54 protein-coding genes and 3 tRNA genes (2 of these 57 cut by a window edge) are annotated in these 57,671 nt (G+C 52.0%); 38 read left to right on the forward strand and 19 right to left on the reverse strand.

What is annotated here, in order from left to right:
* Positions 1 to 526 carry the 3' portion of a transcriptional regulator SdiA gene (sdiA, locus tag ACQE3Y_RS06470; protein ID WP_426974284.1) on the forward strand. The gene continues 197 nt to the left of window position 1, outside the view, so the window shows 526 of its 723 coding nt (coding positions 198-723); its start codon lies off the left edge, out of view; its stop codon occupies positions 524 to 526.
* 129 nt (positions 527 to 655) lie between these two features.
* A complete protein-coding gene (locus ACQE3Y_RS06475) occupies positions 656 to 1,270 on the forward strand; it encodes an acyl-homoserine-lactone synthase (protein ID WP_426974376.1) in 615 nt (204 codons plus the stop codon).
* On the opposite strand, the gene ACQE3Y_RS06480 is transcribed toward ACQE3Y_RS06475, so the two are convergent.
* Both ACQE3Y_RS06480 and ACQE3Y_RS06485 read right to left on the reverse strand, forming a co-directional pair.
* On the reverse strand, positions 1,267 to 1,602 hold the full coding sequence (locus ACQE3Y_RS06480) for a GlpM family protein (RefSeq protein ID WP_250652315.1): 336 nt from the start codon (positions 1,600 to 1,602) through the stop codon (positions 1,267 to 1,269). The two genes, ACQE3Y_RS06475 and ACQE3Y_RS06480, sit on opposite strands and share 4 nt — an antisense overlap.
* A gap of 67 nt (positions 1,603 to 1,669) precedes the next feature.
* Complete coding sequence (locus ACQE3Y_RS06485) at positions 1,670 to 1,894, reverse strand: DUF2594 family protein (protein WP_085072161.1); 225 nt, start codon at positions 1,892 to 1,894, stop codon at positions 1,670 to 1,672.
* A 478-nt stretch (positions 1,895 to 2,372) separates the two neighbouring features.
* On the opposite strand from ACQE3Y_RS06485, the gene uvrY reads away from it, so the two are divergent.
* The 24 genes from uvrY to ACQE3Y_RS06605 all read left to right on the forward strand — a co-directional run bounded on the left by uvrY (position 2,373) and on the right by ACQE3Y_RS06605 (position 27,001).
* Entirely contained in the window at positions 2,373 to 3,032 is a 660-nt protein-coding gene (gene uvrY / locus ACQE3Y_RS06490) for a UvrY/SirA/GacA family response regulator transcription factor (RefSeq protein WP_426981122.1), read from the forward strand.
* Complete coding sequence (gene uvrC / locus ACQE3Y_RS06495) at positions 3,025 to 4,857, forward strand: excinuclease ABC subunit UvrC (protein ID WP_426981123.1); 1,833 nt, start codon at positions 3,025 to 3,027, stop codon at positions 4,855 to 4,857. The genes uvrY and uvrC overlap by 8 nt, the downstream gene beginning before the upstream one ends.
* 71 nt (positions 4,858 to 4,928) lie before the next feature.
* Positions 4,929 to 5,477 carry a CDP-diacylglycerol--glycerol-3-phosphate 3-phosphatidyltransferase gene (gene pgsA / locus ACQE3Y_RS06500; protein ID WP_426981125.1) on the forward strand — a complete coding sequence of 183 codons (549 nt, stop codon included), beginning with the start codon at positions 4,929 to 4,931 and terminating at the stop codon, positions 5,475 to 5,477.
* A 144-nt stretch (positions 5,478 to 5,621) separates the two neighbouring features.
* Positions 5,622 to 5,697 (forward strand) — tRNA-Gly (locus ACQE3Y_RS06505).
* Positions 5,698 to 6,200: 503 nt separating this feature from the next.
* Complete coding sequence (locus tag ACQE3Y_RS06510; RefSeq protein ID WP_426974287.1) at positions 6,201 to 8,867, forward strand: filamentous hemagglutinin N-terminal domain-containing protein; 2,667 nt, start codon at positions 6,201 to 6,203, stop codon at positions 8,865 to 8,867.
* Positions 8,868 to 8,923: 56 nt separating this feature from the next.
* Positions 8,924 to 10,567: a ShlB/FhaC/HecB family hemolysin secretion/activation protein gene (locus ACQE3Y_RS06515; protein ID WP_426981126.1), complete on the forward strand. Its 1,644-nt coding sequence runs from the start codon at positions 8,924 to 8,926 to the stop codon at positions 10,565 to 10,567.
* Positions 10,567 to 10,962: a holo-ACP synthase gene (gene acpS, locus ACQE3Y_RS06520; protein ID WP_426981190.1), complete on the forward strand. Its 396-nt coding sequence runs from the start codon at positions 10,567 to 10,569 to the stop codon at positions 10,960 to 10,962. Before ACQE3Y_RS06515 ends, acpS begins: the two co-directional genes overlap by 1 nt.
* 17 nt (positions 10,963 to 10,979) lie before the next feature.
* Complete coding sequence (locus ACQE3Y_RS06525; protein WP_426974289.1) at positions 10,980 to 11,735, forward strand: SDR family oxidoreductase; 756 nt, start codon at positions 10,980 to 10,982, stop codon at positions 11,733 to 11,735.
* A 3-nt stretch (positions 11,736 to 11,738) separates the two neighbouring features.
* Positions 11,739 to 12,287: a 3-hydroxyacyl-ACP dehydratase FabZ family protein gene (locus tag ACQE3Y_RS06530; RefSeq protein WP_426981128.1), complete on the forward strand. Its 549-nt coding sequence runs from the start codon at positions 11,739 to 11,741 to the stop codon at positions 12,285 to 12,287.
* 20 nt (positions 12,288 to 12,307) lie between these two features.
* Positions 12,308 to 12,601 carry an acyl carrier protein gene (locus ACQE3Y_RS06535; protein ID WP_250652321.1) on the forward strand — a complete coding sequence of 98 codons (294 nt, stop codon included), beginning with the start codon at positions 12,308 to 12,310 and terminating at the stop codon, positions 12,599 to 12,601.
* Between the two features lie 24 nt (positions 12,602 to 12,625).
* On the forward strand, positions 12,626 to 13,777 hold the full coding sequence (locus tag ACQE3Y_RS06540; RefSeq protein ID WP_426981129.1) for an aminomethyltransferase family protein: 1,152 nt from the start codon (positions 12,626 to 12,628) through the stop codon (positions 13,775 to 13,777).
* A gap of 96 nt (positions 13,778 to 13,873) precedes the next feature.
* The gene (locus ACQE3Y_RS06545; RefSeq protein WP_426981130.1) at positions 13,874 to 16,444 is read left to right on the forward strand and encodes a beta-ketoacyl synthase N-terminal-like domain-containing protein; all 2,571 of its coding nucleotides are present in this window, start codon (positions 13,874 to 13,876) and stop codon (positions 16,442 to 16,444) included.
* On the forward strand, positions 16,437 to 17,663 hold the full coding sequence (locus ACQE3Y_RS06550) for a beta-ketoacyl synthase N-terminal-like domain-containing protein (RefSeq protein ID WP_426981191.1): 1,227 nt from the start codon (positions 16,437 to 16,439) through the stop codon (positions 17,661 to 17,663). Before ACQE3Y_RS06545 ends, ACQE3Y_RS06550 begins: the two co-directional genes overlap by 8 nt.
* On the forward strand, positions 17,656 to 18,636 hold the full coding sequence (locus ACQE3Y_RS06555; RefSeq protein ID WP_426981131.1) for an ATP-binding protein: 981 nt from the start codon (positions 17,656 to 17,658) through the stop codon (positions 18,634 to 18,636). Before ACQE3Y_RS06550 ends, ACQE3Y_RS06555 begins: the two co-directional genes overlap by 8 nt.
* Before the next feature lie 10 nt (positions 18,637 to 18,646).
* Positions 18,647 to 19,345: an ABC transporter ATP-binding protein gene (locus tag ACQE3Y_RS06560; RefSeq protein ID WP_426981132.1), complete on the forward strand. Its 699-nt coding sequence runs from the start codon at positions 18,647 to 18,649 to the stop codon at positions 19,343 to 19,345.
* A complete protein-coding gene (locus ACQE3Y_RS06565; RefSeq protein ID WP_426981134.1) occupies positions 19,332 to 19,979 on the forward strand; it encodes a hypothetical protein in 648 nt (215 codons plus the stop codon). Before ACQE3Y_RS06560 ends, ACQE3Y_RS06565 begins: the two co-directional genes overlap by 14 nt.
* Positions 19,980 to 21,287 carry an ABC transporter permease gene (locus ACQE3Y_RS06570; RefSeq protein WP_426981135.1) on the forward strand — a complete coding sequence of 436 codons (1,308 nt, stop codon included), beginning with the start codon at positions 19,980 to 19,982 and terminating at the stop codon, positions 21,285 to 21,287.
* A gap of 10 nt (positions 21,288 to 21,297) precedes the next feature.
* Positions 21,298 to 22,068 (forward strand): outer membrane lipoprotein-sorting protein, encoded by a 771-nt coding sequence (locus ACQE3Y_RS06575; protein WP_426981136.1) that lies wholly within the window; start codon positions 21,298 to 21,300, stop codon positions 22,066 to 22,068.
* A gap of 215 nt (positions 22,069 to 22,283) precedes the next feature.
* Complete coding sequence (locus tag ACQE3Y_RS06580) at positions 22,284 to 23,423, forward strand: hypothetical protein (protein ID WP_426981137.1); 1,140 nt, start codon at positions 22,284 to 22,286, stop codon at positions 23,421 to 23,423.
* Between the two features lie 9 nt (positions 23,424 to 23,432).
* A complete protein-coding gene (locus ACQE3Y_RS06585; protein ID WP_426981139.1) occupies positions 23,433 to 24,353 on the forward strand; it encodes an ACP S-malonyltransferase in 921 nt (306 codons plus the stop codon).
* 7 nt (positions 24,354 to 24,360) lie between these two features.
* A complete protein-coding gene (locus tag ACQE3Y_RS06590; protein ID WP_426981141.1) occupies positions 24,361 to 25,362 on the forward strand; it encodes a hypothetical protein in 1,002 nt (333 codons plus the stop codon).
* Between the two features lie 354 nt (positions 25,363 to 25,716).
* Positions 25,717 to 25,790 (forward strand) — tRNA-Cys (locus tag ACQE3Y_RS06595).
* A gap of 11 nt (positions 25,791 to 25,801) precedes the next feature.
* Positions 25,802 to 25,888: transfer RNA gene (locus ACQE3Y_RS06600), tRNA-Leu, on the forward strand.
* Between the two features lie 387 nt (positions 25,889 to 26,275).
* Entirely contained in the window at positions 26,276 to 27,001 is a 726-nt protein-coding gene (locus ACQE3Y_RS06605) for a YoaK family protein (RefSeq protein WP_426974303.1), read from the forward strand.
* Between the two features lie 21 nt (positions 27,002 to 27,022).
* On the opposite strand, the gene ACQE3Y_RS06610 is transcribed toward ACQE3Y_RS06605, so the two are convergent.
* Positions 27,023 to 28,525, reverse strand: coding sequence for a SulP family inorganic anion transporter (locus tag ACQE3Y_RS06610; protein ID WP_426974304.1), 1,503 nt, complete (start codon positions 28,523 to 28,525; stop codon positions 27,023 to 27,025).
* A 222-nt stretch (positions 28,526 to 28,747) separates the two neighbouring features.
* Positions 28,748 to 29,011 carry a biofilm/acid-resistance regulator YmgB/AriR gene (locus ACQE3Y_RS06615; protein ID WP_426974305.1) on the reverse strand — a complete coding sequence of 88 codons (264 nt, stop codon included), beginning with the start codon at positions 29,009 to 29,011 and terminating at the stop codon, positions 28,748 to 28,750.
* 543 nt (positions 29,012 to 29,554) lie between these two features.
* Here ACQE3Y_RS06615 and ACQE3Y_RS06620 point away from each other — a divergent pair.
* From ACQE3Y_RS06620 to ACQE3Y_RS06640, 5 genes are all read left to right on the forward strand, one after another.
* Positions 29,555 to 29,986, forward strand: a complete 432-nt coding sequence (locus ACQE3Y_RS06620; protein WP_426974379.1) for a MarR family winged helix-turn-helix transcriptional regulator — start codon at positions 29,555 to 29,557, stop codon at positions 29,984 to 29,986.
* A gap of 1 nt (position 29,987) precedes the next feature.
* The gene (locus ACQE3Y_RS06625; RefSeq protein WP_426974306.1) at positions 29,988 to 31,673 is read left to right on the forward strand and encodes an MFS transporter; all 1,686 of its coding nucleotides are present in this window, start codon (positions 29,988 to 29,990) and stop codon (positions 31,671 to 31,673) included.
* Positions 31,670 to 32,758: an HlyD family secretion protein gene (locus ACQE3Y_RS06630; protein ID WP_426974307.1), complete on the forward strand. Its 1,089-nt coding sequence runs from the start codon at positions 31,670 to 31,672 to the stop codon at positions 32,756 to 32,758. Before ACQE3Y_RS06625 ends, ACQE3Y_RS06630 begins: the two co-directional genes overlap by 4 nt.
* Positions 32,758 to 34,131, forward strand: a complete 1,374-nt coding sequence (locus tag ACQE3Y_RS06635) for an efflux transporter outer membrane subunit (protein WP_426974380.1) — start codon at positions 32,758 to 32,760, stop codon at positions 34,129 to 34,131. The genes ACQE3Y_RS06630 and ACQE3Y_RS06635 overlap by 1 nt, the downstream gene beginning before the upstream one ends.
* Positions 34,132 to 34,468: 337 nt before the next feature.
* A complete protein-coding gene (locus ACQE3Y_RS06640; protein WP_426974308.1) occupies positions 34,469 to 34,666 on the forward strand; it encodes a hypothetical protein in 198 nt (65 codons plus the stop codon).
* Here ACQE3Y_RS06640 and ACQE3Y_RS06645 read toward each other — a convergent pair.
* Positions 34,663 to 35,823, reverse strand: a complete 1,161-nt coding sequence (locus tag ACQE3Y_RS06645; RefSeq protein ID WP_426974309.1) for a beta-glucosidase — start codon at positions 35,821 to 35,823, stop codon at positions 34,663 to 34,665. The two genes, ACQE3Y_RS06640 and ACQE3Y_RS06645, sit on opposite strands and share 4 nt — an antisense overlap.
* A 105-nt stretch (positions 35,824 to 35,928) precedes the next feature.
* Here ACQE3Y_RS06645 and ACQE3Y_RS06650 point away from each other — a divergent pair, with 105 nt between their 5' ends.
* Positions 35,929 to 36,480 carry an O-acetyl-ADP-ribose deacetylase gene (locus ACQE3Y_RS06650; protein ID WP_426974310.1) on the forward strand — a complete coding sequence of 184 codons (552 nt, stop codon included), beginning with the start codon at positions 35,929 to 35,931 and terminating at the stop codon, positions 36,478 to 36,480.
* Positions 36,481 to 36,511: 31 nt separating this feature from the next.
* Positions 36,512 to 37,984, forward strand: a complete 1,473-nt coding sequence (locus tag ACQE3Y_RS06655; protein WP_426974311.1) for a phospholipase D-like domain-containing protein — start codon at positions 36,512 to 36,514, stop codon at positions 37,982 to 37,984.
* 24 nt (positions 37,985 to 38,008) lie between these two features.
* Here ACQE3Y_RS06655 and mdoC read toward each other — a convergent pair whose 3' ends face one another.
* Positions 38,009 to 39,130 (reverse strand): glucans biosynthesis protein MdoC, encoded by a 1,122-nt coding sequence (mdoC, locus tag ACQE3Y_RS06660; RefSeq protein ID WP_426981142.1) that lies wholly within the window; start codon positions 39,128 to 39,130, stop codon positions 38,009 to 38,011.
* A 269-nt stretch (positions 39,131 to 39,399) separates the two neighbouring features.
* Here mdoC and mdoG point away from each other — a divergent pair, with 269 nt between their 5' ends.
* The 3 genes from mdoG (at position 39,400) to ACQE3Y_RS06675 (ending at position 43,905) form a co-directional block, all read left to right on the forward strand.
* The gene (mdoG, locus tag ACQE3Y_RS06665) at positions 39,400 to 40,935 is read left to right on the forward strand and encodes a glucans biosynthesis protein MdoG (RefSeq protein WP_426981192.1); all 1,536 of its coding nucleotides are present in this window, start codon (positions 39,400 to 39,402) and stop codon (positions 40,933 to 40,935) included.
* On the forward strand, positions 40,928 to 43,492 hold the full coding sequence (gene mdoH, locus ACQE3Y_RS06670; protein WP_426974313.1) for a glucans biosynthesis glucosyltransferase MdoH: 2,565 nt from the start codon (positions 40,928 to 40,930) through the stop codon (positions 43,490 to 43,492). The genes mdoG and mdoH overlap by 8 nt, the downstream gene beginning before the upstream one ends.
* Before the next feature lie 173 nt (positions 43,493 to 43,665).
* On the forward strand, positions 43,666 to 43,905 hold the full coding sequence (locus ACQE3Y_RS06675) for a YceK/YidQ family lipoprotein (protein WP_085072143.1): 240 nt from the start codon (positions 43,666 to 43,668) through the stop codon (positions 43,903 to 43,905).
* Between the two features lie 8 nt (positions 43,906 to 43,913).
* Here the strand turns inward: ACQE3Y_RS06675 and ACQE3Y_RS06680 are convergent, their stop codons facing one another.
* From ACQE3Y_RS06680 to ACQE3Y_RS06690, 3 genes are all read right to left on the reverse strand, one after another.
* Positions 43,914 to 44,315 carry a MysB family protein gene (locus ACQE3Y_RS06680; protein ID WP_085072142.1) on the reverse strand — a complete coding sequence of 134 codons (402 nt, stop codon included), beginning with the start codon at positions 44,313 to 44,315 and terminating at the stop codon, positions 43,914 to 43,916.
* A 146-nt stretch (positions 44,316 to 44,461) separates the two neighbouring features.
* Positions 44,462 to 45,382 carry a Kdo(2)-lipid IV(A) acyltransferase gene (locus ACQE3Y_RS06685; protein WP_426974314.1) on the reverse strand — a complete coding sequence of 307 codons (921 nt, stop codon included), beginning with the start codon at positions 45,380 to 45,382 and terminating at the stop codon, positions 44,462 to 44,464.
* 134 nt (positions 45,383 to 45,516) lie between these two features.
* Entirely contained in the window at positions 45,517 to 46,614 is a 1,098-nt protein-coding gene (locus ACQE3Y_RS06690) for an NADH:flavin oxidoreductase/NADH oxidase (protein WP_426981144.1), read from the reverse strand.
* 208 nt (positions 46,615 to 46,822) lie between these two features.
* Between ACQE3Y_RS06690 and ACQE3Y_RS06695 the strand changes: the two genes are divergently transcribed.
* Positions 46,823 to 47,881, forward strand: coding sequence for a rhodanese-related sulfurtransferase (locus tag ACQE3Y_RS06695; protein WP_426974316.1), 1,059 nt, complete (start codon positions 46,823 to 46,825; stop codon positions 47,879 to 47,881).
* A 177-nt stretch (positions 47,882 to 48,058) separates the two neighbouring features.
* Here ACQE3Y_RS06695 and ACQE3Y_RS06700 read toward each other — a convergent pair whose 3' ends face one another.
* Both ACQE3Y_RS06700 and ACQE3Y_RS06705 read right to left on the reverse strand, forming a co-directional pair.
* On the reverse strand, positions 48,059 to 48,634 hold the full coding sequence (locus ACQE3Y_RS06700) for a YceI family protein (protein ID WP_157130254.1): 576 nt from the start codon (positions 48,632 to 48,634) through the stop codon (positions 48,059 to 48,061).
* 4 nt (positions 48,635 to 48,638) lie between these two features.
* The gene (locus ACQE3Y_RS06705) at positions 48,639 to 49,214 is read right to left on the reverse strand and encodes a cytochrome b (RefSeq protein WP_426974317.1); all 576 of its coding nucleotides are present in this window, start codon (positions 49,212 to 49,214) and stop codon (positions 48,639 to 48,641) included.
* Positions 49,215 to 49,984: 770 nt separating this feature from the next.
* Here ACQE3Y_RS06705 and proP point away from each other — a divergent pair.
* On the forward strand, positions 49,985 to 51,445 hold the full coding sequence (proP, locus tag ACQE3Y_RS06710) for a glycine betaine/L-proline transporter ProP (RefSeq protein ID WP_426974318.1): 1,461 nt from the start codon (positions 49,985 to 49,987) through the stop codon (positions 51,443 to 51,445).
* A 95-nt stretch (positions 51,446 to 51,540) separates the two neighbouring features.
* Here proP and solA read toward each other — a convergent pair whose 3' ends face one another.
* The 8 genes from solA to mdtH all read right to left on the reverse strand — a co-directional run.
* The gene (gene solA / locus ACQE3Y_RS06715; protein ID WP_426981145.1) at positions 51,541 to 52,656 is read right to left on the reverse strand and encodes an N-methyl-L-tryptophan oxidase; all 1,116 of its coding nucleotides are present in this window, start codon (positions 52,654 to 52,656) and stop codon (positions 51,541 to 51,543) included.
* Positions 52,657 to 52,758: 102 nt separating this feature from the next.
* Complete coding sequence (gene bssS, locus ACQE3Y_RS06720) at positions 52,759 to 53,013, reverse strand: biofilm formation regulator BssS (RefSeq protein ID WP_084970930.1); 255 nt, start codon at positions 53,011 to 53,013, stop codon at positions 52,759 to 52,761.
* 216 nt (positions 53,014 to 53,229) lie between these two features.
* The gene (locus ACQE3Y_RS06725; RefSeq protein ID WP_085072136.1) at positions 53,230 to 53,505 is read right to left on the reverse strand and encodes a hypothetical protein; all 276 of its coding nucleotides are present in this window, start codon (positions 53,503 to 53,505) and stop codon (positions 53,230 to 53,232) included.
* Positions 53,506 to 53,652: 147 nt separating this feature from the next.
* On the reverse strand, positions 53,653 to 53,898 hold the full coding sequence (gene dinI, locus ACQE3Y_RS06730; protein ID WP_426974321.1) for a DNA damage-inducible protein I: 246 nt from the start codon (positions 53,896 to 53,898) through the stop codon (positions 53,653 to 53,655).
* A 138-nt stretch (positions 53,899 to 54,036) separates the two neighbouring features.
* Entirely contained in the window at positions 54,037 to 55,080 is a 1,044-nt protein-coding gene (gene pyrC, locus ACQE3Y_RS06735) for a dihydroorotase (protein WP_426981146.1), read from the reverse strand.
* A gap of 258 nt (positions 55,081 to 55,338) precedes the next feature.
* The gene (locus ACQE3Y_RS06740) at positions 55,339 to 55,902 is read right to left on the reverse strand and encodes a lipoprotein (RefSeq protein ID WP_426974323.1); all 564 of its coding nucleotides are present in this window, start codon (positions 55,900 to 55,902) and stop codon (positions 55,339 to 55,341) included.
* 149 nt (positions 55,903 to 56,051) lie between these two features.
* The gene (gene grxB / locus ACQE3Y_RS06745) at positions 56,052 to 56,699 is read right to left on the reverse strand and encodes a glutaredoxin 2 (protein ID WP_426974324.1); all 648 of its coding nucleotides are present in this window, start codon (positions 56,697 to 56,699) and stop codon (positions 56,052 to 56,054) included.
* Positions 56,700 to 56,809: 110 nt separating this feature from the next.
* Positions 56,810 to 57,671: the 3' portion of a multidrug efflux MFS transporter MdtH gene (gene mdtH, locus ACQE3Y_RS06750; protein ID WP_426981147.1), read on the reverse strand. Its footprint extends 344 nt past the window's final position; 862 of the gene's 1,206 nt are visible here — the last part of the coding sequence; its start codon lies beyond the right edge, outside the window; the stop codon is at positions 56,810 to 56,812.

Raw genomic sequence — 57,671 nt, forward strand, 5'->3', positions numbered from 1 at the left:
TTGGGTAAAGCAATACGAAAATGAAAATTATTATGCAATCGATCCTATTCTTGATCTTTGCCAGCTGCCGGGGAAATTTATACTGTGGCAAGATGCCATATCGGAATGCACGGAATTATTCTGGCAAGAGGCAAAATCCCATGGGCTGACTTCAGGCGTTTCCTGTTCGCTTATGGCGCTTAATCGAGCGCTCGGTATATTATCTGCGTCTTCTAAAAAGGCGCTGAATATGTTGACATTACAGCCAGAACAACAATTAAGACTACAGTATCTTTTGGATCTGTCATTACAAACTTTACAGCGTTTAGACGATGTCTCAATGCGCATTTTAGATATAACCTTAAGCCAGCGTGAACTGGAAATATTAAAATGGACGGCGGAGGGCAAAACGGCTGTAGAAATTTCACTGATTCTGGCTATCTCGCCCCATACGGTAAATTTTCATCAAAAAAATTTGCAGAAACGATTCAATGCACCGAATAAAACCCAGGTAGCCAGCTATGCAGCGGCAATGGGTTTATTGTGAGCGCTAGCGCAACTACTAAATTTAGTAGTTTCATAAGGTTAACCAGTTGTCTACCCTTCGGCCTGGGTTTCAGCTGGGCTAGCGCCGTATGAATACGGCTTAAACGAGGGAGTGCGACAGGGGAATATGATGAAGATTATCCAAACCCAGCTAAAGGATATGCCATCCTCGTTATTGGCGGAATTGGGCAGTTATCGCTATAGCGTATTTGCACGCGGTGAAGGGTGGTCGATACCTTCCCGGCTCAGCACGCCGGGGCAGGAGTATGATCGCTTTGACCGTTCTGATGTCAGCTGGCTTATCGCCTGGCACGCGCGTATGGGCATTTGCGGCTGCGCGCGTTTGATGCAGTGGCAGGAACCGGGTAACGTTGAAGGCATCAGCGTCCCGTTCGATCGTAAAGAAGCAGTATGGGAAATGTCGCGTTTTTCAGCCAGACTGGATGTGGATGCTGAATTACCGCTAACCATTCTCTGGCATGCTGTGCAATTGGCAGAGCTGGCAGGCATCGATTATCTTGTCAGTGCCGCTACGCCGATGTTGGAGCAGATGTTTGAACAGCATAAAGTAGGATTCGAACCGCTTACGCCGGGCTTGATTCAATCTGAAGATAACCTTTTTGCGGTTAAGATTCCGGTTAAGCAGCCCGATTTAGCGGAAAAGTATCGTGGCGCACGTCGTTTTAGCCCGGAAGAGGTTTTGCCTTCGTTGGGCGTCTCCATAAACTGGCAATCGGGACGCTAATGCCAACGTGTCCATAGGGTGATCAGTAACCATGCGGCCAGCACCCAGCATAGCACGGCGCTGGCCAACGCAACAGGTAGCCGCATTGCACCGATGAAAAACCATAACGAGAGGAGATAAAACAAGTAGGGCAGAATGGCCCACATGCCAAAAACAAGCGTGGTACGTAACGCGCTTACCCCTTTATCGGTTGCCACCAGATAATGGGCGATCAGTGCAAAAGTAGGGAACAGAGGCAACAAGCCCGCGATATAGTAATTTTTACTCTTCGCCAGTATGCCGATCGCGACCACCACCAGTGCGCCGATTAACGCTTTTAACAGCAAACCCATTGTTCACTCCACGGCAAAATCCATAACATGCGTGAATAACAGCATCAAATCAATGGGTTTGAAGTTTTTAGCGACGGTATCCAGCTTTGATTTGGCCAATGGTATCAGCGAAAGTTTCAGCCTGCTTTGGATCGTCTAACTGAGCTATAAGCCGTTCCATATTGATAATCACTTTACCTGCATCGGCCTGCCCCATGCCTTTCAGCATCATCGTGACCATCGCCTTCAGGCAGGCAACTTCATTCGCCAACTTCTCTGCTTCATGCGAGGTGTTAAAATCGTTATAACCCATAGCTACTCCTTGATAAAATGGTACAAACATTTGAACTACTGCTCAAATCAGCGATAGCAGGAAAGTATAACATAAATTATGAGACTGTTTTCTCAGTTGAGCATGCAGGGTAAACAATAAAATGTTGTTCAGAACGCAGAGGTAAATAAAAAATCTGCACTATTTAGCCTGGATGGAAATGGTCAAAAGAGCCTTATTTCGTCACGCAAAAGTGCCCAGTGGTTTTAATTTAACTCATTGTATATAAAGCATTTTAAAATTTTAAATGATTTTCTGCTTATTTTTTAACGGATTTAACGCTTTATTATCGGTAGGGGGAAATAGTTGCGCTGCGGGTAGAATAACGGTGGGCTGAGCGAGCAATTAACCGCCCAAAAAAACGCTGAATTATGTTCAAACCTGTCACGAAAGAGAGTAACATTAAGCCGGTTAATTAAAGTGTCGCCCATAAACATCACCATTCCGGAGAAATCCTCTTTTGATCAGCATTCTTCTTGTGGATGACCACGAACTGGTACGCGCAGGGATCCGTCGCATACTGGAAGATATCAAAGGTATTCAGGTAACCGGCGAGGCATGCTGCGGTGAGGATGCTGTTAAGTGGTGTCGAACCAACCAGGTTGATGTAATCCTGATGGATATGAACATGCCGGGCATCGGCGGCCTGGAGGCGACGCGCAAGATCGTACGATTTAACCCCGATGCTAAAATTATTATGTTGACTATCCATACGGAAAATCCGCTGCCGGCAAAAGTGATGCAGGCGGGCGCTTCCGGCTACCTCAGTAAAGGAGCCGCGCCGCAGGAGGTCATCAGTGCGATTCGTTCGGTTCACTCGGGCCAACGTTATATCGCCTCTGATATAGCGCAGCAGATGGCGCTGAGCCAGATTGAACCAGAAAAGGGAGAATCTCCTTTCAGCTGTTTGTCGGAACGGGAATTGCAGATTATGCTGATGATTACCAAAGGGCAGAAAGTCACAGATATTTCTGAACAGCTTAATCTGAGCCCGAAAACCGTTAACAGCTACCGCTATCGTATGTTTAGTAAACTGAATATTAATGGCGACGTAGAGTTGACGCATCTGGCCATCCGACATGGCCTGTTTAATGCGGAGTCGTTGATCAGTAGTGAGTGAAGTTTTTGATGCAAAATCCTTTCTGAAAACCGTCACCAGCCAGCCGGGCGTCTACCGGATGTATGACAGTGGCGGTACGGTTATTTACGTCGGTAAAGCAAAAGATCTGAAAAAGCGCCTCAGTAGCTATTTCCGCAGCAATCTTGCCAGCCGTAAAACCGAAGCGTTAGTGGCCAATATCGATCATATTGATGTCACCGTCACCCACACTGAAACAGAAGCGCTGCTGCTTGAACATAACTACATCAAGCTTTATCAGCCGCGCTACAACGTGCTGCTGCGTGACGATAAGTCCTATCCCTATATCTTCTTAAGTGGCGATCCTCATCCCCGGCTGGCTATCCATCGCGGCGCTAAACATGCAAAGGGCGAATATTTCGGTCCATTCCCCAATGGCTATGCGGTGCGTGAAACCCTGGCGCTGCTGCAAAAAATATTCCCGGTGCGGCAGTGTGAAAACAGCGTTTATCGCAACCGCACGCGCCCCTGTCTGCAATATCAGATTGGGCGTTGTCTGGGGCCTTGCGTCGCAGGTCTGGTCAGCGAAGAGGAATATGCTCAGCAAACCGAGTATGTGCGGCTGTTTCTCGCCGGTAAAGATGACCAGGTGCTAAACATGCTGGTCAGCCGTATGGAACAGGCCAGCCAGGCGTTGCGCTTTGAAGAAGCTGCCCGTCTGCGCGATCAGATTCAGGCGGTGCGGCGGGTTACCGAAAAGCAATTTGTTTCCAATCAGGGCGATGACCTTGATGTCATTGGCGTCTCTTACGATGCCGGTATGGCTTGTCTGCATGTGCTTTTTATTCGCCAGGGCAAGGTATTAGGCAGCCGCAGCTATTTCCCAAAAATTCCCGGCGGCACCGAGCTGGCGGAAGTGGTGCAAACCTTTGTGGGTCAGTTCTATCTGCAGGGCAGCGAGTCGCGTACCTTACCGGGTGAAATCCTGCTGGATTTTAATCTGACGGAACGCGAGCTGCTGGCAGATTCTCTTAGTGAGCTGGCAGGACGCCGTATTCATATTCAGAGTAAGCCGCGTGGCGATCGCGCTCGCTATCTGAAACTGGCGCGTACCAACGCCGCGACAGCGTTGGTAACAAAACTCACCCAGCAATCAACGATCCATCAGCGGCTGGCGGCGTTAGCCGGGGTGCTTAAATTACCGCGTATCAACCGTATGGAATGCTTTGATATCAGCCATACCATGGGCGAGCAAACGGTCGCCTCCTGCGTGGTTTTCGACAGTAACGGGCCGGTGCGTGCTGAATATCGCCGCTATAATATCAGCGGCATCACGCCGGGAGATGACTATGCGGCGATGAATCAGGTGCTGCGTCGACGTTACGGTAAAGAGCTGGAGCCGGAAAAGGTGCCGGACGTGATCCTGATTGACGGCGGTAAAGGGCAGCTGGGGCAGGCGAAGCAGGTTTTCTCCGAGCTGGAAGTCAGCTGGGATAAACATCATCCGCTTTTACTGGGCGTGGCCAAAGGCAGCGATCGTAAGGCCGGTCTGGAAACGCTCTTCCTGGAGCCTGAAGGCGAGGGATTCTCCTTACCGCCTGACTCACCGGCGCTGCATGTTATTCAGCATATTCGCGATGATTCCCATAATCATGCGATAACCGGGCATCGCAATAAGCGGGCAAAGGTCAAAAATACCAGCTCGCTGGAAAGTATCGAAGGCGTTGGGCCCAAACGGCGTCAGCAGCTGTTAAAATATATGGGCGGCCTACAGCCATTGATGAACGCCTCGGTTGAAGAAATCGCCAAAGTGCCTGGCATTTCTCACGCCCTGGCGGAGAAAATTTTTTACTCGTTAAAACACTAACATTGAATCCCTTGTGGCAATGTAGCACCATACGGGTAAACCCTACTCATGCCAGACAGTTAGCGTACCTTATGCAATTGAATATACCGACGTGGCTCACCCTGTTTCGTGTTGTGCTGATCCCTTTTTTTGTGCTGGCATTCTATCTGCCATTTCATTGGGGGCCGATGGTTTGCGCTATCATTTTTGTGATAGCAGCGATTACTGACTGGTTTGATGGTTTTCTGGCCCGCCGCTGGAAGCAATCGACCCGCTTCGGCGCCTTTCTCGATCCGGTAGCGGATAAGGTGATGGTCGCGATGGCGTTGGTGCTGGTGGCTGAACAGTTTCACGCCTGGTGGATTACCTTGCCGGCGGCGACCATGATTGCCCGCGAAATTATTATCTCTGCATTGCGCGAGTGGATGGCGGAAATTGGTAAGCGCAGCAGCGTTGCCGTTTCCTGGATCGGTAAAGTCAAAACCATGGCCCAGATGCTGGCATTGGTTGCGCTGCTGTGGCATCCCAATCAGCTGGTTTCAGCGGTCGGCGTGGTGGCGCTCTATATTGCTGCAGTGCTGACTTTCTGGTCGATGTTTCAATATTTAAGCGCGGCGCGCAACGATCTGTTTGAACACTGATCGATATGGTGCAAAAAACAGCAAATGACTAGCGCATAAAGATAATCTGGTTGACTCAGATGTTCAGCGCAGTAGAATGCAGCGCATCGGACGGTAATAGATTTGCCGAATGAGGAAAAAATCAGTGCTTTGTTGCTGATGAATGCGGGAATAGCTCAGTTGGTAGAGCACGACCTTGCCAAGGTCGGGGTCGCGAGTTCGAGTCTCGTTTCCCGCTCCAGATTTTAAATTGTAGAAAGCATTTTCTGCAATTCTCCGAAAAGGGCCGTAAGGCCCTTTTTTCGTTACAAAACCACACACACTCACTCTTCTCTTCTTTTGGGCCGACAGCGTCTGATCCCTTTGTACTTCTGCAAAATAATACTCATTTTTAATATGATTTACGATTTACCCCTGCCAGAACAAAAGAGTATCGTTTAAACATTATTCTTATTAAAGCAACGGAGAGTCGGCAGTCTTTTTCTGGATACGCGTGCTTTATAAAAAATCCTTTTATAAGTTTTACCTGATGTGAATAGTCTGCGCCTGTTTAGCGCATATTAACAGCTGTGGTTTGATTTACTGTTAGCAAATGGAATATTGCACATCAAATTTAATGGCGGCCATTAAATTTGCGCCTGAAAGAGGTGATAAGTAACTGAAGCGGCGGACATCTGTTGTTTCATTCTATGCACCAGTTCTTTCAGCATGGAAAACAATGATAGTTATAACAGGTAAAAGAATATGAGAAATAGAAAAATCGGGCATGCGCGCGTCAAATATCATCCTGTAGCGGCATGTATTTTGCTTTCCTTAGCCAGCGTGACGCAAGCGGCTAATAACAGAAATATGACCTCTTCAGTTGTAAAGGGTGTAACGGTCATTGATATCAACAAAGCGAACGATCGCGGCATTTCACATAACCTATATGACAAATTTAATGTTGATAAAAAAGGGTTGATCTTAAACAACAGCCAGAATGCCATCAGCACCAGGCTGGCTGGAGAGATAAAAGGGAACAGCAACCTGAGCTCAGGTGCAGCGAAAGTTATTCTTAACGAGGTTATTTCTAAAAATCATAGTGCCTTACAGGGTTGGCTGGAGGTGGCAGGAAATAAAGCGCATGTCATCGTTGCTAATCCAAACGGTATCAGTTGCCAGGGATGTGGCTTTATTAACGCAGAAAAAGTTACTGTCACCACCGGCAAACCAGATATGCAGAACGGTATGCTAAAAGGATACCAGGTAAATGGCGGCAGCGTTACGCTTTCACATCTGGAAAGTGCCTCGCCAACTGAAATATTAGCGCGATCCATTGTAGTCAATGACAAACTCTATGCTGAGGAGCTGTCAATGGTAGCCGGCAACAATTATGTTGACATAAATGGCAAAATTACCGGTACGGTGAAGGCTCAGGGAAGACGGCAGGGCTATGGAATTGACGTTGCCACTATTGGCGGAATGTACGCCAATAAAATAAGCCTGATCAGCAGCGAAAAAGGCGTGGGGGTACGCAATAGCGGCATTATTGCCGGAACGGAGAATATACAAATTGATAGCAGCGGTAAACTTGTTAACAGCCATGGCCAAATAAAATCAGCTGGACTGATTAACATCAAAGCACAGCAAGGGCTGGAAAATATCACCGGAAAAATAAATAGCGAGAATACTATTCATATAGATACTAATAAAAGCATCATCAATAATAACCAGGCGGGTCATATCGCCGCCAGGAAAGATATCTATATTGACAGCGGCACTTTTAATAACGTCAATGGGAAAATATCTGCTGGCGGCACGCTGGGCGTAAACACCCATAATAAAATCATGACCAATACAGGGAAAGGCAATTCCGTGGGTATTCATGCCGGGGCCGTGGCCCTGCAAACGGGCATGCTGGATAATATCAATGGCCTGATCAAAGGCGGCTATGTCGGCGTTGGGGCGAACAGAGTTAATAATACTTCTGGCACCATCGAAGCTACAGGTGACATGGACATCAGCAGTAACGGGAATATTGAAAACCGGCAGGGCCTTCTGCGTTCTACTGTAGGGCATATCCATCTTGATGCGGTCAGGGGCAGCATCAATAACGGCAGTACGCGCACAGCAGACACTTTTAGTCAGGATTCCCAGGGTATCATCGCTGGTGAAGGCGGGATTCAGATCAAAGCCGATGTGCTGAACAGTCGCACCGGTCAAATCGCCTCAAAAGGTAATATCGCTATAACTACCACCTCTGCTGTTGACAACTTCCAGGGAAAGTTAAACAGCAGCAAAGAACTTTACATTAAAGCCGCATCTCTGCTGAATGGCCAGGCGGGGATAAGCACCTCGGGCAATATTCATATTGATCTCTCGGAAGATTTTTACAACAGTATCGGCATTATCAGTGCTGGCGAAGGCAATATCGAGCTACAGGCGAGGCGCGTTAGTAACAAAGGAGGATTGTTCGTTGGTCAGGATATGAATATCAATGCCAAAACCTCAGTGGATAACAGCGCCGCGCTAATGGTTGCTAATAAAAACATGACGATAACGGCCGCTGACATGCTGGATAACAGCAAAGCTCAGGATTTTGCTGATTTTTATGGCGTTTATTTAGCAATGCCCAACCAAAAGGGTGGTCTGATTGGCAGAGAAAGCATCACCATTAACACTGGTCGCGTAAACAATGATAGTGGCCGTATTGTTTCGGAGTTGGGTCAGTTAACCATCCAGGCCAGGGATCATATTAACAACACCTACGGCCACATCATGGCAGCTTCAGGACTTTCGTTGCTGAAAACACAGGCTATCTATAATGATTATGCCACGATAAACAGCGGCGGCAGCCTGACTGTTGATAGCGGTTTTCTCTCTAATTACAGTTCAGGCAGCATTGCTGATAATAATGCAACCGGCATCATTTCCGCCGATAAAGATTTGCAGGTTAACCTGGGCAGCACTTTTACTAACTACGGCTGGATAAATGGCAACCAGAATGCTTCCGTTACGGTGCAAGGTATCCTTTCTAACCGTAATACCCTTAGCGCCGCGCAGGATTTAAAAATCACCACAAAAAGCCGACTGTATAATTATAAAGATATGGCGGCCGGTAACCAAATCATACTCAAAAGCGAGTCTGATGTAAAAAACAGTTCGGGCAGTAATATTCAGGGAGCATCAACCACAACGATTGATATCAAAGGGGACCTGTATAATGAAGGTAACATTGTCAGCAATGATCAGTTAACCATCAGGGCAGGCAGAAACCTCTATAATTATAGTAATATATTAACGGATGGGCAGGCTGCTGTCAGCGTAAAAAATATTTCTAATAGCGGAAGCAATGCCTATCTGGGCGGCTTTGCAGGGCTGGAGCTGAAAGCGGGCGTTATTTCAAATAGCGGTAATTTTATTGGGTTGTAATTAAGGCATGCAATAAAGGCGGCAGGGTTTGCCGCTTTTATGTATTGAGTTGATTAATGAACAAGAAAGTTGTAGCCCTGTTTTTTTTCAGTTTGTGTCATTTTCCTGTTGTAGCGCAGAACAATGTGAGTCAGTTGATTAAGGAGCAGAAAAATAATGATAATACGGTTCGTCAGCAAAGCCGGATAACAAAAAAAGATATCTTTTCAACCGTTGGGAATAAAAAAACAGGTAAAATCGCGTTTCCTGATGAAACTCTCTGTTTCAGGATAAAGAAAATTATCATAAATAATGATTTTCTTGAAAAGTCAGCGGCGGGGAAACTCAAAAAAAACATTGAAGGACGCTGCCTGGGAAAGCGAGGCGTAATTAAACTGGCTCATAATATTCAGGACGGGTTTATCAATACAGGTTATATTACCACCCGCGTTGATATTCCGCCGCAGGATTTATCCACTGGCGTATTGACACTAAATATTCTTCCAGGAAGAATTGAAACAATAACTATTGAAAATAATTCTGTTGCCCGGGTTATTTTGCCCTTTGCTGAAGAGGATATTCTTAACGTCAGGGACATAGAGCAGGGACTGGAGAATTTACAGCGAACGCCGGGGACAGAAGTGAAAATAAACATCGAGCCAGGGGAGCGAGATGGATACAGTCGCGTCATCATCTATAGCAACCGCCAACAAAAATGGAATTTCCGCGCCTCCGCTAATAACTGGGGTGATAAAAGTACCGGGAAAAATTTGGCCAGCGTATCAGGCTATGTCTGGAATCTGGCGCATCTGAACGATATCTTTTATCTCTCAGGCACCCGAAGCGTATCAGGAGGATATAACAGTATTAGCAGCTATTATTCTTTTCCGTTGGGTTACTGGGAGTATGAATTTTTTTACAGCTATAGCGCGTCCCATCAGAAAATCGATCTTGATACGCTGAATCCTGATTATAGCGGGAAGAATCACTATGCCAGCGTTAAAGCCTCCAGAACGATCTATCGTGACAGAGATAAGAAAATTACTGCATTTATGGAGGTTTTAAGAAGAAAATCTGATTATCAACTGGGCGATATCACACTGACGCTGCAAAAACGTGATATGAGCAACGCCCGCCTGGGTATTAACTATAAACAGAATTATGCCGCCGCCATGCTGAACAGCACCCTGGCATATCAACGTTTTACCCGTGGGGCTGGGGGGGATCTCTCACCCGATATGGCGGCGGGCGATGTCAGCTCAAGGAGTCAGTTACTCAGCCTGGATATTAATTACCTGAAACCGTTGGAATATCGCGCTTTGCAGGGGTTTTATGAGCTAAATGTGGGGATGCAGTATACGCCCGAAGCTTTAGTATTACAGGATCAGTTCTCTATTGGTAATCGCTGGAGCGTCAGAGGGTTTGAAAACAGCACCGGACTTTATGGCGATAAAGGATTTTACCTGCAAAACACCCTTAATATTCTTACCGGTTTAAGCGGCGCTGAATATTATTGCGGTCTCGATTATGGCGAAGCGGCAATGTCTCATTCGTTTCAACAGCAGAATAAGACCCAAAGATTAATGGGCGCGACAACAGGTTTAAAAGGCAGCGTTAAATCGTTGGGCTATGATCTATCGCTCTCTGTTCCACTGCTTAGCCCAGCGCAACTGCAAACCGATAAATTCACAATAAATGTTAACTTATTTTATCAACTATGATGCACGCAGGAATTAGGCTTTTTGTTGGCACTGATATTGTTGAAGTAGAAAGAATCAGGAGAGCAATATCGGGATGGAAAATGGATTTTCTTCAACGGGTTTTTACCCCGGCGGAAATAAATAAAATCAATGCAGAAAACCCAGACTATGAAAGGGCGGCTGGTTTTTGGGCGGCAAAAGAGTCAATGGTAAAAGCGCTGGGTATCGGTTTTCGTCAAGGGATCCGTTTTCATGATATTGAGGTCGAACATAATCAATACGGTTGCCCACAAATCATACTGTATGGCTCAGCAAAAACACTATTCAATGAAAAAGGCCGCGCACAAATCTCTTTAACGATATCGCATTGTAGAACATATGCTATTGCCGTTGTTGCTGTGGTTACACATAATTAATCTGACAGAGCGTGGATATGTATAGGTATAACGATCTTTGCAATAAGAGCGTATTGGTAACGGGAGCCAGCGGTGATATTGGGCTGGCTATCTGTATCCAGTTTCTACAGCAACAGTGCCAGGTCTATGCGCTGTATAATTCGCACGGCGATGAGCTGGCGGAATTGAAAAAGCGTCATCCTCAGGGTGAGCAGCTTCATATTCAACAATGTGATTTAGCCGATGCCGAAGCGGTAAAACAACTCTGTCTCTGGCTGGCGAACACGGCAGGCAACATTGATGTTCTGGTGAATAACGCGGGTATAGTTAAAGACAGCCTGTTTGCCGCTATGAGTTTTGAAGCATTCACTAGCGTGATAGAGACGAACCTGTTGAGCCTCTTCAGGCTGACCAAAGAGGCGCTGATGCTGCTGAGGGCCTCTGAGAAACCGGTAATTATCAACGTCGCTTCGATCGCGGCGCTGGTGCCCAGCCCTGGGCAGATTAACTATAGTGCGTCAAAAAGCGGCATTCTTGGCTTTACGCGCACGCTGGCTGCTGAAATGGCACCAAGAGGCGTTCGTGTCAATGCGGTAGCGCCAGGTATGATTGAATCCAGAATGGTTAAAAAAGTCTCGCGTACGGTTGTCAGAGAGGTAATTAATACCATTCCGCTGAAACGTCTGGGGCGCTGTGAAGAGGTCGCCAACGCGATTGTCTACTTAAGTTCCTCCGCATCAAGTTATATTGTGGGGCAGACGCTGGTTATAGATGGCGGTCTGGTGATGCGGTGATCTATGAATAAACTATTTATTCCGCCGCACATTTTTCTGGAAATGGGCAGCTGGCGGCAGCCTTTGCTAATGGTTGACCGAATCAGTAACTATCAATATGGTGAAAAAGGTTTTATTCAGGTTATCAAACATGTCACCTATAATGAACCCTATATCCCAGGGCATTTTCCCGATAATCCCATTATGCCCGGGGCGATTATTTCTGAAATTTTTGGCCAGGCCAGCGAGTATCTCTCTTTTTTGAGCGATATATGCCAGATATATCATGAGCGTTATGGTATCAGTCTGCAATCGTTGCAAGATATTTGTAGCAAAATAAAAGATGACGATTTTCGTGAGATTATTCGGGCGCGCCGTGCTCAGGTGCAGGGCGTGTTGGCCGCACAGAATATTAAATTCAAAGGCATCGCTTATCCAGGCGATACGCTTGAAGTAACCAGCCAGCTAGCCTTTTCAGATAATAACGGCTTTAAGCACTATTCCGTTTGCGCTCACGTTGGGAAAAAAGTGATCAGCAAAGGAACCATAATTAATTATCGCGAAGTGAAATAATAAAAACAGGGAGTCTCATCATGGATACGATGCGAGAGAATATAGCAGAGCGCAAAGCGATCCTGCTCACCATCAAAACAGAGTTAATTCAGCGGTTAAATATTCATCGGGAACCCGGACAGATAGATGATGACACGGCGCTGTTCGGCAACGGTCTGAAACTTGATTCAGTGGATGCCACAGAAATTTTGGTGTTGCTGGATAAAGTTTTCAATGTTCAGGTGAGCGAAGGCGACGATCCTGCTTATATGCGCACCATTAATAATCTTGCTTCTTTTATCCTTCAAAAGAACAGAGCCGCCGAGCGTCCATAACAAAAAGCGACCAGGGAACAGACGATGAACGTGCTTCATGATGTGCATTTGGCTCACCAGGCGAAAATGGGCCAATACAATAATAAAACGCTGCCTGCTTCTTATTACGCGCCTGCCGTTGAGTATCAGGCCGTGAGAGAAAATGCGTTGTTGGTTGATTACTCGCATATGTCCATTGTCAGCGTAACAGGCGAAGATGCCTGGGCGTTGGTTAATTACTGCGTGTCCGCCGATGTCGCCACCCTGCGTGATGAGCAGGCACTCTATTCGCTGATACTCAATGAAGCCGGTTTTTTGCGTGGCGATGTTTATATTCTTTGCGCGGAAGAGGGCTATTATCTGTTAACAGAGAACATGACCTCCACGGAAGTGGTTGCCTGTTTACAGCAGGCGTTAGGGAAAGCTGAGGAGCTGGATATCCAGGAGACGCCGGAAATCCACGTGCTGGATGATGCCGGGTGGGGCGCGATGCTGCTGGAAGGGCCTTATGCCTGGGAAATACTGGCGGAACGGTATGGTTTTGATGTCGTCGGGCTGCCTTATCATGAATTTATGCAGACCTCAGAGGAACTGATACTTCTCCGCTGCGGTAAACATGGCGAATATGCCTATTTAATGGTGGGCGAGCAGGCCGCGCTGGCGGAGCTGTGGTTGAAACTGCTGGAAACCGGAGAGAAATTTCAGCTGAAAGCGGGCGGCCTGGATTATCAGCATATCGTCAGGGTTGAAAATCCCTGCTGGGATGTGCTGGACGCTTCACGTAATCCCGTTGAGCTGCAGCTGCAATGGGCCATTGAATACGGTAAAGAGGATTTTATCGGTAAATCGGCGGTTGAAGCGATATCGCACAATGGCGTTACGCGTAAGCTTGTCGGCATTATTCCGCTGGCTCCGGGCGCAGAAATTAGCGCGAATGATAAGGTGCTGGTTGATAAAAAAGTGGTGGGTGAAATTATAAAAAGCGTTTATTCGCCCGCCCGCCACTCATTTATTGCCCTGGCGATGATCGACGCAGCCTGGGCTTACTCTGATATTCCGGGATTCATCCTGCAAACCGCGCACGGCGATATCGCAGCCATGACGCACAATCTGCCTTTCCTCTACAACCTCAGTATGCGGGTAAGCCCAACGGAACACAGTTTTATTGATGCCACGAAACCGCGCCACGCCGAATAACAGGCAAAAGAGCAGCATTAAACTTTAACGCAGGCAGGTTGGCTGGATGCTGAGGCATTCACGCTTCGCCAGGGGCAGATAGTTGCAGCAGGGATGATGATGAAGAACAGAAAAAGAGTGGTTATCACCGGTATGGGGATTTTGTCACCGCTGGCGGATAATATTGCAGACTTTCGCCAGGCATTATTTAACAGACAATGCGCGGTGGCCGACAGTCAACGCTTCTCCCGGTGGTTTAACCATGCCCGCGCTGCGGAAATTCTCTATTGCGGGGATTTTCCGGAGCTTTCGCACGAGATTGTCCAGTCGCTCGATAACGCTGCGCTCTGGGCCTATAAGGTGGGTAAGGATGCGCTGGCACAGGCCGGGCTGATAAATCAGCGGGCCACTCTTGAAGAAGCCGGGTTAGTTATTGGCGTCTCATCGGCCGGCACCGAGGCTTTTTTACCGCTGTTTGAGCGGCGCATGCAGGATTTTTCGCTGGCAAAAGCCATTTTCTCCGGCGGCTTCTCTGCCTGCTGCTCCAGCGTTTCCAGCCTGCTGGGGTTGAAGGGCGGCGTTGAGCTGGTAGCCACGGCCTGCACTGCCAGCCCGAATGCCATCGGCATGGCATTTGACGCTATCCAGAATGGGAAAAGCCCGGTCATGCTGGCCGCAGGTACCGAGCCAATCTATTTGCCTACCTTCGCCGGGTTTTATGCGCTTAACGTGATGCATACAGAATCCTGTACCCCTTTTTCCGGCACGCCGGGAATGTCCATCGGTGAAGGCGCTGGTGCTCTGGTGCTGGAAGAGTACCAGCATGCCGTTGACCGTGGCGCAACGCTCTATGGGGAAATCCTTTCATACGCCACCTCGTGCGATGCGTATCATGAAACCGGCCCGGATCCGCGTGCGAGCGGAGCCGTACGGGTGATGATAAAAGCGCTGGATAATGCTGCTGTTGCGCCGCAGCAGGTTGATTATGTCAACCTTCACGGTACCGGAACCGAAGCTAACGATCGCATTGAGACGCTGGCAATGAAAAAAGTGTTCCCGCAGAGCGCCAGCCTGCCTGTTAGCGCCACCAAATCCTATTTTGGTCATACGATTGGCGCGGCGGGCGTGGTGGAGTTAATCGCCTGCCTGGTGACGCTGCCCGCGCAGAAAATTTTGCCAACGCTCAATTTCGGCTCGCCCCGTGCTAACTGCGATCTGGATTATGTGGCCAACCACTTTCGCCAGAAAGCGGTCAATATATTCGTTAAAAACAACTATGCTTTTGGCGGCAATAATTGCAGCCTGGTGATCAGTACGCAGCCCGCATCGGTGCCCGTCAGCGCCTATCAGGAGAAGCGCGTGGCGATTTCAGGCATAGGCGCGGTGACCGCGCTGGGGCATACCATCAACGAAATGCTGGAAGCAATCTGGTCATACCAAAAGCCGGTCGCGCTGCAGCCGGTGGTGTTTCATCCGGATACACTGGCGGAAGTCAGGGAGCTGCTTGATGTCCTGCGCGCTACCCGGCAGTTCGAAACCGTGCTGGGGCGCAGTCTCGCAGAGATCGCGCCGCTTTTGCCGGAGCATGCCCGGAACTTTAAAACCTTTCAGATTACCGGGCTGGATGCACGCAAACATCTGCGCCGTTACGATCGGCGCAAGGCGACGCGCGGCGGAACCTTTGCGCTGATTGCGCTCGCAGCGGCATTAACCAGCGCCAGGCGTAAAATCAAAAAAGAGGGTGACGAGACCGGCCTGATTATGGGCATGTCGCGTGGTCCGCAGGAGACAACCTGGAAATACCTGCAAAGTCTGCAGCCCGATCCGCGTAAGGTGCGCACCTCTGAGTTTCCCGGCTCGTTAATGAATTCCATCGCCACCTTTTGTGGCATCTCGGAAGGCATCAAGGGCTATACCACTACGCTGGCTACTGGTGAAAACGCCGCGCTGGGCGCATTGACCTATGGCTATGAAATCATTCGCCAGCAGCTGCAGTCGCAGGTGATTATTGGCGGTGCGGATGAACACTTTCCCTCTATGGCGCTGTATATGGATGCCCTTACGCAAAAGCTGCATATGACCGCAGAGGCGCAGGATTATCAGATTTATGCTAACGCGCCGCAGGGGTTTGTTCCGGGTGAGGGGGCCTGCATGCTGCTGCTGGAAGCGCCAGAGGCCGCCGGGGCGAGAGGCGCAGACGTTCTGGCGGAGATTGTGGGTTATGGCAAGTCATGCAGCAACAGCTATTTTGCGGCGGATCGGCTCAGCGAGAAAGCGCAGGCGATGATGCTGGCGATCGGCCGGGCGCTGCGGCATGCCGGGCTGACGGCCAACGATATCGATCTGGTCTGCGGCACCAGCAACGGCAGCCAGCAACATTCCCAGGTAGAAACAGAGGCGATCTGGCAGACCTTCTGCCAGGAAAAGCCGCAGGTACCGATAGTGAACTATAACGCTTTCTTTGGCTTTGTAGCCTCCTGCGCCGGTCTGCTGAATCTGGCGGTGCTGATTGACTGCTTCAGGCAGCAGCGGGTTCCTGCGATTCCCCATACCGAGCGGTTCTGCGATGAGCGCCTTAATTTTGTTCGTGAACCACAGACGATGCCGCTTCAGCATGCTCTGCTGCTGGGGGCCAACGAAGCCGGAAATTACTATGCAATAGTCATCAAAGGAGCACAGCCTGGATAACGCAGCGATTATTGCCGGCCACAGTCTCTGTTTGCCGTTCGCCAGAAGCAGCCATCAACTGATCGCCCATTTGCGACAGGGGAAGCAGGTGGAGACCTGCGGCTGGTTTGCTTCCGATGAGCAGGCGATAAAAGGTGGATTCAAAAGCAACAGGCATTTTGCGCGTCTGCCGCCGGGCGCAGAAAGCCTGTGTGAACGGCTGTCGCGACTGGTTGACGACGCCGTTGAACAGGCTTGCCTGGATAAACGCTGCCTGAGCGGAGAAAAGGTCAGGGTTTATCTGGCGGGCGTGGGGCCAAGAGTGGATGCGAAGGCCTATAAATCTTTCTATGACTGTAACGATATGGAGGATATCAAGCTGACAACATCGGTAGCACAGCTACAGATAGCCAATATGTCGCAGGATGGGCTGGCGTATCAGCTGGCGCAAAAATATCGTCTGAAATATTTGCCGCCCAATCTTAACTGCGCCAGCAACGCCTCACTGGCGGCGGTACATATTGGTTGTCAGGCGATAGAAAAAGGAGAAATCGATCTGGTGCTGGTGATCAGCTGCTCAGAGATTAAAACACAGGATTTTTGGTTCCTTGAGAACCAGCAGATGCTGAATGGCGGTGTGGTACAGCCCTTTGGCGCACAAAGTAAAAGCGTGCTGGTTGCTGAAGGTTTATGCGTCATGCTGCTGGAGAGTCGTCGTCATCGGGTTGCCCGGCAGATGGCGGCTGGCGTGCGGTTACGCTCGGTTTATAGCCAGATCGGTGCCAACAGAAATCATGATGCGGCTTATCTGACCGCCAGTCTGCACCGGCTGATGAAAAAAGCATTGCTTCACGCAGGCGTTGCGCTTAACGAACTGTGCGCGATCATTCCTCATGGCAATGGCGCTGCAGCCAGTGATAAAGCCGAGGCGCAGGCGCTCGCGCTGTTATTGAACGACGTTCCGGTGCCCATACTGGCCTATAAAGGACAGACGGGCTATACCGCCACTGGCTCCGGCATCGTTGATTTAATCATTGCTTACTATGCGTTAACCCGGCGGGAGCTGATCCCGGCACGAAAGAACGATGCCATTATCAAAGAGCTGGCGCCGTATCTGCTTATTGGCGCAGAAGCGGTAAAGCACCGGCAGCAGCATCTGTTAAAAACAGGCGTAAGCGTGGATGGGGCGCTGATCGCGGTAGTGGCGTCGGATGAGCGCCAGGAAGCCAGCAATGAGTAACTGCTATTTGTCTTCATTTGCGGTGATCGAGCCGGACGATCGCTTTTATCGCTATCATCCGAGCTGGTTAAACGTCTGGGAATCACACCTTTATAACCGGGCAATAAAAGCCACCAACGCGCAGGGATGGTTTTTTAAGCGGTTTGGCTGTGATAAAGCGCTCTACGCCCGCGAGATGATCCGCAAGCCAGCCTGCATTGATTATATCGAAGCCACAGAGCAGGCGGCCGACCAGGCGTTACAACAGCTAGCGGCTAAAGAACGCATGCGTTTAAGGAAGTCGCGCACCGCCTTTATCTGTGTTGATGCATGGGGCGAGTCAGGGCTATTTGAAAATATAACCAGCGCTCTGCATGTGACCATGCTTGATAGCCTGCCGAAAAACTTGTTGAAGAAATTTTCAGTAAAAGAGTTCACCTGCAAAGTGCGGGGTGAACAGCACGCCTTTATGCAGGCGCTGAGAATGGCGCAGGATTACCTTAGCTGGGATATCTTCGATTTTGTCGTGATTAGTGCTGCATATCGCGCCATTCCGCCGTTGGTTTTTTCCACGGCGGAAAACACGGCGCAGGGAGAAAACCCTGATATAAAAATGAATTTTTCCGTGGAGCGTGCAGGCTGTTTTATTTTCAGTCAGCAGGAAAGCGCTTTTCAGGTAGCGTGCGGCAGCTATATCTTTCCCGACAGTAACTTCTTAACTCTGGACAGGTTATGTGATGACGCCGATATCGAACGGCTGGCCATTGCCGGATTAAGTTATACCTTGTCTGAACGGGTTAGTGCGAATAAACCAGGCGCATCGGCAGCGGAAGTTATTTGCCTGAGCGAAAAATATGGCGACAGCGGCTGCCTTTCACCAGCGCTGAGCTGGCTTTACCTTGAGCGGCACCGCTGCCGATCGGGAAAAATGCGCACGGTCATGCCTGGCGCAATGGGCAGCTATCACTATTTCGACACCCGATATCAGCCTTAAGGGAGCAGGGATGGCCAGTAATGTCAGGGAATTGCCAGCGATATCGTTAAGCGAGGTGAATAAAAGCTATGGCCGTAATGAAAGTAAAGTTGATGCGTTGAAAGCGGTAAATATGGAGATTGCGCACGGCGATTTTGTGGCGCTGTGCGGTCCTTCAGGCAGCGGGAAAAGCACGCTGCTGAACATATTATCTGGTATCGATCGGCCAACCAGCGGAACGGTGATATTTTTCGGCAAGATGCTTGATTCGCTAAACGAAAAACAGCTTTCCATTATCAGAAGCCAGCAGTTGGGCTTTATTTTTCAGTTTTTCAATCTGATGCCGGTGCTGACCGCGCTGGATAATGTCTGTTATCCGCTGCTGCTGAATGGTCGCTATCGGAAAAAAGAGGCCAGAGAACGTGCCCTGGATTATCTCAACAGCATTGGGCTGGTTCACCTGGCGCATCGTAAACCGGGGCAGCTTTCGGGAGGACAGCAACAACGGGTTGCCATTGCCAGGGCGCTGGCCCATCAGCCGAAGCTGGTGGTAGCGGATGAGCCCACAGGCAACCTCGATTCCACCACCGGTGGGGCGATTTTAGATCTGCTAACAAAAATCAATCAGGAAACGGGCACCACTTTTATTATCTCAACGCACTCGGCGCAGCTGAAAGAGCGGGCCGGGCGTATTATCGAAATCAGGGATGGGCAAATTGATGAGGGTTAGCGGCTGGCTACGCTGCGCTATTTTGCTGGCGAGCTTAACGATGCAGGCCGTAAGCGCCGTTGCGCCACCGATGGTGGCAAGGATTATCCAGCACTCGTTTCCGGAGAGCCGGGAATCGCTGCAGGTTTTAACGGAAGCGCTGTTTACGGAATATCAACAGCAAAAAAATATTACCTCATTAATTTTCTACTCCTACGGCATGCTAAAGCTGGCGGAGCAGCTGGCTGCAGAAAACGATGTGATTAAGGCTGCGGAATATGCCAGAACGGGCTTTTTTTATCTGGACGAAGCCGCTGAGCTGTATGAAAACGACCCGCGCGTACGTTATTTAAGGGCCAGAATCGACGCCTTTCTGCCCGCCGCCTCTGGCCGCTGTGTTATTGCTCTCAGCGACACGCAGTTTATCCAGCAATCAAGCGTAACGTTCGAAAGTGATATTCTGGATAACGTTAAATATATGCGCTATCGCGCCTTACACAGCTGTGGAGAAATCAATCAGGCAGCGGCTTTGCTGGCCCGGTTAAAGCAGGTACGCCCGCATTTAAAATCTCTCTCGTTAGCGCTGAATGCCGCGCCTGAATGGGAAATAAGCGAAGCCACGCAGATCGTTCTTCCTTTAGCCGGGGATAAATAGATGATCGCTACCGGAAGCCTTATCGCCGCAGCGCTTATTAGCGGTTTTGTTGTTTACTGTCTTTTGTGCAGCAGAGAGATCGCCCTGTTTGCGCTGTTGAATCTTTTCAGGCATAAACGGCGTTCATTTTCCACTCTGATGGCGATCGTTATCGGCGGCGTAGCCATTTTTAGCTGGGGCGGCTTTATTCATCACGCTTTCTGGATCCTGAAAGAGCAAACGGTCCGTATGAATGTGGGCCATATCCAGCTTTATAATCCGCTCTGGTTTCAGACATCGAATAAAAACCTGAGCCTTATTAACGATTATCAAACGCTGAAAGCAGAAATAGAAAGCCATCCCGACCTGGCTGCGTATATTGCCACGCTTTCCGGGCAGCTGGAGTTTACCGGCATCATTTCACATTATGAAAATGAAACCTCAAGCTATTTTTCTGGAGTGGGCATCGAGCCTGTACCGGCGCTTAAACTGGGCGCTTTCGAGAAGATGCTATCCGGGAGTGATTTATCGCGCGTCAGAAAAGAGGAGATGACGCTGGGCAGCGGTCTGGCAACCACGCTTAACGCGCATTACGCGGACTGGCTGGATTTAATGGTGGTGAATAGCCGCGGCGGGCAGGGAGCGATCTCATTAAAACTGCGCGGCATTTTTTCCTCCGGCATCAAAGATTACGATGATGTAGCCATAAAGGTTCCGCTGGTTACCGCTCAGCGCATGATGGATACCCGTGGCGTCAGTAAAGTTTTAATTTTGTTGAAAGATGATGCCGATCTTCCGCTGTTCAGGGCGAAGCTTCAGCAATTTATCAATGAGAAAAACCTGCCGTTAACCATTCGTAGCTGGAAAGAGATATCGCTGTTTTATCAACAGGTGGAAAGCTTGCTCTCCGGGATCTATCTCTTTATTCAGGTAATGGTGGCGGTCATTGTTATTTTTATGATTAGCAATGCGATGGCAATGAATATCGTGGAGCGCACCCGTGAGATCACCACCTTACGCGCCATTGGCCTTAAACCCACTCATATTATCCGCCTGTTTTTGCTGGAAGGAATAGTTATTGGTGTTCTGGGCGGCGCAGGCAGCCTTCTGGCGGGCTTTGCCCTGGCCGGGATCGTTAACCTGCAGGGCATTGCCATGCCGCCTTCGCCCGGGCAAACCCACGGTTACACCGCATTTATCAAGACGGACAGCGTTGAGCTGTGGGCCGTTACGTTTTTATTGCCGGTGCTGACCTCGGCGCTGGCCGCTATTTTGCCCTCGCTCCGGGCATCCCGTTTAAATATCGCGGACGCGTTTAAATTCAGCTAAAGGAAGAACGATGAAAAGGGCAGGGAAAGCCTTGGTTCTGTTTTTTGCCAGCGCAGCAGCCGCGGCCTCGCCGCAGGCGCTGGAAATCATTCGGCTGGCGGATGAAGTGCGCTCGCCCAACAAGCCTTTTCGCTACAGGGTAACCATACAGGAATATCAATCGGGGCAGCAGCAGCCTGTCAGCAAACAGATCCTGGATATCTCGATGCGCTTTATTAAGCCGGAAAAGGGCGGGCAGGCGGATGCGCGCGCTCTGGTGCGCTTTGTCTGGCCACCGCGCGACAGGGGAAAGATGATGCTGTCGGACTGGTATGAACTGTGGTTTTATACGCCGGAGCTGCGGCGGCCGATCCCCATTTTGCCTCAGCAGAGGCTGCTGGGGCAAATCTCCAATGGCGATGTCATCGTGACGAACTTTGAGTATGCCTATCATGCCGAACTGTTGGGGGAGGCACCCTGTGGAGAAACCCATTGCTACCGGCTGGCGCTAAAGCGAAAGTCTCCCGCCGCGACCTGGCCGAAGATCATTTACTGGGTGGAAAAAGGTGGTGATTACCGGCCCTGGAAAGCAGCCTACTATTCACTGGATGATAAGCTGGTTAAGCAGGTTCTTTATCAGAACTATCTGCCGGTGTTAGGTAAAGCAAGGCCGACCAGGATCGTGGTGGAAGATTTGCGCCACGGCAAGAGATATTCCGTAATGGAGTACAGCGATATTCGGCTGGAATCGCTTCCTCTTTCTCACTTCACCAAAGAGTATATTCAGCGGAGTGGCAACTGATGGCGCGGGTTATCAGGTTGCTGCTGCTATTTTTCCCGCTACGCCTTTTAGCGGAGTGCCTGCCAGAGGCGGATATTCAGCTTTATGCCCAGCAGGCGTGGCGGCACAGGGAAACGGCTCGTTGGCAAATAGATCAGAAAAATTCTTACCGGGATAACAGTAGCGTCAGTGATATAGCCATCAGATACGATAACCGCTGCGAGCTTAAGGCGAACATGCTTAGTGCAGATTTATCGCTGGTGGGGATGGCTTATTACCCGTGGCAAACGCCCGGCGCTTTTGAAACAGAGAAAAATCACACGCGGTTAATGTTGCACCGGCTGAGTTTCGCTTATCAACCGTCAGAAACGCTGCTTTTTACGCTGGGTAAATTCAGCGCGAAACCGGGACGGTTTTATTTAAAGTCGCCGGCAGATTTGCTGCATACTTACTATTCAGGTTTTAAACCAGGCAGAATTTACGATCCCGTTCTGCAGGCGATCTACGCCGAATCCTTTTGGGGCATTCAGTTATCCGCTGATGCACTTCATTATGCCTGGTCGGTAACGGTTGTGCCACAGCTAACGCAGATTAGGCGACGCTATGAATCTTCCGGCGACTGGTCTGCACTTGAGCGATCCAACGCCAGCGCGCGCTATCTGCTCTCTTACAGCGATTACCGGCTACCTGATCATACGCTTTCGGTGAGTTTGCGCGCTGGCGAAAGCAGAACGCTGGCCGTGGCGGACAGCTTTCATCCTGCGCCGCAGTGGATGTTTAACGCTGAACTGGCCTGGCATGGTAATCAACAGTGGCGTCATTTTGCTGAGCAGCGCGCGGCACAGGTACAAAATTATCTCTTTCCCTCTGCGCTTTTTCAGCGTGGCCGTCAGAGCGGCATAGAACTGGCATTGTCAGGGCAATACACCACGCAGAGCTTCAGCCATTTTGGTGTGGAGTATTATTTCCAGAGCGAAGGCTATTCCCGCCAGCAGTGGCGCAACCAGATAAACTTCATTCGCTACCTGAATCAGCGTACGGGTTTTGCTCCCTTCGATCGCGCTCATGATGCGTATAAATATTTAATGGCAGCGGAAATAGATAACATTGCCAATAAAGGCAGCCTACAGGGAAAGCATTATCTGAACAGCTATGCCACGCTAATCACCGCCGATAGCGCCAACCTGCGCGCATACAGCATCGTTAATCTTTTAGATAAAAGCGTAATGCTGGGGTTGCATTTTAATCAGCCGCTGGCGCAAGAAAATATCGATTTTTACAGCGGCGTCTATAGCACGCAGGGAAGCAGCAATAGTGAGTTTGGCCTGTTTGGCAAAATGGTGGGCGTTTATTGCGGATTTAAATATTATTTTTAAGAGATGAACATGGATAGTAATCATCAACACCGAACGGTGGCCCTGCTTTTTGCCGGGCAGGGGAATCCGGCTATTGGTATGGGAGCCGAGCTTTGGGACGTTAATGCGCATACCCGCAAAATTTGGGACTGCGCCAGTGATATTTCAGGCATTGATATTCGGCATATTTGTTTAAAAGGTCCGCTAAATAAGCTGGTACACACCTCAGCACAGCAGCTTGCTGTTACGGCAGTCAATATCAGCTTATATACGCTACTACGGGAAAAAGGGATAAATATTTCTGCATCCTGTGGGCATAGCGTAGGTGAATACAGTGCCTTGTATGCCGCAGGCGCAATAACGCTGGAAGCGCTGTTTTCTCTTATTCAATTTCGCGCAGCTACCATGCATGAGCTAAGCAAAAAACATAAAGGCTCCATGCTGGCAGTGAGAGGAATGAACTATCTGGCTGTACGCGATCTGATTGCGGCTTATGGCGCTGAACTGGATATCAGCTGTGATAACAGCTGCCGACAGCAGGTGATAGGGGGCACAACCTCTGCGCTAAGCGACTTTACGCGTCGCGCCCGCTGCCAGAGCGTTAAGTTAGCGGTAAGCGGAGCCTGGCACACTCGCCTGATGCAGGAGGGCGTTCAGCCAATGCGGGATTTTCTGGCCAGGGTAACTATTCAGCCGCCGCAACATAACGTATTGATGAATGTCAGCGGTCAGGCGGAATCGCATCCCGGAACCATTCGGGAGAACCTGGCGCAGCATTTAACCCATACCGTAAAGTGGACTGCGAGCATGGCGCGGCTTTTAAGCGCGGAGAACTCACCGTTACTCATTGACATCAGTCATAAGGCCTGGCTGGTACCATTGCTAAGCGATTATGCCGATTTTTCGCCGGAGCGGCTATTCCATTGCAGAACATTCCTGTCAGGTCAGTGAGACTATTATGATCCCCGATTATGCAGTTTTTATCCGCTATCAGGACAGAAGGTTAATCCCGTTTGTTTACTTTATCCTATTGATGCTGTTAGGTTTTTTATGGAAAAATAACGCCTGCTCGCTTACCCAGCAGGAGGCGGGCGCTGTTAGCGCTATTCTGGCCATTGTACTGTTCCATCTTATTTATGATTTAAAAGCATACTGGATGTACAAAGGCGCAATCAAAAATGTCGATCTCACCTGCTTTAACGGTAAAACCCCCTCCCGGACGGAAAGGTTTTTATCCCGTCCGCTGGTGGCGTGCGCCTTCAGCGCGCTGGCCTGCTGGCTGCTGGTCAAAGGCGGATTCGCGCTGCTGGGAGATCGGTATGCCGTTTTAGGCTTGTATAGTTTGCTGCCTTTACTGGTTTATTGGATGTTCAGAGGCGTGCGGTCGGTTTATATCAGACAACTGGCTAATTTTACGCCACAAAAGGCGCAACATCGTAGGCTTTATCACTATGTAAGCTATTTCATGCTGATAAATAGCGCGTTGAATATGTTGACCGTCAGCCCGCTGAAAAATAATCCCGACTTTTCCCTGAACCACGGATGGCAGTCGCCTGCGCTTATGGTGGCGATGTTTATCCTCTGTCTGGTGGTGTTAACCCTCAGTTTGCTTTTTGCCCGCCTGTCAAAAAAGTATATTTTTCTCGGTAAGTTGCTCATGCAGGAAATTGACTTTTCCTTTTCCACTGCGGTGCCCTGCGCGGCGCTGCAGGCAAAACCGCTGGCAGTGCGGGTAACTGTTTTTGCTGCCTTACAGCTACTGTGGATAATTTTCATTAATGCGCTATTGGCCTGGCTGGCCTGGAGCCTGCCGTTTAGCCTTTACTTTTTCGTTTGCTATCTGCCAGCAAGCGGCTGCTATTTTTTGCATCTCTACTGGCGATGGCATACAGACTACCTAACCGCCTGTGATATGTATCTGCGCTGTATTGAGATCGATAAGCGGGCCACGCTCTGGTAATTCGCGTCTGGGCTATCCACGGATTCATCACAGAACTGTCGCTACGGCAAAAATCGGTCTATAACTTATAGCGGTCCGCTAACGGATGGCGGGCTGCTGGTGACGCTTTAATCGCGAAGGATAAAAACAGAACAGAAAGCGTCGATGATTCATACAGCCTTGTGTTTTATGGAAAAGCTTCTTAAAAAATTTAACTTTGGGGGGTTGCCAACCGCGGGAAGTTAGTCCATAATGCCGTCCATCTGATGAGGGAACGCGAAAAAACTTCTCGAATCAATGAGTTAGCATCTGAGCATAGATGCAGTTTCAGTTAAGAATTAGATGGTTCGAATTCGGACGATCAAACGGAATAAAGGCGCGTTGGCAGAGTGGCCATGCAGCGGATTGCAAATCCGTCCACCTCGGTTCGACTCCGGGACGCGCCTCCACTTTACACCCTGCCCGGGTGGTGAAATCGGTAGACACAAGGGATTTAAAATCCCTCGGCTGTATGGCTGTGCGGGTTCAAGTCCCGCCCCGGGCACCATAATGAATACCGAATAAAATCAAAGCAATAAGTAGTAATGTCGTAACCGCCCAAGGGCGGTTTTTTTGTTTTTGTCTTCGGTTTCCTGATATCAACCGCTGTCATGATTCCCTTATTCTGCCTGCCAACTATCGGGTAATCAGCCAGCCCGGGCATGGGCATAGGCATAGGCATAGGCACCAAATCCTAATGCAGGATAATAACACCACACCAGCATTTAGTTACAACATACTATTATGATGCTTAAAGTTGCAGCAGGCACCGAGCCATTAATGGCCAGGCAGGAGAAAGCAGCAACTGCAGAGCGGTTTTTGATAAACCACAAAGGGATGCAGACAAAAAAGCGCATAATAGCGCCTCACTTACTTCGCAATATCACCACTTACTATGTTAATTCGTCAGGATGAGGCCAGAACCTTTATTACCGACAGCCGTCTGGCCGCAACGCTTGCACTGGTTGCCGGCGCGTTAAATACCGCTGCCTTTGAGGCGGTGGGTTTTTTCTCTGCCAATATGACCGGCAATGTCTCATCACTTTCCGAGCGACTGGCGCGCGCTGAGCTGCCGATCGCGCTGTTCTTTTTTGAGATTGTTTGTCTATTTATTCTCGGCTCCACCTTTTCAACCCTGCTGATTAATCATGGCCGTCGCCACAGCATTAGCGCCGTTTACGTCATTAATATTCTGCTGGAGGGGATGCTGTTGCTGCTGCTGGGCGTTACGGAGATCTTTTTCCCGCAGGTAGCAGGCGGCCTCCTGATGATCCTCAGCCTGAGCTTTTTAATGGGGCTGCAAAATGCGGTGGTTACGCGGATTTCCAACGCACGTGTGCGTACAACCCATGTTTCCGGAACGGCAACTGATATTGGCATAGAGTTAGCTATGCTGTTGGATATTTTGCGGCGTCGGGAATCTACAGAGTACACCCCAGTCTATCTGCAACGGCTGATGCTGCATGGCTCAACCATAACGGCCTTTCTGGTGGGTGGCGTAGGTGGGGTTTGGCTCTACAGAATGATGGGAAACGGCTTCCTGTTGGTGATTGGCCTGTTTTTAACGCTGCTGGCGCTGGGCTATCTTTTTAAAGCCCGCCGGATTACGGCGGGCAAATAAAAACGTAACGGGCCGTTTGGGTTATAGCGTGCCGCTCAGACGACGATGAAAATCGCTGCTGCGCGTATCCAGCCCAACGATTTTTACCCGCGCATCATAGCGCTGGTAGCGGTTTTCAATCGCATCAAGCGCCGCCACGCTGGAGGCATCCCAAATCTGCGCATGTGTTAAATCAATGGTGACATCCTGCGGGTCGTGCGCATAGTCGAAATGCTCAAACAGGTCGTTGCTGCTGCCAAAAAACAGCGGGCCGCGCACCACATAGCGCACCGATTCACCGTCGGCGCTGAGCTGCCGCTCCGCATGGATAACGTGCGCGACGCGACGGGCAAACAGCAAAATAGCGAAAACAACGCCGCCAACCACGCCTATGGCCAGGTTACCGGTCCAGACGGTCATGACAACTGTCAGCACCATGATTGCCGTTTCCGACAGGGGAATGCGTTTCAGAGTAGCGGGCTGCAGGCTGTGCCAGTTAATGGTTTTCAGCGCAACGATCATCATAATGCCCGCCAGCACCACCATTGGGATCTGCGCCATCAGCGCGCTGAGTCCGGTTACCAGCAGCAGCAGAACCAGAGCGGCTGCCACAGTAGAGATACGTGTGCGCGCCTTGCCTAATTCCACATTAACGATGGTCTGGCCAATCATGGCGCAGCCGGCAATGCCGCCGTAAAAGCCTGCAAAGATATTGCCGATACCCAGTCCCCAACATTCACGACGTTTGCTGGATGGCGTATCGGTAAGATCGTCAACCAGTTTCGCCGTCAACAAGGATTCCATAATGCCTACCAGCGCAATGCTCAGCGCCGTCGGCCAGACAATTTGCAGCGTCGCCAGATTAAGCGGCACGGCCAGCTGATTCAGTCCTGGCAGACCAGCCTGCATCGGACCTTCATCGCCAACGTTTGGTACATGCAGTCCACAGTAAACGGCAATGGCGGTAATCACCACGATCGCGACCAGCGGGGAAGGGACACTTTTTAATACGCGCGGCAGCAACAGCACGATAATCAGCGTCAGGGCAAACAGCAGCCACACCGGCAGCGACTGACCCCAAACGTGCGGTACCTGAGCAAAGAAAATGAGTACGCCCAGCGCGTTAACAAAGCCCAGCATCACCGAACGGGGAATATAGCGCATCATTCGCGCCAGCCCGGCGATTCCGAACAGGATCTGTATTACGCCGCCCATCAGCACGGCGGGCATAATGTATTCCACGCCGTGCGCACGCACCATCGGGCCAATGACCAGCGCAACCGAACCGGCGGCGGCGGTCACCATTGCCGGACGACCGCCCAGCAGAGACAGCGTAAGCGCCAGCACCACCGAGGCAATCAGGCTGACCTTAGGATCAACGCCGGCAATCACGGAAAATGAGATAACTTCAGGAATCAACGCCAGCGCGGTAATTACGCCAGCCAGGCATTCGCGCGTGAATAATTTGGGCGAGCGTAACACGCGGGCAACGGTTAGCTCGCTGGCGGCATGCTTTTCAGCGTTCGCCTCGGAAGAGGTGGTCATAATAATGCAGGCTCTTATTGTCTTAATGTCAGATGCAGCAGTGTGCATCATGGATCTGAAAGGTTTGAGTTGCCCATACAGGGCAAGAGGCGCATGTTACCTGTAATTGTCTGTTGATACCAGTTTCAGACCGGATTTCCCTCTGCAGGAAAGTGCCGGTCTGAGACGCAATGACATCACTACTCTGGCCGCTTTAACTGGCGATATAGCCAACTAAAGAGGTTAATAACCGATAATATCGTCTTCCGTTTTGTTAACCACCAGCTCCAGAACACGACGATAAACATCCAACATAACCACATCGCTTTCCAGCTCAAGACGCTGGATAAGGCGTGAGATAATCGCTTTATTGGTTACGGGCTGTCCTGCCTGCAGAATCTCAGCCACGACGGCACCCAGAACTTCGCCTTCGTTAACGGCGCCCTGCTCCTGCAGGTTAAAATAGTCGGTAATATCCTTGTCGGTTTGCGAGGTAGTAGTCTGCATGTTCGTCCTCTTTAACGCGGCTGGTAGCGCGTCAAGGCTTAAGGGATCGGTCAGAAATGACCGGGTTCTAATGTTTATGGTCAAAAACCAATGATGTCGTGAGCAGAATGCAATACATCCTTCAGGCGAAAAAAAACCTCTGAAGGTGGAAATCCGAGTTAAACACCTTCAGAGGCGACGCAAATGCATCATTCGTTACAGAGCATGATTTAGCTCAGCGAAGGTAAAGCTATACAAAAAAAGCAAAGCTGTACAAACAATGATTAAACAAAAAGTGCTATTGCTTAATAATCAAATAATTAAAAAGATAAATAATTATACAAAAGCTATACAAAAACGCGATAAAAACGTTTCGCTTGTAACATTTATTCTAAAGGTAACTTTAAAACCAGGCTGTAGGCAGTGAATGGGCGTTTTTTGCCGTTCTCGGGAATGCCATTTTTTGCACCATAATAAGCCGGCAAGATTCTTCACAACCCCTTTCTCCAGCGCCTATACTTACCAATGGTTATATACATAGAAGTCTAATCATTAGGTGCCTATATTTTGGATTCCTCTCAGCGCTTTCCTCGTCTGCTGCAGCTCACGGCGCACGCCTGGCGACTGGCTATCGACCGCCGACTAAAAGAGAGCGGCCTCAGCATGAATAGCTGGCTGGCTATTGCCACGCTGGCCAGTGAAAGTGAACCCATGACGCAGAAAGCGCTGGCGCAGGTGCTGGGGCTGGAAGAGGCCAGCATGGTGCCGCTAATCGACCGGCTGGTGGCGCAACGGCTGATAGAGCGTCTGCAGCCAGAAGAAGATCGACGTAAGCGCCTGCTTATTGTCACTGCCGAAGGCTGGGCGGTTTTTGAAAAAGTCAAAGTAGAAGCAGATCGTTTACGCGGCGAGCTGTTAACGGATATCGATCGCGACGAGTTAGCGATAGCCCAGCGTGTACTGCAGCAATTGCTGGATAAGACAGGAACGCTCTGACGTGGCGAAATCGAATCCTTATGCTCCGCGCCAGTGGCAGCCACATGAAAAGCCAATGCTGCCTGGTTCACCTTCAACACCGATTCATCCCACCAAAAAACGTATCGCTTTTGGGCTGGTTGGCCTGCTGATTACCCTGACGGGCGCGCTGAGCAATGCGCTGGTAACGGCTAATCTGACCAACCTTCAGGGCACCTTTGGCGCTTATTCTAACGAGATCGCCTGGCTCCCGGCGGTTTACGTAATGGGAAATATCTCTATTAACCTGCTGCTGGTGAAGTTTCGCCAGCAGTTTGGCCTGCGTATCTTTACCGAAGCTTTTTTGCTGCTGTATGTGCTGGTGGCCTTTTTTCACCTGTTCGTTAACGATCTCAGCTCGGCGATCATTGTCCGTACCGCGCACGGTATGGTGGCGGCCGCGCTAAGTTCTCTGGGCATTTACTATCAGATTCAGGCGTGGCCGGCAAAGCATCGCCTTAAGGCGTTAGCGATCGGCATCAGCGCCTCACAGTTGGCCATTCCACTGGCACGGCTATTCTCTTCTGAGCTGCTGCAACTGGAGGAGTGGCGCGGGCTTTATCTGTTTGAGCTGGGGCTGGCGATGGTGGCGCTGGGGTGCGTACTGATGCTGAAGCTGCCGCCAAGCGATCGCAGCAAGGTGTTTGAAAAAATGGATTTCGTCACCTTCATTTTAATGGCACCGGGGATGGCGCTGCTGTGTGGTGTGCTGTCACTGGGACGCATCGAATGGTGGTTCAGTACGCCGTGGCTCGGTATCTGCCTGGCACTGGCTGTGGTACTGATCATCAGCGCGGTGGTGGTAGAGCATAACCGTAAAAATCCGCTGATCAATACGCGCTGGCTGGGCAGCGGAGCCATTATCCGGTTGGGTATCGTAATGATCATGATGCGCGTGGTGCTGGCGGAACAGAACAGCGGAGCCATCGGCTTTTTGCAGCAGGTTGGCCTGCAGAACGATCAGCTGCGTGGCCTGGCGCTGGCGATTATTGCTGGCGTGGTGCTGGGGATCACTGCCAGCGCGCTGACCTTGAAACCTGCACACTTTAGCTGGCCGATCGTCACCTCATTGCTGATCATGATGATTGCGTCATTTATGGACAGCCACTCTAATCCGCTGACGCGGCCGCACAATATGTATTTCAGCCAGTTTCTGCTGGGCTTCAGCAGCGCTTTCTTTATGGCGCCTGCCATGTTACTGGGCATCGGCAGCGTGGTAACTCAGCCGAAAAACCTGGTGAGCTTCGTGGTGCTGTTCGGCATGAGTCAGAATTTAGGCGGTTTGATTGGCGCTGCCATGCTCGGCACCTTTCAGGTATGGCGGGAAAAATATCACTCCAGTCTGCTGGGTGACCAGCTTTCACTGCTCGATCCCAACGTAACCGAGCGTCTTAGTCAGTACAGCGCGCTGTTTAATAGCCAGCTGGGCGACAGTGCACTACTTAGCGCGCAGGCGGTAGCGCAGTTGCAAAGCGTCTCCACGCTGCAGGCCAACGTACTGGCATGGAACGATACCTATTTACTGACCGCCGGGATGGCCTTTTGTACCCTGGTCTGGGTGCTTTATCGCCTGACGCGCCAGCGTATTATCACCCGACGTCAGCAGCAGCGTGAGGCCGCCGCTGCTCAATCAATTTCGGCAACATCAGCCAGCATGGAGAAACAATGAGCCAGCAGGAAGAAGTCAAAGCCGCCGAGCGCGAGCGTAATAATAAATTTCGGATCCTCTCCATTGCCGTTGGCAGCGGTATAGCTCTGGTTGGCGTACTGGTTATCCTTTACGCCTGGCAGCTATGGCCCTTTACCAGCGCGGTGCAGAGCACGGAAAATGCCTATGTACGAGGGCAGATCACCTTTATCAGCCCGCAGGTCAGTGGCTATATCACCGCCGTTAATGTGCAGGATCTACAGCCGGTTCATAAGGGTGACGTGCTGATGACCATTGACGATCGTATCTATCGTCAGCGGGTTGAACAGGCGAAAGCGCAGCTGGCGATGAAGCAGGCGGCGTTAGCCAATAATCAGCAGCAGCGGCTCAGCGCCGAAGCGGTGATCGTACGTAACCAGGCGGCGCTGGAAAATGCCCGTGCACAGGCGGCAAAAAGCGGCTTCGATTTAAAACGCGTGGAAAACCTGGTGGCAGACGGCTCGTTGTCAATTCGTGAGCGTGACGCGGCGCGTGCGGCGAATAGCGCGGCGGTAACCGCCGTGCAGCAGGCGAAGGCGACGCTGGAAGTGTCACGTCAGGATCGGCAAACGGTAATCGTTAACCGCGCCTCGCTGGAGGCGGATGTCGCCAATGCGCAGGCGACGTTACAGCTGGCACAGATTGATTTAGACAACACGCGCATTATTGCGCCGGAAGAGGGGCAGCTGGGGCAGATCTCAGTGCGGCGCGGCGCCTATGTCTCTGCGGGTACGCGGCTCACGTCGCTGGTGCCGGCGAAAAAATGGGTGATCGCCAACATGAAAGAGACGCAGATGACGCACGTACGCCCCGGTTTGCCGGTTACCTTTACCGTGGATGCTTTGAACGGCGCTGAGTTTCACGGCGTGGTGGAATTTATCTCTCCGGCTGCAGGCTCGGAGTTCAGCGCAATCTCACCGGATAACGCGACCGGCAACTTTGTGAAAATAGCGCAGCGTATTCCGGTACGTATCAGGATCACGGATGATACGCAGGCGCGGCTGCGTCCCGGGATGTCGGTAGAGGTGAATATCGACACCTCCGGCGCAGAGGAGCCACGGTCATGATGCGCTGGAAACCGCAGGCGCTGGCGCTAATGATCCCATTGTTAATCGGCTGTGCCCGTGACGTTGACAAGGCACCGTCGTCGTTGCCGATCCCGCCGCAGTGGCGTTATCAGGTGGGGCCGTCCGCCGCGCCGGAAGCGAACTGGTGGCGAACCTTTGCCGATTCCAATCTGAACCGGCTGGTGGAACAGGCCCTGCGCAATAATCCCGATATTCTGACCGCCCGTTCGCGCGTGGATCAGTATCGGGCGCAACTGCGCGCCGCCGCCGGAGATAATTTTCCCACGCTGGATGTCGGCGTAGGCGCAACGCGTGCGCGCTCGCTGTCGGCCGTTACCGGGCAACCGCGCGAGGGCAACGTTTATCAGGGATTGCTGCAGGCAAACTATGACGTGGATCTGTGGGGATCGCGCAGTAGCAGTATCAATGCCGCTCGTGCGTCGCTGGCGGCGCAGCAGGCCGCTGCGGCTGCGGCTGAACTGACCATCGCCACCTCGGTCGCCTCCGGCTATATTTCCTTGCTGGCGCTGGACGAGCAGCTGCGCGTGACCCAGGCGACGCTGGCAACGCGAGAAAACTCGCTCAATCTGGCGCAGCGTCAGTTCGCCGCAGGTTATACCTCGCGGCTGGAGTGGATGCAGGCAGCATCGGAATATCAGGCGGCCAAAGCGCAAATTCCCCAGCTTGAACATCAAATCCATCAGCAGGAAAACGCGCTGAGTATTTTAGTTGGCATGAATCCGCGTCGCATTGCTCGCCAGTCAAACTTTACGCAGGTGATGCCGCAGCGGTTACCGTCGCTGTTACCATCAGAGTTGCTGCAGCGTCGACCAGATATTGTTCAGGCCCAGCGGCTGCTGCTGGCGGCGGACCAGACGCTGGTCTCTTCTCAGGCCCAATTGCTGCCCTCGCTTAATCTGACTGCCTCTGGCACCCTGCAATCCTCGGTGCTGCATCAACTGGTGGATAATCCGTTCCGTCTGTGGAGCATTGGCGGCAGCGTGCTGGCACCCTTGCTGAATCGGGAGGCGCTAACGGCACAGGTAGATGTTTCGATGGCATCGCGCAATCAGGCGCTGTACGGCTATGAGAAAGTAGTGCGAAACGCTTTTAGTGAAGTAAATGATGCGCTGGATGCGATTCAGCAGACCCAGGCGCAGCTGCAGGAGGTAGAAAAGCAGCAGGAGATCGCCGCCGACACGCTACGTATTGCCCGCAACCGCTATCAAAACGGCTACGCTTCCTATCTTGACGAGCTGGATGCACAGCGTACGCTATTCAGCGCGCAGCTGAACGTGGTTCAGTTGAAAAGCAATCTGCTACTGGCGCAAATCGATCTTTATCGGGCGTTGGGCGGCGGCTGGCAACCTTAAGAGCCTGCTTAGCGCGCCGGAACGCTAAGATTCGGCGCGCTAAGCAGGCGGTTACGATTTCAATCAGCCGTGCTACACTGTAAAACCGCATGGCAGAAACAGAGCGGTATCTTGTTTATCGATGATGTCCGCTGTGATGATGACAAAAAATGAATGAAATTTTGCCGCCTGAGCCTCCAGAAAGAGATGAACTGCCGCAACTCGACGATGCGCAATTTGCCATTGTAGTCCTGTTATTAACCTCTTTTACTCTGATATTCTTTGTTCTCATTGTGACCCTATGGATGTCATAATTGCACACTGCAAAAGATCCGATGGTTAAATAAGGAGATCAGTGATGGAGAACCGTGACGATAAACTTATCGCGTTAATTGGTTTACTCGCTGCCAGTCTGATCGGCATCGTGGTTATCTTTACCACGACCTGGCTGACCGACATTCGTCGTCCCTCATCCGACGCGTTTGAAGTGCAGACCTGCACCATGCCGCCTGCAGAACCCGCCGCTCAGCCCGCCGAAGCTTCCCCGACGCCTTAACCTTTTGCACGATTTTGTAATTTGATTTGCTGGCTGCGTAACGCCAGCGCCAGCGGCTCATAGAGCGTGCGGCTGCCATTGGGATCGGGCAGGCCAAACAGCGGGCCGGGCGAGCGACGGTCGTCTGCCCAGGCCGGATACTCCACTATCGGATAGAGGGAAATGCCTTCCACGGCCACTCCCTGTTCCAGCGCCAGTTCCACTTCATCAGCAACAATGTTCAGCCAGTTGGCCCGTGCTTCGCCTTCCGCACCGGTTTCCGCTAACAGCATTGGGCGCTGATAACGTTGCCAGACCTCCTCAAGCAGCAGATGCAGCGGACGCCAGGCGGCGTGCGTTGCGTTTAAAGGCGAACCGTTACTGAACCACTGATTATCGGGATAGTAGTTCAGACCGATAATATCCAGCGTCTCCGGGCTGCCGCCCAGCTCCGGGCATTGCTTGCCGCATAGCATATCCCAGGCGTCAAACTGTGAAAGGTGCTGACGCTGCGCCTCTTCACGCGCCGCCGCGCTGTGGTCAACGGGTGCAACATGCACCAGCGGATCCGTCAGAACAAAGCGCGCCTGCGGATAGATCTCGCGTATCGCGGCGATCGCCGCCAGGCTGGCGCGCACCAGCTGTTTCTTCAGGGCCGGGCCGCGTCCGCTGGCGTAGGGGTTAAGCCAGGCCACTTCCGCGCCCGCCCACGACCAAAAGGAGATCTGATTGATCGGGGTGAAAAAGGGTTGCTCAATACCCTCGTTGCGCATCACTTCCGCCATGGCGCGGGCAAAACGGGCGAAGGCATCAACAAAGCCGGATGACCAGATATCGAGATGATCCGGATAACCAAAGTGCGCCACTTCCCAGATCACCTGAATTCCGTGCTGGTTGGCGGCATGCACCATCGGCAGAAAAGAGGACCAGTCATATTCGCCAGGCGTTTTTTCGATCAGGTACCAGCGTGCGCCGTCGCGTGCGGTCAGCAAACGGTGCTCCACCAGCGCGGCATAATCTTTATGGATCAGCATATCGTGGCCGCTGCTGATAATCATATCCAGACGTTTACCCTCTCTGCGGCAGGCGGTTGAGCAGGGGAAGCTGCCCTGAAAAAAGCTGTGGAACAGAGACGGCTGGTGGCGCTGCGATGGCACGGTTGATGAGGTAACTCGCATGCGGTTCTTCTCCTGTAAAAAAGGCAGGCGCGGAACGTTTCGCTAAGTCTAGACTAAATGGCATCCCCGACCCGATTTTCACCATTGATATTGCGAGGAGAAAACATGCATAGCCGGCTACGTATTATTCAGGGCGATATTACGCGTCAGCAGGTAGACGTGATTGTTAACGCTGCAAACAGCAGCTTACTGGGCGGCGGCGGGGTTGACGGCGCAATTCATCGCGCAGCGGGACCGGCGTTGTTGGCCGAGTGTCGCCAGCTGGCAGCGAGTCGGGGCGGCTGCCCGACCGGAGAGGCGGTGCTGACCGGAGCCGGCAACTTACCGGCGCGTGCAGTGATTCATACCGTGGGCCCGGTCTGGCGTGGTGGTGGCCAGGGCGAAGCGGAGCTGCTGGCCAGCGCCTATAATAATAGTTTGCAGCTGGCTGCAGAGCATCGCTTCGCTACCATCGCCTTTCCCGCCATCAGCACCGGCATTTATGGCTACCCGAAAGCGGCGGCGGCGGCGATCGCCTTGCGAACAATTAGCCAGTTTTTGCAGCAGCACGACTATCCTCAGCAGGTCTGGGTGGTCTGTTTTGACGAAGAAAGTTATCGTCTTTATCGCCAGCATTCAGAACAGGTCGATGACGGTGGAGCTGCGGCCGGTGAATAATAACAATCAGGTTTAGAAAAAAGGAAAAATAATGGCTGAAGCGCTTTACCCGCAGGATAACGTGACGCCTGCAGACAGCCGTACCCGCCTCGCCAGGGCAGTTAAACCCCGTACCGTTCAACATCCACAGCACAGCGGTATCCATTCATTGAGCAACGGACTGGATGCCTTCGCCGCCCGTTATCAGCTGTTATCGATGGCGGAAGAACGCATCGATATTCAGTACTATATCTGGCAAAACGATATGTCCGGGCGGCTGCTGTTCAGCGCGCTGCTGGAGGCCGCTGACCGGGGCGTCCAGGTCCGTTTGCTGCTGGATGACAACAACACCATGGGACTGGACAAAACGCTGAGCGAATTGAATCGTCATCCCAATATCGAGATCCGCTTGTTTAATCCGTTCTCGTTTCGCACTCTGCGGGCGCTGGGTTATCTCAGCGACTTTGCCCGCCTGAACCGACGCATGCACAACAAAAGCCTGACCGTTGATGACATGGTTACCATTGTCGGCGGGCGTAATATTGGTGATGAATACTTTGGCGCAGGCAAACAGCCGCTGTTTTCCGATCTTGATGTTATGGCGATCGGGCCAGTGGTGGAAGAGGTGGCGGCTGACTTTGAACGCTACTGGCAAAGCAAGGCGGTGACCGCTTTTTCCGCAGTGGTGGATGAGGCGCCGGACGATTCCCGCGCGGAGGTGACGCTCCCAGAGGCCTGGCGTGACAGCGAACAGGTGCAGCGCTATATGCAGCGCCTGCAGTCATGCGGCTATATGTCGCAGCTGGACAGCGGCGAATTAAAGATGACCTGGGCACCGGCGCGTCTGTTGAGCGACGACCCGCGTAAAGGGCTGGGCAAAGCGCGGCGCGCCACGCTGCTGCCGCAGCGGATGATCGAAATCATTGGTCGCCCGCAACACCAGTTCGATATTATTTCCGCCTATTTTGTTCCGACGCGCGCGGGCGTCGCGCAGCTGCTGGCGCTGGTGCGCAGCGGCGTTAAAATCGCTATCCTCACCAACTCGCTGGCGGCTAACGATGTATCGGTGGTGCATGCCGGCTACGCCAAATGGCGTAAAAAGCTGCTGCGTCATGGTGTTAAACTGTATGAACTAAAGCCGCAGGCCGATAGCGAAGAGAAGCCGCACGATCGCGGACTTACCGGCAACTCCGGTTCCAGCCTGCATGCCAAAACCTTCAGCGTCGATAACCAGAAGGTGTTTATCGGCTCCTTTAACTTCGATCCGCGTTCAGCAGTGCTGAATACCGAAATGGGGCTGCTGATCGAGAGCGAAACGCTGGCCAGCAATATTCATCAGCGATTTGTCGAGGAGATGCGCGAGCGCGCCTGGACGCTGCGGCTGGATAAATGGGGACGGGTTAACTGGGTGGAATATGAAGGTGAACCGGAGGAAATCGTGCATAAGCATGAGCCGAAAACCCGTTTTTACCAGCGCCTGCTGGTGCGCCTGGTCTGGCGTCTGCCGGTAGAGTGGTTGCTATAGCGGGCATCCATGCCCGTCTGTAACTCAGGGGCGGGCTTTTCGCCCGGAAAACAGGAAGCGCAGCAGCGGAATGCGCAGATGAATTTCATACAGCACAAAGGCGATGCCGAAGACAAACAACAGGCCAGCAATAAAACCCAGCGCATTATTATGAATATGTGGCGTAATAAAGATGCCGTACAGTAGCGTCAGCGGATGATGCACCAGATAAATAAACAGAGAAGCATTTACCAGCCAGGTAATGCGCGCCGAATGGGCATTCAGGAAGCGATGCCCAAAGGAAAATACTACGTTGACCATCCACAGACCCATTAGCATTGACACCACCGCATCGATTTCATACATCCAGCCTTCGCCGCTGCTGTAGCGCTGGTTGGCCATATAGGCGAAGAATGCCAGCGCCGAGCCGATCAGCGTCCACGGATTAAAGCGCACAAAGCGCGCCTTCAGCGCCGGATTGCGCCAGGCCAGCGCGCCAAGCCAGAAGAAAGGCAGATAAAACAGGGTTTGCATAACGGCAAAGTTGAAAAGCCCATCGGTCAGCAGCGCAGGCTGAAAGATAAAAATCAGACGGCGAAAAGCGCCCCAGCACAGGCTGTAAAACAGCACGGCCAGAGTAAGTATCAGCCAGCCGGGCGCGGTGGTCTGGTTTTGCTCCGCCGCATGCAGGCGGCGAAACAGCACCAGCCCCAGCGAGGTGAAAATAACCAGCACCAGCAGAAACCACAGGTGGGAGGTGAGCTCCCAGACCAGGGTGTTATATTTTTCATACGCGGAAAACTGCGGCCAGCCGGTGATCTTACCCGTCCACTCTTTCAGTATAAAAAACTGGGGCAGGGTAATTAGCGGAATGGCGCTGAGCATCGGAATGCCAACGCGTTCCACGCGCACTTTCCACCATTCGCGCGGGGCATAGCGCAACCAGAGCATAAAAGAAAAGTAACCAGATATGACGAAAAACACCTGCATGCGGAAAGCATGAATAAAGTCATTGAACACGGTTAACCACAGCGACGGTTCCGCGCTGTTAACAGACCACTGGTGGCTGGAATAAATAAGTGAAACATGAAAAGGAACGCCAAGAAGCATCAGATAGGCGCGAATAGAATCAAAAAAATATTCACGCTGATGAGATTTAGTACGCATAGTTATCCAGTTTTAGTACGTTTTATATACCGGCTCGCCCTGAACGTGACAAAAGTAAGCGCTTTACTTTACCGGAACGGGAATCCATATAATATCAGCCGATTCTGTAACAGACGATCAACGCAGAGAAAAGCCCTGAGAGCAGAGAATACAGGAACAAAACGGCGGGTATACTGTCGGAAAACCGAATAATCCATTAATATGGATGGGATTGATTTAAGCACACGAAAGGGGGGGATGTGCTGATTACTAACAAAAATAAATCGGGACTGAAAAAAACGCGCTGGGTCAGTGCGGCAGTTCTGTTTGCCTTGTATACCAACACCGGTTGGGCTTTTAGCATTGATGATGTCGCCAAAGAGGCAAAGTCGTTAGCGGGAAAAAGTTTTGAAGCGCCGAAGAGCAATTTGCCCTCTCAGTTTCGTGACATGAAATATGCTGACTATCAACAGATTCAGTTTAATCACGATAAAGCCTATTGGCATAAACTGAAAACGCCATTCAAGCTGGAGTTTTATCATCAGGGCATGTATTTCGATACCCCGGTAAAACTGCATGAAGTCACCGCCAACACGGTACGGGAAATCAAATACAGCCCGGAATATTTTAATTTTGGCAATGTTCAGCACGATCCGGAAACCATTAAGAACCTGGGTTTTGCGGGTTTTAAAGTGCTTTATCCGTTAAACGCCAAAGATAAAGATGACGAAATCACCAGTTTCCTCGGTGCCAGCTATTTCCGCGTGATTGGCGGCGGCCAGGTTTATGGCCTCTCGTCGCGTGGGCTGGCGATCGATACCGCGCTGCCTTCTGGTGAAGAGTTCCCACGTTTTCGCGAATTCTGGATTGAACGTCCGAAACCGCAGGATAAACAGCTGGTAATCTATGCGCTGCTGGATTCTCCGCGTGCTACCGGTGCTTACCGCTTTGTACTGCGTCCAGGTAAAGACACCAATGTGGATGTGCAGTCAAAAGTCTATCTGCGCGACAAAGTGGGCAAGCTGGGCGTTGCGCCGCTGACCAGCATGTTCCTCTATGGTCCGAATCAGCCTTCTCCGATAGTCAACTATCGCCCTTCTCTGCATGATTCCAACGGTCTGTCAATTCATGCCGGTAACGGCGAATGGATCTGGCGTCCGCTGAACAATCCGAAACATCTGGCAGTAAGCACTTTTACCGTGGAAAGCCCGAAAGGTTTTGGCCTGCTACAACGCGGACGCGAGTTCAATCAGTATCAGGATCTCGACGATCGTTACGATCTGCGCCCAAGCGGCTGGATCGAGCCGCAGGGCGACTGGGGTAAAGGTCGCGTAGAGCTGGTTGAGATCCCAACAGCGGATGAAACCAACGATAATATCGTTGCCTTCTGGACGCCGGAGAATCTGCCGGAGCCGGGCAAGGAAATGAACTTTAAATATCGTTTGCATTTTACCCGTGATGAAGACCAGCTGCATTCGCCAGATACCGCATGGGTGAAAAACACGCTGCGTTCTACCGGCGATGTAAAACAGTCAAACCTGGTGCGCCAGCCAGACGGCACCCTCGCTTTTGTGGTGGACTTTGTCGGTCAGGATATGAGTGCGATGCCGGATAACACGCCGGTTACGCCTCAGGTTAGCATCGGCAATAACGGTGAGATTGTTGAACAGAGCGTGCGCTATAACCCGGTGAACAAAGGCTGGCGTTTAATGCTGCGCATTCGCGTTAAAGACAATAAGCAGCCGACCGAAATGCGTGCCGCACTGGTTAACGGTGATAAAACGCTGACGGAAACATGGAGCTATCAGTTGCCTGCCAATGAATAAATCAATCTTAACTCCCGCTGACTATATCGACGCGCTGCCGCTGTCGCCGGACGGCAAAGCGGCGCTGGCGACAAATCTGCCCGCCCCGGAGGCGGGCGGTGAGGTTTACAGCACACTGCATCAGCAGCTGGGCCAGAATGGCCCGGCCGAAGCGCGTGCCGACGACGCGCCGCTGAGCTCGGTAAAGTCACGTATTGAAATGAGCTGGCCGGACTCGCTGGATGAGGGCAAACAGTTCAGCGAGGATTATCTCGGACGTACCACGCTGAAGGCGATGCCGCCGGTAAAGCGTTCGCTGATGTTCCCGGAAGCCTGGCGGACTAACCCGCTGGCGCGCGCCTGGGATTCGCTGCGCGGACGCAAATCCACCCCGCGCTACGCCTCGGCGGAAGAACAGCGTCAGGAAGACAAATGGCGTCACGTCGGCTCCATTCGTCGTTATATTCTGTTGATCCTGACGATTTTCCAGACGGTGATCGCCACCTGGTATATGAAGACCATTCTGCCTTACCAGGGCTGGGCGCTGATCGACCCAATGGATATGCTCAACCAGAACTGGCAGCAATCGCTGCTGCAACTGCTGCCTTATGTGTTGCAGACCGGGATTCTGTTCCTGTTCGCCATTCTGTTCTGTTGGGTCTCCGCCGGTTTCTGGACGGCGCTGATGGGCTTTCTGCAGCTGCTGATTGGCCGCGATAAGTACAGTATCTCGTATACGCTTACCGGTAATGAGCCGATCGATCCCACTCATCGCACCGCGTTGATTATGCCAATCTGTAACGAAGACGTGGAACGCGTCTTTGCCGGTTTGCGCGCCACCTGGGAATCGGTCGTGCGCAGCGGAGAGAGTCAGCATTTTGATGTCTATATTCTTAGCGACAGCTATGATGCGGATATCGCCGTGGCGGAACAGAAAGCCTGGATGGAGCTGGTTCGTGACGTGGGCGGGGCAGGGAAGATCTTTTATCGCCGCCGCCGCCGCCGCGTGAAGCGTAAAAGCGGCAACATCGATGACTTCTGCCGCCGCTGGGGCAGCCAGTACAGCTATATGGTGGTGCTGGATGCGGATAGCGTAATGAGCGGTGAATGTCTGACCGGCCTGGTACGCATGATGGAAGCGAACCCGAATGCCGGTATCATCCAGTCTTCACCAAAGGCATCCGGGATGGATACGCTCTATGCGCGTTGCCAGCAGTTTGCCACACGCGTTTACGGGCCGCTGTTTACCGCCGGACTGCACTTCTGGCAGCTGGGCGAGTCGCACTATTGGGGACATAACGCCATTATCCGCGTGAAGCCCTTTATCGAGCACTGTGCGCTGGCACCGCTGCCGGGCGAAGGCTCGTTTGCCGGGTCGATTCTCTCCCATGACTTTGTCGAGGCTGCGCTAATGCGTCGCGCCGGCTGGGGCGTGTGGATTGCCTACGATCTGCCTGGCTCGTATGAAGAGCTGCCGCCTAACCTGCTGGATGAGCTGAAGCGTGACCGTCGCTGGTGTCACGGCAACCTGATGAACTTCAGGCTGTTCCTGGTTAAAGGCATGCACCCGGTGCACCGCGCGGTGTTCCTGACCGGCGTGATGTCTTATCTTTCCGCGCCGCTGTGGTTCCTGTTCCTCGCGCTCTCTACTGCCTTGCAGGTGGTGCATACGCTGATGGAGCCGCAGTACTTCCTGCAACCGCGCCAGCTCTTCCCGGTGTGGCCGCAGTGGCGTCCGGAGCTGGCTATTGCGCTGTTCTCTACCACGCTGGTGCTGCTGTTCCTGCCGAAGCTGCTGAGCGTAGTGCTGATCTGGTTTAAAGGCGCGAAAGGCTATGGCGGCGCGCTGCGTCTGCTGGCCTCAATGCTGCTGGAAATGCTGTTCTCGGTGTTGCTGGCGCCGGTGCGTATGCTGTTCCATACGGTATTTGTGGTCAGCGCCTTCCTGGGTTGGGAAGTGGTGTGGAACTCACCGCAGCGTGACGATGATGCTACGCCCTGGAGCGAAGCGTTCCGTCGTCATGGTTCACAGATGCTGCTGGGTATCGTCTGGGCGGTGGGCATGGGCTGGCTGGATCTGAACTTCCTCTGGTGGCTGTCGCCGATTGTGTTCTCGCTGATCCTGTCGCCGTTTGTGTCGGTAATTTCCAGCCGCACCAGCAATGGACTGGCGACCCGCCGCGCGAAGCTGTTCCTGATCCCGGAAGAGTATGCGCCGCCGAAAGAGCTGGTAGATACCGATACCTATCTGCAGCTGAACCGCGAACGTGCGCTGAAGCAGGGCTTTATGCATGCGCTGTTTCATCCGTCGTTTAACGCGCTGGCGACCGCGCTGGCGACCTCGCGTCACCTGAAAAGCGATCTGCTGGACTATGCGCGCGACCGTCGGGTAGAGCATGCCTTAAGCGATGCGCCGTCGAAGCTGAGTCGCGATGAGCGCCTGGCGCTGATTAGCGATCCGGTAACGCTGGCGCGCCTGCATTATCGTCTGTGGCAGGATGCAGAAAAGTACCATGAGTGGCAGGACTACTACCGTACGCTGCAGCTGAATCCGCTGGCGCTAACGCCTGCGAAATAAGCGGGATGCCTGGCCTGTTTTGCGGGCCAGCGCAGCCATAGTGTGATGAGCATATTGCAAGAGCGGCCTTCGGGCCGCTTTTTTATTCCCGGCTGGCAGTAGGCTATTTTTAAACAGAGGGCGGACAAACGCCGGACAGCCAATATCAGGCCGACTCAAAGAGAGGTAAAGGATTGAAAAAAGGATTACGTAGCGCAGCATTGCTGACGCTGGTGTTGCTGTTAACCGGCTGCGGCAGCATTATCAGCCGCACCGTACCCGGACAGGGGCACGGCAATCAATATTATCCTGGCGTACAGTGGGACGTGCGCGACACGCCGTGGCGTTTTCTCACCATTCTCGACGTGCCGCTGTCGGCCCTGCTGGATACGCTGCTGTTACCGGTCGATGCGCAGCACGGGCCCTATGAATAAAAACAGGGTTACCAGCGGTCTGATTCGTTATTGCTGCCGCTGTCTTCCCATTCCTGGGCTACCGCTTCGCCTTCTTCGGTATCCAGCGGCGCTTCCAGCTGGAATTCACCTTCATCCCATTCGTGCAGCGTGTTTTCCGGCATCCATTCCTGGCGCAGCTCCACCTCATCGAAGTCACCCTCGAAAATAGCCTGCGCAGCTTCACCGGTGCGGAGAGGCAGCAACTCGCCGTCATCGCTTTCATCAGCGAGAAACTCCGCCTGCCACATGATTTCGCCATCCTGCATCACATATTTTTGCAGATTGAATTGCCCTACTGAAACCTCATCTTCATCCAGCTCTGGGTTATTCGCCAGGAACTCTTCACGGGCGCTATCGATAGCTTCTTCCAGTGTGCTAAACATGCTCATTAGTCTCTCCTAATCTCCTCAAGGATGGTTTCAGGAAAGAATAGACGAAGTTTCAGCACTCATAGCGTCAGCGCTAAAAAAACTGTCTGGATGAGCGGAAATCAGACCCTTCCGCTCCGTAGCGGAACGAAAGGGAAAAGAAGGGGTTAGTAAAGTTTCTCTTTGCCAGGCGGACGCGTTTTAAAACGACGGTGCAGCCACATATACTGCTCCGGGGCCATCAGTACCGCTTCCTCAACGATCTGGTTCATCCGCCTTGCGGTGGCTTCCTCGTTATCGGTCGGCACATCTTTCACGTCAGGCAAGACGATCAGCTCATAACCTTTACCGTGCGGCAGACGACGCGGCAGGAAAGGGATCACGGCGGGTTTCGCGGTGCGGATCAGCATATAGCTGCCTTTAGTCGAGGCGGCATCCGGCACAGCGAAAAAGGGAACAAAGACGCTGCTTTTGGGGCCGTAATCATGATCGGGCGCATACCAGATGATCTCGCCCGCCTTCAGCGCACGGATCATGCCTTTGAGATCTTTACGATCGATCATGCTCTTGTTTGAGCGCATCCGGCCCCAGGTTTGCAGCCAGTCGATCAGCGGGTTGTCATTCGGCCGATAAACGCCGATGCCGGGGTTCAGCAAGCCGAACATGCGTGCGCCCAGCTCCAGGGAAAGAAAATGCATCCCGATCAGCAGAATACCTTTCTGCTCGCGCTTTGCCTGCTGAATATGCTCATCACCGATACCGGTAAACCATTTCCGCACCCGCCAGTCCGGCCAGAACCAGGCGATGCCGGTCTCCAGAAAACCCATGCCGACCGACTCAAAATTGCGCTTCAGCAGCGCATCGCGCTCGGCGGGCGGCATTTGAGGAAAGCAGAGCTCAATGTTACGTTGGGCGATCGCCGCGCGTCGTTTCATCACGCGCATCGAAAGACGACCTAAACCACAACCGAGATGGTAAAGCACCGGGTAGGGCAACAACACCACCAAATAAAGCAGGCCAATACCAAGCCAGAGGAACCAGTAACGCGGATGAAGCAGATCGCGTGAAAATTGAGGCAACTGAGTCATGTTCTTCCAGTTATTCGTTGCGGCGGGTAAAAAACGCCGCAGTGTCCAATTTGAAGGGTGTATTGTGCCACTTTTTTACTTATTGCTGAAACCAGGATGTCCGGCAGCGCATTCACTGCGCTGCCGGAAAGCATTTAAAGATTAAACAGCCCTTTCACTTCGTGCGGCTCGCAGCGCCAGTATTGAGGCGGCGCCTGCACTTTTTCGCCCAGTTCGGCGGCGGCGTGCCACGGCCAGCGCGGATCGTAAAGCATGGCGCGGGCCAGGGCGACAGCATCGGCTTCACCGTTGACCAGCACCGCTTCCGCCTGCTGCGGTTCGGTAATCAATCCTACGGCAATCACCGGCATGGTGGTCAGGGCTGCTTTAATTCCTGCGGCGAAAGGCACCTGATAGTTCGGGCCAACGCTGATCTGCTGCTGGGGCGACAGACCGCCGCTGGAAACATGAATATAGTCACAGCCGGCAGCTTCCAGCGCCTTGCTCAGCGCAATGGATTGCGCTTCATCCCAGCCGCCTTCTACCCAGTCAGAGGCGGAAATACGCACGCCAACCGTCTTATCACGCGGGAAGACACGGCGCACCTCATCAAAAATTTCCAGCACCAGGCGCATGCGATTTTCCAGTGAACCGCCATATTCATCGTCACGCTGGTTGGATAAAGGTGAAAGGAACTGATGCAGCAGATAACCATGCGCGGCATGGATTTCTACCAGCTCAAAGCCCAGCCGATCGGCGCGAATGGCACTGTCGATAAAGGCCTGTTTGATCTCGTCGATGCGGGCTTTTGTCAGCGCCAGTGGGGTGCCGTCTTTTTCGCTGTAGGGCAGTGCTGAAGGGGCGGAGGTTTGCCAGCCGCCCTGCTGCGGCGTTAAAAAGCCGCCGCCGCGCCAGGGAACGTCGCAGGAGGCCTTGCGCCCGGCGTGGCCCAGCTGGATCCCCAGCGGCATGGTTGCATAGCGTTTTACATCATTGATGGTTTCCGCCAGCGCCTGCTCCGTTTCATCATTCCACAGGCCGAGATCCTGCGGCGTAATGCGCCCGGCGGGTTCAATGGCGGTGGCTTCGATAATCAGCAGTCCGGCGCCGGAGAGGGATAAATGTCCCAGATGAATGCGATGCCAGGGTGTCGCTTTGCCCTGTTCTGCCGAATACTGACACATCGGCGCAATGATAATACGATTGCTGAGCGATAATTTGCCCAACTGCAGCGGCGTAAAAAGCTGACTCATGTTTTTCTCCATCTGTTATCACCTGAGTGATATTAAGGTCGCTAATGGTATAACACGGCTTATCTCAATTGGCAGAGCGGTTAATTGTCAGTATGTGCGGTAAGGAGGGATCGTCAAATGTGGAAAAAATGCTGCAAAGCTTTGCTTCACTGTTAAATCAGGTATGATGTCGCCCGCAAAAAAGAGCTCACTACCGGGAAAGAACACCATGCCAGTGTTACATAACCTTGTTTCAAACAAAGAGCTGAAAGCGCGCATGCTGGCCGAAACCGAGCCGCGCACTACAGTCTCTTTTTATAAATATTTTCATATCGCCGATCCCAAAGCGTTTCGTGATGCGCTTTATCTTGCGCTGACCGAGCTGAAAGTTTTTGGACGTATCTACGTGGCCCATGAAGGGATCAACGCGCAGGTCAGCGTGCCGGCCAGCCTCTATGCGCGCATGCAGCAAACGCTATACGGCTTTGATCCGGCGCTGAATAATCTGCGCATGAATATCGCGCTGGATGATGACGGCAAATCGTTCTGGGTGCTGCGGCTGAAGGTGCGCGATCGCATCGTCGCTGACGGCATTGAGGATGAAAGTTTCGATGCCAGTCAGGTGGGTGCGTATCTGAAAGCGGATGAAGTCAACGCTATGCTGGATGATCCCGATGCGGTGTTTGTCGATATGCGCAACCACTATGAATATGAAGTGGGGCATTTTGACAAGGCGCTGGAAATTCCTGCCGATACTTTCCGCGATCAGCTGCCGATGGCGGTAGAGATGCTGCAGGATAAGAAAGACAAAAAGATTGTTATGTACTGCACCGGCGGGATCCGCTGTGAAAAAGCCAGCGCCTGGATGCTGCATAACGGTTTCGAACAGGTTTATCACGTTGAAGGCGGCATTATTGAATATGCGCGCCGTGCGCGCGAGCAGGGCCTGCCGGTGCGTTTCAAAGGCAAAAACTTTGTCTTTGACGAACGCATGGGCGAACGCATTTCAGATGATGTGATTGCTCATTGCCATCAGTGCGGCGCGCCGTGCGATACGCACGTTAACTGCGTGAACGATGGTTGCCATCTGCTGTTTATTCAGTGCCCATCCTGCGCCGAGAAGTTTCAGCATTGCTGCAGCCCGATGTGCATGGAAGAAGCGGCCTTGCCGCCAGAAGAGCAGCGCGCTCGTCGCGCCGGACGTGAAACCAGCAACAAGATCTTTAATAAATCGCGCGGCCTGTTAACTGCCACGCTGACGATCCCGGCACCGACCGATAACAAATAACCGCTGCCTGGAAGAAGGGAAAACACTCTCGATCAGGGAAATTGCAAAAAAATGCTCGGGGGAGATCGTAAAGGTTTAATATGCGCCCGCGCCATCCCAGGCCGCGGGACGCTTACTCTTCTGCCGAGACACCCCCGCGCCTTGAGTTTAGCGTTAGCCTGTTAGAGTCTGTATGGCCTACTTCTGGCGCACGCCTTCCACGGAGATGATCAGCTCAACCTCCTGCGAGGCCGGACCAAGGTCTTTAGTGATATTAAAATCCTTCAGTGCCAGTTTGCCTTCCGCCTCAAAGCCAGCCCGGTAGCCGCCCCAGGGATCGTCGCCCTGGCCCAGCAGTTTCGCTTCCAGCGTAATCGGTTTGGTTACGCCGTTCAGCGTCAGATTGCCGGTAATATCCAGTTCGTCGCCATCCTTTTTCACGCCGGTAGAAACAAAGGTTGCCTGCGGGAATTTGCTGACGTTGAGAAAATCGGCGCTGCGCAGATGCTTATCGCGTTCAGCATGGTTGGTATCAACGCTGCTGGTATTAATCGTTACGTTTACTTTATCAGCCGCAGGGTTTTTCTCATCAAAGGTAAAGCCGCCGTCAAAATCCTTAAAGGTGCCGTACAGCCAGCTGTAGCCTAAGTGCTTAATGCGGAACTGAATAAAGGCGTGCTGCCCCTCTTTATCAATTTTATATTCCGCCGCGGTGGCAGCCTGAGCACCCAGCAGCAGCGTAGCTGCGGTCAGCGCGCAAAGCGTTTTTTTCAACATATTATTTCTCCGTTTTAACAGATGAAGTGATGCGGTAGCCCAGCATGCGTTTCAGGGTAATATCGCGATCGATAAAGTGATGCTTTAATGCAGCCAGTCCGTGCAGCAGTGATATAACCACTACCAGCCAGGCCAGCCACAGGTGAATATCGCCCGCCAGATCGGCCTGCGCGCCGTAGCCGCTAAAGGTAGCCGGAACAGGCAACACGCCGAAGACGTCGATGGGTTTGCCTTCTGCAGTTGATATCAGATAGCCGCTGATAAAAATGGCAAACAGCAATAAATAGAGCAACAGGTGGACCGCTACGGCGGAATAGCGCACCAGCGGAGAGTAGCTGGCGAGCGGAGCAGGGGGCGGAGAAACAAAGCGCCAGATCACCCGTAAAATCATGACGGCAAACAGCACCATGCCGATGCTTTTATGCAGTTCCGGCGCCTTATGATACCAGGTGTCGTAGTAGCCCAGCGAAACCATCCACAAACCCAGCGCGAACATGCCGTACACGGCCAGTGCCACCAGCCAGTGGAGCAATAAGCTAAAATGACCATATCCGTCGCCGCTATTTTTCCATGCCATTGCCATATCTCTGCTCAATGTTTTGACATGAGACTGTACAAGCTGAAACAGAAAATCAACAAAAAAGCGCTGACTACTCTGCCTTTTTAATTTTTTTCAAATTAATTGATTGTTTAAAGGTGGTTATTATCAGTTTTATCGCCTGAAAAGGCGGTGGCCTTAGCAAAATGATTTTTTCAGCGAGAGATTGGGGAAGCGTTCTGGCACTAAAACAAGCATAACGTTAGCAAAATAATGTGTAAGCCAGCCTGTCGGTCAGCCAGGTAATAGCCATGAAAAAAGGCGTCTGTTAAGAATAATAATTTCAATAAATTTGAATCAAATATCGACTTTTGTTGGTATTTAGTCAGTTTTTGTCAATGCGGCGACTGCGTTTAGCAGGTGCCTGTGCGCAGCATGAAGATAAAAATTAACTTTTTTATAATATCTGGTCGGTAACCCGGTTTTGCCGTTTTTATACGGCGCTGAGCTGAAAATCCCTTCTGCTTTTATGGTCATATCTATTCTGTTTTTATGGTCATAAAAACTATTATCTGGCGAAAGTATGAGATCCCGTATCAACTTAAGCACTACTGGTAGTCTAATATTTCATCAAATTTGCATTTTGCCTTTACAATCGATAAAGTAAATCTGTGTCAATAAACGTGATGCAGCTCTCATTCTTTTGAGTGTATTCATGCTGCGTTATAGCTTTCCTTACCATCAGCCGCTGCTGGCTATGAAAGCTATGGTGCTGCCTACCGTCATCGCGTAATCCGTGAGGAAACGATATGAACGTCGCTACAGGCTCATCTAAAAAACATTTCTGGCAGAAAAAAAGCCAACAAGAACTTACCGTCGATGATATTACCATTGTCGATAATGCCATGCTGAAACGCGCTGTGGGCGCAGCCGCGCTCGGCAACGCCATGGAGTGGTTTGACTTTGGCGTATACAGCTATCTGGCTGTTACCATTGGTAAAGTGTTCTTCCCCGGCGGCAGTCCGGCCGCACAGCTGATTGCCACCTTTGGCGCTTTCGCCGCCGCTTTTCTGGTGCGTCCCATTGGCGGGCTCTTTTTCGGCCCGCTGGGCGATCGTATTGGTCGGCAAAAAGTCCTGGCCATCACCATGATCATGATGGCAATCGGAACCTTTTGTATCGGACTGATCCCCGGCTATAACAGCATCGGTATTGCTGCACCGTTACTGCTGCTGCTGGCGCGACTGGTGCAAGGTTTTTCCACCGGCGGTGAATATGGCGGCGCGGCGACCTTTATTGCTGAATACTCAACCGACAAACGTCGCGGCTTTATGGGAAGCTGGCTGGAATTCGGCACGCTGGGCGGGTATCTGTTGGGCGCGGGGCTGGTCACCGCGCTGACGGCGCTGCTCTCTGCCGATCAGCTACTTATCTGGGGCTGGCGTATTCCTTTCTTCATTGCTGCACCGCTGGGACTGTTTGGCCTTTATATTCGTCTGAAGCTGGAAGAGACACCGGCGTTTCAGAAGCATGTGGAAAAACAGGAAGCGCTGGAACACAGCAAACCACGGCTAACCCTGTGGCAAATGCTGCGTAAATATCGGGCACAGATGCTGAAATGTATTGGTCTGGTACTGCTGTTTAATGTCTCCAACTATATGCTGACCTCTTATATGCCCAGCTATCTCACCGGCGTGCTGGGTCTGAGCGAGCTAAGCGGCCTGATGCTGGTGCTGGTGGTAATGTTTGTTATGATGCCGCTCACGCTGTTCTGGGGGCACTGGAACGATCGCCTGGGACGTCGTCCGGTGATTGCGCTGGGCGCGGTGGGGCTGCTGGTATTCTCCATTCCCTGCCTGATGCTGGTGGCGACCGGCAACCTGGTATTTGTTTTCATTGGCCTGATGATCCTTGGCGTGCTGCATAGCTGCTTTAGCGGCACCATGCCTTCGGCGCTGCCAGCGCTGTTTGCCACCGATGTGCGCTATAGTGCGTTGGCTATCGGTTTTAATATTTCCGTATCGCTGTTTGGCGGCACCACGCCGCTGATGACCGCCTGGCTGGTGGATAAATTCCAGAATCTGCTGATGCCAGCTTATTACCTGATGGGAGCGGGGGTTATCGGCTTGATTACCGTATTCTTTATGCGCGAAACGGCGCGTAAGCCGCTGCATGGTTCAGCGCCGGCGGTGGGTTCAGAAGCGGAAGCGGTAAAACTGGTGAAAAAACTCAAGCTGCGTCGCCAAAAAGAGAACAGAGCGATGCAATAATTAGCGGCAAAGCCGAACGGGGAATATTAAACAATCAAAGCGATAATAATTATCGCAGAAATAATAAGGCACAATTTTATTGTGCCTTTACTGTTTTATTTAAAACGGGACAAAGAAAACGGCGATAAATCAAATTCACATGATTTATTGCTGGCAAAGGCGCTGGCTATTTCACCTAATACGCTGGCGAATTTAAAACCGTGGCCGCTGAGCCCGGTTATTATCATGCGATTATTATCTTCCGGCAGCGTATCGATAATAAAATCTTCGTCTGGAGAATTATCATAAGCGCAGGCGGCACCGTGCAAACAAACCCCTACGCCTGGCAGGAAGCGGCGGAGGAAATTAAAAACCTCGTTGCCATCGCTGGCATAAGCGCCAAAAGGTTTGCGATCCTGTGCGCTCTGCATTGACTGACCACCATCATGTCGGCCTATTTTTAGCTCGTTATTATCTGCGGGAAAGCCGTAATACTGGCTGCCATCGGCCATTTCCACGGTGAAGCCGGGAAACTTATTATTTTCGCTGTAGCGCCCGTCGGCCTGATACCAGGCAAACACTTTGCGTACTGGCGTAACCGGTACATCAGGACAGAACTGCTTAACGGCGGTGCCGACGCTGAGTAACAGTTTGCGGCCATAGTAGTCGCCGTCAGCCGTGGTCACGCGCTGCAGCTCATCTTCGCGGGCGAGGGCGGATACCCCACAGTTAAACAGCTGAGCGCAGCCCGCTTCGCGCGCCAGGCGAATCCAGCTGCGAATCGCCACCTCTGATTTCAGATAGCCGGAGCGCGGTTCAAAAACGCCCGTGTAGCCTTCCGGTATCGCAATATCTGGCCAGCGTTGGCGTATCTGCTCTGGCGATAATACTTCAATCTCCAGCTGAAACTGGCGCGCGCTTTCTATCACGTTGTTAATAAACGGCGAGCCGGCAGGAGAAAGGTTAATGATGCCGCTGCGGTGCATAATCCGTTCACCGCTCTGCTGCTCCAGCTCATCCCACAATTGCTGAGCGCGCAAAACCAGTGGAACATAGCGAGCGCCCTCGCCATAGGCGTGACGAATCAGACGCGTCGCGCCGTGGTGGCTGCCTTCCTGATGGGGCGGGTGCGCGCTGTCAATCATCAGCACCTTGAGCCCGGCACGCGTCGCGTACCAGCCTGCAGCGGCCCCGACGGAACCACTGCCAATAACGATAAGATCATAAACCATTAGCCAACTTCTCCTGATGCTGCGAAGGCTTAGCAGCATAGCAAAAGCTTGCAGATAATAAAAAGGCACCCCGCAGGGTGCCTGGTTAACCAACGTTACTGGTTAATGCTTTTTGTAGTCTCGGGCAAGGATTTCGCTGGCTTCTATTTTAGCGATACCTGCTTCCAGAATGGAGATAAACTGTCTGGCAACGTCCGTAGTCAGCCAGTAAGTCGGCCCTACGTCGGCTTCATCAGGCTGTTGCTCATTAGATGAAAGCGAATGCAGACGAATCATCATCGCATCATACGAGTCCACGGTACTGATATCCCATCCAACGAGGGGATGTGTCTGAATAATCTCTTTATTACTGTCCATTATAACCCCCTTATTACTCGTAGAACGAAGTGATTATTTGAGGTTTCAATGCGGCTTTTTTTCACAGAGCAGAGTGATTATAACAGTGTTACAGATTTAAGCGGCACGAAAAATGCTCGAATAGCGTAATTAATCTACGGCGAATAATATTTGAACAGAATTCTGATTATTCTTAGCAGGAAAAGAACTCCTGCATAATGCAGGAGTTTATAAAAATCAAAGAGTGGTGTCGGGTTGAATTTTAACCGGGGCGTGACGTTTTTCCAGCTCAGCCGCAAGACGAGCAAAATGCTGCTGCATTCCCTCATCATGATTTTGGTTTTGCGCTTCCAGCCGCAGGCTATGAATCAATAACTGATTAGATTTATCGTCCAGACAAAAGGCAAGATAGGAAAATGCGTTTTCCAACACGGTAAGACGACGCTGCTGTTCACCAATTAACGCCAGCAGTTCACCAAAGGTCATCGCCTCTTCAGGTTTATCAGCGGTCATGGTTAACACCTCCTGTAAGTCATGACGGACGCCAGAATATGTCATCGGCTTACAACAGTCTATAACCGCGTTGGAAGGGCGGCGAGGTGGTAAAGATAAAAAAAAGCCGGATGGCGATATCCGGCAAACAACGGCACAAAAAGAAAGTTAGTCAGTGATAAACCAGTCGTCGGCGCTCTCCCAGGTTTCCTGCAGGATCTCGGTCACACGATCTTTGGCATCTTTACCACTGCCCATCACGGTCAGGTTATTGGCGCTGGCGTAGCGCACCGAAATATGGTTGGTCATTTCCGGAAATTCTTTATCGATTCGTTTTGACAGTTCCTGCGTCAGCGCATCGATAGCGCCGGCAGGGAGCTGAGTGGTTTTCGCTATGGTTACTTCAACACGCATATCTGCCTCCGCTGTGAGTACTGGCTATTTATACAGTCAACACGGTAGCAAAGCAACGAAAAGCGAGCAGGACGTCGATGAAAAAATGCAGGGAATCACAGAAGCGGCTGATGGCGAAACATCAGCCGCAGGGGATCATCAGGCAATGCGCCAGTTCAGGGTTTCACCGGCGAGGAAAGGCACCAGCGTATCGCCCGCCGCCGCAATGCTTTCGTCGACAGTCCAGGATTCACGCACCAGGCGAATCGTTCCTTCATTCAGCGGCAGACCGTAAAAGTTCGGGCCGTTTTCCGAACAGAAGGCTTCAAAATGCTGTAGCGCATCCATCTCTTCAAAAACCGTAGCGTAAGCGGGCAGCGCGGTCGGCGCATTAAACACCCCGGCGCAGCCACAGCTGGCCTCTTTGCGATGACGTAAATGCGGCGCGGTATCGGTGCCGAGGAAGAAGCGACGATTACCGCTGGCGATGACCTTGCGCAGCGCCTCCTGATGGACATTGCGCTTCAGGATCGGCAGGCAATAGAGATGCGGGCGCACGCCGCCCACCAGCATATGGTTACGGTTAAACATCAAATGCTGTGGCGTGATTGTCGCAGCCAGCAGGTCATTGCCCGCCTCGACATACTGTGCGGCTTCTTTGGTGGTGATATGTTCAAACACCACTTTCAGTTCAGGGTAGCGCTGACGCAGCGGCTCCATAACCGTTTCGATAAAGCGCGCCTCGCGATCGAAAATATCGATATGCGCATCGGTCACTTCGCCATGAATAAGCAGCGGCATGCCGATGCGTTGCATACGCTCCAGCACCGTGGCGATAGCGTCAATACTGGTTACGCCATGACTGGAGTTGGTGGTGGCGTGAGCGGGATAAAGCTTGGCTGCGGTAAATACGCCAGCCTTAAAGCCTTTTTCCACCTCATCAGGCTGAAGCGAATCGGTAAGGTAGCAGGTCATTAACGGCTGGAAAGCATGTCCTTCCGGCAACGCGGCCAGAATACGTGCGCGATAGGCGCTTGCCGCCTCCACGCTGGTGACGGGCGGCACCAGATTAGGCATCACAATGGCACGGCCGCACACGGCGCTGGTAAAAGGCAATACGGCGCGCAGCATCTCATCGTCACGCAGATGGATATGCCAGTCGTCAGGGCGGCGAATGATCAGTTGCTGAGGTTGTGCAGTCATGAATTAGGCTCCGGCGGTGGGAAATCAAGGCAGTTTTTAGCCGGGTATCAAGCATAAGGATAAAGGCAACCGATTGCACTTGCTTTATGTCGGCCGCGCGAAAAAAGTCTGGAGAAACAGGAGAAGTGGTGCAAATAGCGCCAGCGCGTCCGCTGTCTTGCGGCAGGAATGCAGCCCATCACGCCCGGATAGCCTGGAATTGCAAGGCTATTAAAGGTAAATAGCCCGCGCCGCAAAAAACAGCGCGGGCGGCCGTGGTCAGTCGATAAAAGGGATCACCAGCTCACCCGGTTTTACCTCAATTCCTTTCGCCAGTTTTTTTGCCATCGCTTCCGCTTTGCTGCGATTTTCGCTCAGAAGATAAGCCGGTTCGCGATCGAAATAGCTTTTCAGCGACTGGTTAAGATAGGGGGTGAGGGTATGCAGGATCGGCTGCATTTTTTCCGGCTGCACGTTGGCCTCCACGATCTCCAGATCCTTCAGAAAAATCGCGCCTTTCTGTTTATCAAAGAATGGCTGAGCCTTCATCTTCAGCTGCATATCCGCCTGCTGCGGCCCCAGCAGCGAAGTGATATTCACTTTCGCATTGCCGGAAAGCGTCACCTTACCGGCTTCCTCGCGGCCAATCTGGCTGCTGAGGTTATTCAGCACGATATGGGCGTTAACCAGTCCGGACACGCCAATGTCTTTCTGATAATTATTATGTTTCTGCAGAGCCTGATTGATCTCCTGCTCGGAAATTGTGTACTGGGTAAGCTGATTACAGGCGGTCAACAGACCGGCCAGCACAAGGGCGCAGAGCGCCAAAAACGCCTTGTTCATGACAATCCTCGAAAGTAATGCGGAGAAAGTCTCCTTTTCAGGAGGCTAAGCTTGCCGCAATCACCCTCGTGAGTCACCAGGAAAACAGGAAAAGAAAGGTAAAACGCGGGAAGAAGGGCAGCAGGCGGCGAAACGCCGCCCTTAAAAAATTAACCCGCAACCGAACTCAACAAATTGACCTGCGTCTGCTTGGCCATATTATCGCGATACTCCGCAACCCGGCTGGGCCAGTTAATACCCGCTATTAGCGTCAGCGAACGCAGCAGAGGAAACAGATTAATATCATCCAGGCTCAGTTCGCCGTTAACGGCGTTCGGCTTCACGATCAGCTTATCGAGATCGCGCATATCGTTAGAGATCTTCTTGATCAGCCCGTTTGCATGCTGTTTTAATTCAGCAAAGTCGCCAATATTGGCTTCCTTTTTATTTTTGAAATAGCTGCGTGCCTGCGGCGTGGCGAACTCGGCAAACGCGCCTTCAGCAACGCGCGGCAGTAGCAGCTTATTCACATAGCTGCCCACGTTGCGCAGCCAGTCGTTAATAGCGGGATTGGTTTTACCGGTCAGTAGCGGTTCGCCATCCAGCTGATCGACATAGCGCACAATATCAAGGCTCTCCGGCATGCAGCTGCCATCCTCTTTTTGCAGAATCGGCGCCATTTTCTGACCAATCAAACGGGTTGGTGTCTCCTCATCATCGTTAAGCATTATCACCAGTTCTACCGGCAGATTTTTCAGACCAAAAATCATGCGTGCTTTAACGCAAAACGGACAATGATCGTAAATATAGAGTTTCACCGCATCTCTCCTTACTCATATTGCCAACAGCAGGCTGCCGTCAGCAATTATTTGAATATGCTTAAAAAGTATGGAAGAGATCCCCGGGAAGGGCAAACCGCAGCGGCATGTTAGCCGCCACGCAATATGGCGGGCGCTGCGGCGCGCGGCTGAAATTGCCACCACAGCGCCAGCAGGGTAATTGCGCCGGTGCAGCCCAGCATCAGCCACGGCAGCTCCGGTAAATCCAGCTCGCGTCCGGTATCAAACATCCAGCCGCCGCCGGTATAACCCAGCGCGCCGCCCAGCGCCAGACCCAGGCGACTAAAGCCAAGATAGCTGCCGCGCGCCCGTGAACTGGCCAGCTCCGCGCTCAGGGTTTCACGCGCCGGCTCGGCAATAATTGCCCCGATATAGAACAGGCAGATCAAAATAAACAGCTGCTGTAAGGAATCGGTCAGGCCAATCGGCAGCAGGCTCAGCGTCATCAGCAACAGGCCTGCCATTAAACGGTGCTCCAGACGAAAGCGCTTTTCGCTCCAGCGGGCAATCGGATAAAGCAGCGACAGCGACAGCGCAGCCTCAATGGCATACATCCATTTGACCGCACTGGCGGTTCCGGCAATCTGGTTTACCATAATCGGCAGCATCAGCATGACCTGAACCGCCAGAATGTAATAGCCGGTTAAGGTCAGCACATAGGTGCAAAAACGGCGATCTTTCAGCACCCGTCCCAGCCCTTCGCGCAGCGGGGTAGGCACGGTAGAAATACGCCAGGCTGGCAGCAGCAGCGCGTTAAACAGCGCGGCCAGTACAAAAACCAGCGCGCCCACCCAGCAAACCAGGCGGAAATCCCACGCCAGCAGCCAGCTGCCAATCAGCGCGCCCAGCACTGCGCCAGCGCTGTCCTGCATCATCAACAGCGAAAAGAAACGGCCACGCGCCTCGGGACGAATCAGCTTCACCACCAGCGCGGTACGCGGCGGATCGAAC

The sequence above is a fragment of the Pantoea sp. FN0305 genome (assembly GCF_050113845.1).
Classification (GTDB): domain Bacteria; phylum Pseudomonadota; class Gammaproteobacteria; order Enterobacterales; family Enterobacteriaceae; genus Mixta; species Mixta alhagi.

Coding starts and splice junctions, on each gene's coding strand:
- ACQE3Y_RS06555 (WP_426981131.1), top strand. CDS start 17,656: ATGAGTAACTGCTATTTGTCTTCATTTGCGGTGATCGAGCCGGACGAT.
- ACQE3Y_RS06610 (WP_426974304.1), bottom strand. CDS start 28,525: ATGACCACCTCTTCCGAGGCGAACGCTGAAAAGCATGCCGCCAGCGAG.
- bssS (WP_084970930.1), bottom strand. CDS start 53,013: ATGGACAGTAATAAAGAGATTATTCAGACACATCCCCTCGTTGGATGG.
- ACQE3Y_RS06480 (WP_250652315.1), bottom strand. CDS start 1,602: ATGGGTTTGCTGTTAAAAGCGTTAATCGGCGCACTGGTGGTGGTCGCG.
- ACQE3Y_RS06485 (WP_085072161.1), bottom strand. CDS start 1,894: ATGGGTTATAACGATTTTAACACCTCGCATGAAGCAGAGAAGTTGGCG.
- ACQE3Y_RS06585 (WP_426981139.1), top strand. CDS start 23,433: ATGGATAGTAATCATCAACACCGAACGGTGGCCCTGCTTTTTGCCGGG.
- ACQE3Y_RS06640 (WP_426974308.1), top strand. CDS start 34,469: ATGGAGAACCGTGACGATAAACTTATCGCGTTAATTGGTTTACTCGCT.
- ACQE3Y_RS06530 (WP_426981128.1), top strand. CDS start 11,739: ATGAATAAACTATTTATTCCGCCGCACATTTTTCTGGAAATGGGCAGC.
- ACQE3Y_RS06630 (WP_426974307.1), top strand. CDS start 31,670: ATGAGCCAGCAGGAAGAAGTCAAAGCCGCCGAGCGCGAGCGTAATAAT.
- ACQE3Y_RS06525 (WP_426974289.1), top strand. CDS start 10,980: ATGTATAGGTATAACGATCTTTGCAATAAGAGCGTATTGGTAACGGGA.
- ACQE3Y_RS06540 (WP_426981129.1), top strand. CDS start 12,626: ATGAACGTGCTTCATGATGTGCATTTGGCTCACCAGGCGAAAATGGGC.
- ACQE3Y_RS06590 (WP_426981141.1), top strand. CDS start 24,361: ATGATCCCCGATTATGCAGTTTTTATCCGCTATCAGGACAGAAGGTTA.
- ACQE3Y_RS06690 (WP_426981144.1), bottom strand. CDS start 46,614: ATGAGTCAGCTTTTTACGCCGCTGCAGTTGGGCAAATTATCGCTCAGC.
- ACQE3Y_RS06650 (WP_426974310.1), top strand. CDS start 35,929: ATGCATAGCCGGCTACGTATTATTCAGGGCGATATTACGCGTCAGCAG.
- acpS (WP_426981190.1), top strand. CDS start 10,567: ATGCACGCAGGAATTAGGCTTTTTGTTGGCACTGATATTGTTGAAGTA.
- ACQE3Y_RS06575 (WP_426981136.1), top strand. CDS start 21,298: ATGAAAAGGGCAGGGAAAGCCTTGGTTCTGTTTTTTGCCAGCGCAGCA.
- ACQE3Y_RS06615 (WP_426974305.1), bottom strand. CDS start 29,011: ATGCAGACTACTACCTCGCAAACCGACAAGGATATTACCGACTATTTT.
- ACQE3Y_RS06725 (WP_085072136.1), bottom strand. CDS start 53,505: ATGACCGCTGATAAACCTGAAGAGGCGATGACCTTTGGTGAACTGCTG.
- ACQE3Y_RS06515 (WP_426981126.1), top strand. CDS start 8,924: ATGAACAAGAAAGTTGTAGCCCTGTTTTTTTTCAGTTTGTGTCATTTT.
- ACQE3Y_RS06545 (WP_426981130.1), top strand. CDS start 13,874: ATGATGAAGAACAGAAAAAGAGTGGTTATCACCGGTATGGGGATTTTG.
- proP (WP_426974318.1), top strand. CDS start 49,985: ATGAACGTCGCTACAGGCTCATCTAAAAAACATTTCTGGCAGAAAAAA.
- solA (WP_426981145.1), bottom strand. CDS start 52,656: ATGGTTTATGATCTTATCGTTATTGGCAGTGGTTCCGTCGGGGCCGCT.
- pyrC (WP_426981146.1), bottom strand. CDS start 55,080: ATGACTGCACAACCTCAGCAACTGATCATTCGCCGCCCTGACGACTGG.
- ACQE3Y_RS06570 (WP_426981135.1), top strand. CDS start 19,980: ATGATCGCTACCGGAAGCCTTATCGCCGCAGCGCTTATTAGCGGTTTT.
- ACQE3Y_RS06605 (WP_426974303.1), top strand. CDS start 26,276: ATGTTAATTCGTCAGGATGAGGCCAGAACCTTTATTACCGACAGCCGT.
- ACQE3Y_RS06645 (WP_426974309.1), bottom strand. CDS start 35,823: ATGCGAGTTACCTCATCAACCGTGCCATCGCAGCGCCACCAGCCGTCT.
- ACQE3Y_RS06475 (WP_426974376.1), top strand. CDS start 656: ATGAAGATTATCCAAACCCAGCTAAAGGATATGCCATCCTCGTTATTG.
- mdoH (WP_426974313.1), top strand. CDS start 40,928: ATGAATAAATCAATCTTAACTCCCGCTGACTATATCGACGCGCTGCCG.
- ACQE3Y_RS06740 (WP_426974323.1), bottom strand. CDS start 55,902: ATGAACAAGGCGTTTTTGGCGCTCTGCGCCCTTGTGCTGGCCGGTCTG.
- ACQE3Y_RS06655 (WP_426974311.1), top strand. CDS start 36,512: ATGGCTGAAGCGCTTTACCCGCAGGATAACGTGACGCCTGCAGACAGC.
- ACQE3Y_RS06705 (WP_426974317.1), bottom strand. CDS start 49,214: ATGGCATGGAAAAATAGCGGCGACGGATATGGTCATTTTAGCTTATTG.
- dinI (WP_426974321.1), bottom strand. CDS start 53,898: ATGCGTGTTGAAGTAACCATAGCGAAAACCACTCAGCTCCCTGCCGGC.
- ACQE3Y_RS06535 (WP_250652321.1), top strand. CDS start 12,308: ATGGATACGATGCGAGAGAATATAGCAGAGCGCAAAGCGATCCTGCTC.
- ACQE3Y_RS06510 (WP_426974287.1), top strand. CDS start 6,201: ATGAGAAATAGAAAAATCGGGCATGCGCGCGTCAAATATCATCCTGTA.
- mdoC (WP_426981142.1), bottom strand. CDS start 39,130: ATGCGTACTAAATCTCATCAGCGTGAATATTTTTTTGATTCTATTCGC.
- ACQE3Y_RS06685 (WP_426974314.1), bottom strand. CDS start 45,382: ATGACTCAGTTGCCTCAATTTTCACGCGATCTGCTTCATCCGCGTTAC.
- ACQE3Y_RS06560 (WP_426981132.1), top strand. CDS start 18,647: ATGGCCAGTAATGTCAGGGAATTGCCAGCGATATCGTTAAGCGAGGTG.
- ACQE3Y_RS06695 (WP_426974316.1), top strand. CDS start 46,823: ATGCCAGTGTTACATAACCTTGTTTCAAACAAAGAGCTGAAAGCGCGC.
- ACQE3Y_RS06680 (WP_085072142.1), bottom strand. CDS start 44,315: ATGAGCATGTTTAGCACACTGGAAGAAGCTATCGATAGCGCCCGTGAA.
- pgsA (WP_426981125.1), top strand. CDS start 4,929: ATGCAATTGAATATACCGACGTGGCTCACCCTGTTTCGTGTTGTGCTG.
- ACQE3Y_RS06635 (WP_426974380.1), top strand. CDS start 32,758: ATGCGCTGGAAACCGCAGGCGCTGGCGCTAATGATCCCATTGTTAATC.
- ACQE3Y_RS06580 (WP_426981137.1), top strand. CDS start 22,284: ATGCTTAGTGCAGATTTATCGCTGGTGGGGATGGCTTATTACCCGTGG.